Genomic DNA, 57,671 nt, shown 5'->3' with positions numbered 1-57,671 from the left:
TTCAGAAGCTTGCGGATCGCAAGCGCCGGGACGGTTGCCAGATACGCCGCTTCCGCGCCTGCCGAAGCATGCCCGATTACGGTCGCAAGCGGCTTAACGCCAAGACGAACGGCTTCCTCCGAAGACATGACCGTTACCGCGGCAGCCCCGTCATTCACACCGGGAGCATTGCCGGCCGTAATCGTCCCGGTCCGGTCGAAGGCGGGCTTTAATCGGGCCAGCTTTGCCGCATCCGTATCCGGACGGGGACACTCGTCGGCAGCATGCTCCGTCCCGTCATCGAGGATAACGGGAACGATTTCCTCGGCAAAGCGGCCGCTCTGCCGAGCGGCTACCGCGCGCAAGTGGCTGCGAAGCGCCCAATCGTCCTGCTCTTGACGTCCGACATTAAACTCGTCTGCCACCCGGTTGCCCAGCGAGCCCATCGGCACCTGATGGAACGCGCAAAACAAGCCGTCATGATTCATCAGATCAACGAGTGCCGTATTGCCCATTCTAGCGCCCCATCTCGCCGTTGGAACGGCATACGGGGTGCGACTCATACTTTCCATTCCGCCTGCCACAACGATCCGGGCATCACCGGAACGCACCATTTGATCGGCCATCGTTATGGCCCGCATGCCCGATGCGCATACCTTGTTTATCGTTTCCGACGGTACTTCCCAGCTTAGACCCGCCAGCCTCGCCGCTTGCCTGGACGGAATCTGACCGGCTCCCGCCTGAAGCACCATCCCCATAATGACGCCATCTACTTGACCGGGCGAAATACCGGATCTTTGCAAGGCGCCCGTAATCGCGGCAGCCCCAAGCTGAACGGCTGGTACGGATTTGAACTGGCCGCCAAACTTGCCAAATGCCGTTCTTGCTCCTGCTACGATGACTGACTGACGATTAGACATGCCGTCCGATCCTCCTATTCCGACTCCAAGCTTAAAATAGCCGGGTACGACTGCGCCGAGGCAGCTTCCAGACCTTTGGCATCCCGCAGATAACGTTCTACGAGGTATTCGCGCATATAGCCGTATCCCCCAAAAATCTGTACCGCCTCGATGGCCGTCGCAACCGCGTGTCTGATCCCGTAAAGCTTAGCCATGGCTGCCTTCGAGCTGCCTGACAGGCCTCTGTCAACGGACCAGGCCGCATCATAGACAAGCCACCTTGATGCCTCCACATTCGCCGCCATATCCGCCAGTTTAAACGCAATGCCTTGCTGGCGTCCGATCGGTTTACCGAATTGCGTTCGTTCCTTCGCGTAGGCTAAAGCGGCATCCAATGCCCCCTGGGCAATTCCCGTAGCTTGAGCAGCCGCGCTAAGATCACGCATAACGTTAATGCCGTTAAATACATCTTCAGCGCTTGGTTCCTTGTTTCCCTTAACCACATTAAATAAATAACAGTCAACCGATTGAAAACGAAGCTCCGCGCTTGGCATTCCCCGCAAACCAAGCTTGCTTTTCCGAGGCTCGCAGGTTAAGCCGGGACTGTCACCCGAAAGAATGCTGAGCGAAAGTTCTCCGGACCGGTGCCTGATGAGCCCTATATAATCATCCGCAATGCCAGCCAACTCGACGGACGGAATAGATCCGACAAGATTATAGGTGTCTGCAGCCGTCCTTTTCCCCCTTAGAGTCGGATGCGAATAAGCAATAGTTCCGAGTCTTTTTCCGGTAGTTAATGGCATTAAATTTGTCTCCCGCAAATGCTCGCTTCCATGCTTGGCAAGCACCCACGCCGCTGTTGTATGCGCCCCAAGCACAGCCGAGGTGGAAGCACATACCCGTGCAAGCTCTTCCAAGACAATCGAATAAGCGAGTATGTCGCTTCCCGCTCCGCCCCACTCCTCCGCAATCGGAATCCCCGTTAAGCCCATTTCCGCCATATCGTCGAACAAGCGGCGGTCAAACCGTTCAAGCTCATCTCGCTCAACCGCCCCCCGGGCGAGCTCGCTTTCCGCAAAATCCCTTACAGCCGCACGCGTCAGCTCATATTCCTCGTCCAGCTGAAACCGCATCTCCCCCTCCCCCTTTCCGCAAAAGGACAACCTATTCGACGGATTCCGAACCACTATCAATATATGAAGGAGCCTAACGCTAACATGCCGCGCGCAATAAAAAAGGAGCTGTCCCGTGAGTCATGAATATGACACTGGGATAACCCCTCTTACATTCAGTTTACTGGGACTACGCCTTCTTCACGCCCGTGTAGATATGAATGGCGTCCCTCAAGAAAGCAGCCGCTCCGGGCTGATCGGTATCGTAGTAGGCGGTGAACCGTTCATCATCCACATACATTTGGGATAATCCGGCATGAGCTTCCTTCGAGTACTCCTTCCAATAATACATCAGCCAACGCTTGTGAAGCTCCGCCGTTTTCTGCGCCAGCTCTCCCGCGGGATCACCGGTTTTAATGGCTTCCGCCAAGGCGGTTTTGATCTCTTCACCAAGCCGTGTTACTTCATCATACTGCTCCTGCGTCATGTTGCTCAGCTTCGCATTGGACGCGTTTACGGCATCCTCGCCGTATTTCTCCCGGATTTCCTTGCCGTATTTCCTCTCGTTCTCAACAATCAGCTTCTGCTTGAAGCCTTCGAATTTTTGTTGGTCAGACATAGTCATTCTCCCTTCCGCATGCTCAATGGATTGCTCGACATTCCGGATCAGGACATCCAGCTGCCGCCTTCTGTCGAGAAGCTGCTCGCGGTGCTCCTTCAGCGCAGTCGACTTATCGAAAGCCGGATCATGAATGATCTGCCTGATTTGCTCAAGACCTAGACCAAGCTCGCGGAAGAATAATATCTGCTGCAGCAGATCCACCTCCGCCTGCCCGTAAATCCGGTACCCGGACGAACTGACTCTTGCCGGCTTTAACAGTCCAAGTTCATCGTAATACCGCAAGGTTCTTGTGCTTACGCCCGCGAGCTGTCCCAGCTTCTGTACGGTATATTCCATATTGCTCACCTCCCGACAACCCTACTCTACACCTTGACGTAACGTCAAAGTCAACGGCATTTTTGCCTGTTTTCTTAAATTTTTATTTCCTTCATTATACAATGCATGAATTAGCCAAAGCCCGCTCAATCTAGAAGAGGTGGAGGTGAGAAATAATGACAGGACGCAACAATAAGCCCGATAATGACGGACCTGCGGCAAGCCCTTCGCGCCTTGACCAATTCGGCGATAAGCTTGCCGACAATTCCGGATCGGTTCCGAAGAAGAACAGCAGCAACAATACTTGCAAATAAAAGTGAAAAAAAGGACTGCCGGCAACGGCAGTCCTTTCCCGCTTATGGCTTAGTCGCAGCCGACTCGACGGCGGCTTCAGCCAAATACAGCTCCTTCATAATGGATTCAATCGGTATAGCGTCAATCGCCATGTCCACAATGCCATAGACCTCGTTAAATTCCCGGATGAAACGTTTCAGAGGCAGCACGCTCGTATCAATCTCCAGCGCTAGCTCCAGCGGACCTTTCCGCTCCGTAACCGTCATCCCCTGGATGCGAATATCCGGCACGACGGATTCCGTCGTCAGACGGACAGACTTCTTGTCGCCAAGCCTGCTTCTTAAATCGCCAAGCGAATCATCCACCACAATCTCGCCATGGTTGATCACGATCACCCGCTCCGCGAGCAGCTCGACATCCTCCAGGTCATGCGTGGTTAATAGAAAGGTAACACCTTGTCCGTTCATGCTCCGGATAAAATGGCGGATATTCTCCTTCGCAATCATATCCAGCCCAATCGTGGGTTCATCGAGAAACACGATATCCGGCCGGTGCAGCATCGCCATTATAAATTCGCATTTCATACGCTCGCCTAATGACAGCTGGCGGGTTGGCTTTCTTATGATATCGCCAACGCCAAGCAGCTCGGTGAGCTCATTTAACGTGGACTGATACTGCCGCTCCGGAACCCCGTATATCGCTTTGTTCATATAGAAGGCATCGATGGGAGGAATATCCCATAGCAGCTGCGACTTCTGTCCGAAGACGGCGCCAATGCGGCCGACATACTGTCTTCTCTGCTTCCACGGAACAAGCCCCAGCGCTTTTACCTCACCCGATGTCGGGTGCAGGACACCCGTCAGAATCTTGAGCGTCGTTGACTTCCCCGCTCCGTTCGGGCCAAGGAAAGCCAGCATTTCCCCTTGCGGAACGGTAAAAGATAAATCATGAACGGCCTTGATCTCCTTCATCGGCCGTCTGATCAAATTACGCGTCACTTCGCGAAGCGTGTGGCCTCGTTCATGGGTCGTATAGGTTTTCGTCAGATTTCTGACTTCAATCATGCGAACTCGTCTCCCCTTCGTATCCACTGCTTACGGCTAGCCGCCGGCACTTGTGTAACCTCTCAGCATCCGGTTCCAATACAGCATCCCGAGCGCCAGGAAACCTGCAGCCGGCAGCAGCGCCCATAACCCTCCCCAGCCGGTCCGGCCAAGCAGCGCTTCGGCGGGAACAAAGGCAATCAGGCCTACGGGAAGAACATAAGTGAATATATTTTGCAGCGATTTCGAGAAGATGGTTCCCGGATACATGCCGAAGCTTGTAAAGGCGTCAAATATATCAAAGACTCTGCTGCTGCCGACCCAGCGGAACAGCATGCCGGACAAGAACAGCGATACCGCGCATAACATGGTTACCGATGCCAGGAATAGAAGCACGAACTGCAGCCATGCCCCCCCGCCGGGCGTTTCCATCCCGTTTAAGGCGTAAACGAACAACACCGTGCCGCTGAACAATCTTCCGAAATCATCCGGGTCAAAGCCCGTAATCATCGCCATCAGCATAACGGGTCTTGGCCGGAGCAGCAGCAGGTCAAACGTTCCTTCGCGGACATGGCCCAGCGTAGTCCCTACCATCCCGAAGAAGAACGGAAAGGCAATTCCCTTGGACAACGCGAACACCGCTTGAATTAGCAGCGCCTCATGCATGGTCCACCCGGGAAACGAAGCGCCCGACTTGTACACAAGCAACGTAACGAGCGGAACGATCAGATCTCCGATAACGAGCATTAGTACACTGATGAAGAAATGGCTGCGATACGCCATCTGCTCCGCAAATTTGGTTCGAAGGACCGCGCCGAGCAACGTCTCTCTCATACGCCCACCCCCGTAAATCTCCGCATGGCAGCGTTGTACAGAAAGGTCATGGTTAAAGCGGCGACCGCAACGGCTACGGCTTGCAGGCCTACCGCCTGAGGCAGCGACAGATGGAAGCCGGCAAGCTCATAGTCTCCTCCATATACCCTGGTCGGCAAATAAGTGATGAACTGAAAAGGCAGGAAAAACAATATTTTCTGCAGCGCATCCGGGAAGAAGGACAGCGGGATAAATACCCCCGCGCAAATATCCTTCAGCAGCAGGAACACCCGCCGGATTCCTTCTGCCCGGATCAGCCAGAAGGCGGTTAGTCCAACGCAATAATTGATCATAAAGTTCATCAGGAAGCTGAACGCAATCGACAAGATCGCCCAGCCCGGAGCCGCGGGCTGCAGATTTACGCCAAAGACAAAGATAAACAAAAGAAGAACAGGCAGCACTTCAACCCATAGCGCGAGCGAGCGGTGGCCGATCTTCTGGGCAAGCGCGAAGAGCCAATGCGGCAGCGGCCTTAGGGCAAAGGTGACAAACTTCCCGCTGCGCACCAGCATCTGCAGGTTCCAGTCGGCGAAGTCAAACGAGATGTAATGGATAAGGCTGGCGACGCCATAATAGGTAAGCATTTGTTGATAGGTCAGTCCGTTTAACGTTTCATGCCCTTGGTATACGGCCTTCCAGATAAACACCTGAACCAGGAACATGACAGGACCAACGAGCAGCGAAGCCGCCATATGCGACCGGAACGCAGCCCACTCCTTGTAGGTCGCTAAGCCGATCGCGGAAATGACGGCGGTCAACCGCTTCACAGCCAGCCGGAGCCGATAATATTTTGCGTACCGTTAATCGACTCCGGACACCAGTCCAGATTGGAAGGCACAAAGAACACAACGACCGATTGATGCTGAGGATCAACCAGCAGCTTGCAGCGTCCTGCCCCTTCGTGACCGTATGAACCGACAGGCAGCCAGTCGTCATGCCCCGTCAGATTGGCTCCAAGTCCGTAAGTAAAGCTTTTGATTCGCCCTCCCCAGCAAAAGCCTTCAATCCCGCTGTTCAGCACATTCGTGCTCATCTTCTCGACCGACTTGCGGGACAAGATTTTGACGCCGTCAAGCGTTCCGTTGTTAAGCAGCATCTGACCAAAGCGATACAAGTCATCCAAGGTGGAGTTCAAGCCGCCTCCGGCTCTTTGGGGACTGTACTTGCGGTCATGCTTCTTCGTATCGCGGTTCTCCTCCTGCACGTTAATCCAGCATACCTCGCCCAGCAGCTCCTCCGGAATTTCGAAGAACGTACGGTTCATGCCAAGCGGCTTTACGATCTTCTCCATCACGTACTGCTCGAACGGAATTCCGCTTGCGCGGGATACAATCTCGCCCAGGACATTGAATCCGGCTGACGAATAACTCCACTCCGCGCCGGGCGCCGATAACGGCTGGCCGGACAAGAGCGATCGAATCCACTGGCTGCGGCGCAGCTTCTCCAGCTCCTCCGGATCCGTGACGGCATCCGGCCCTTCCGTCTCCGGCTCGAAGGCGAAGAGCATATCCCACCAGCCTCTCGGATAAGGCTCCTGGAAGTAGCCGGGATCCGCCTGCAGGCCTGAAGTATGGGTCAAGAGGTGCCAGATTTGAATTTTCTCGTACGTGGCATTTTTGAATTCTCCGATCCACTCCGATACCGACTGCCGGAGAAACAGCTTGCCCTGCTCGACCAGCTGGAAGATCGCCGTTGCCGTAAACAGCTTGGTTACCGACGCGATCCTGCGGATCGTATCGTCCTTGTAGACCGAATCGGGATCCGTATATTTGAGCTGTCCGAAAGCCCCTTTTGCAAATATCTTGCCATTGGAAGAGAGAAGATAAGCCGCGCTTTGAATCCGGTTCTGTTCGATAAGCGACTTGAAATGCTCCTCCAGCCGAAGCCGCGCATCCGGATCGAATCCGGTCTCCTGCGGTTGTATTGCCGTGTATACATCCGATGTTGACATGGGCATCCCTCCGTTAAAGGCTAATTATTATTCCAATCCCGACCAGACGATAGCCCGCGGGGTAACGACCGATTCATTCGTAAAGCCTTTATGGCTTGGAACCAAAAATGCGAATACCAGTTCCTCGACTGGATCCACGTATAAGCCGCAGTGACCGTAGCCTTCATGCGAGAAGGTTCCTTTGCTGGCCAGATCGAAATGATCCACCGACCAGCCTAACCCGTATTTGAAATCCGTATGAAGATTGCCCCAGCCCCTGTTCGTCAAGCCATGCAGATGATTGGCCGTTTGCAGCTCGACGGACCTTTTGGACAATACGCGATTGCCGTTGCCGGCTCCGCCGTCCAGCATCATCTGCCCGAATTTCCACAAGTCCTCCAGCGTCGAATAAAGACCGTTGCCCGCCACGTTCGGCATGTCCGCCGTCCGCTCGCGCGGCTCGTATATTTCTCTCTTCTCCCAATCATTCGTGCAGCAGACCAAGCCCCGTTGTTCTTCCGGCACCTTGAAGAAGGTTTTCGTTAAGCCCAGGGGAACCAGAATCTCATCGTGTATGTACGCCTCGTAGGACTTGCCGGATACCTTGGCGATAATCTCGCCCAATACGGCATACCCGCTTGAGCAATAGATCCATTCCTTGCCCGGCATGCGCTGCATTGGACCGGATAACACAACCTGCAGCCAATTGACATGCGGATAAGCCTTCTTCGCTTCGTGCGCCATCCACTCGTACCACGGAAGACCGTAAGGCTCCTGATAAAAGCCGGGATCTCCCTGAAGGCCGGAGGTATGGGTAAGCAGCTGGAAAATCGTAATGCCGCGGTGCTTATCGTTATCGAATTCGGGAAGGATCCGGCTGACGGATTCCGTCAGGAAGATTCTCCCGCGGTCAACCAGCTGATGAATGGCAACCGCCGTGAACACTTTCGTGATCGAGTAAATCTTCCGAATGGAATCAGGTCGGAGATCCGCGCTGCTTTCTTCATGGCGGAGCTTGCCAAGCGAGCGATGCGCGAATACCTTTCCTTTTCTTGCGATGATATAGCTTGCGGCCTGAATCGTACCGTTTCCGATAATGGAAGCATAATGATCGTCGAGACGGCGGAGATGCTCTCTATCGAAGCCGACTTCCTCCGGACTGGCGCTGGTCCAGCCTTCATGAATGTGAATCATGTCCTGCATTTGAATTGACCCCTCCCTAAATTGGAGAATCATGGAAATAGAAATATATTCCTATTCTAAGAGCACGAATGTTCGTATGTCTATGCCTTTTTCGTGTATAAACAAAATATATTTTGCGGCTTGTTTAAAGCTTTGAACTTTTCCCGTAATAAAAAAGGCAGGACATAAGCACATACGCGCTTTGTCCTGCCTTTGCGTTTCTCTACAAGCTCTGCTCGCTTACTCCGGTCTCCGGATCGAAGGTCAGCATCTTGGTTCCGATTTTATCGATAAAGAATCGATCATGACTGACGGTGATAACCGCTCCCGGGAAATGAATTAACGCCTGCTCCATCACCTGAATGCTCGTTAAATCAAGGTGATTCGTTGGTTCGTCCAAGAGGATAACGGCGGCACCGGAGAGAAGGCATTTGGCAAGCGCAACGCGTGCCTTCTGCCCGCCCGACAGGTTGCCGATAAATTTGCTCAGATCATTCTCCGAGAATTGCAGCATGGACAGGAACTTATTAACCTTTTTCCGCGGCGCATCCAGGCCCAGCCCATACGTGTTCACCGCGTGGCTGACCGTGTCCTTCGGATCGAGCTCCTCCCACATCCGGTTGAAATAAGCGTAACTTACCCCTCTTTCCCAGACGACTTCGCCGGATTCCGGCTTCTCCTGCCCTGTCAACGCCTTGATGAGAGTGGATTTACCGCTCCCGTTAGGGCCAACGATTACGAGACGGTCTTCCTTCTGAATATCAAAGCTGATATTCTCGAATATCCGCCTGCCGTCATAGGTTTGGCTGATCTTCTTCACTTCGCATAACTTATCCGGAAAACGCAGCTTCTCGTAAATATCGGTGATCAGCACATTAACGGGATGAGGCTCAATCCGTTTCTTATTGTCCGCCAGTTTGCGAGAGAGACGGTCTTTCGACGTCTTCCTGCTGCTGCGGCTGTCGATGGCTTCAGCCTCCATGAGGAGGAGCTCCTCCTCCCACTCGAATTGGCGGTCCAGCTCCTTCTTGCGCATTTTCTTCTTGCGGACATAATCGGTGTAATTGCCGTCGTATTCCTGAAAATGATAGTTCTCGATCTCAATCGTTTTCGTAACGACTTTATCGATGAATTCCCTGTCATGGGAAACCAGAATCATGGCCCCCTTGAACCGGAACAGCCACTGCTCCAGCCAAGCGATGCCTTCCATATCCAAATAGTTCGTAGGCTCGTCGAGCAGGACAACATCCGGTGTTTGTATGAGCATTTTCGCTAGTGCCGCGCGGTTTCTCCAGCCTCCGGACAACTCGTCGACCGGCTGATGACGCGAATTATCGTTGAACCCCAGCTTCGTAAGCACGGTGTTAATCTCGACGGACACATTCCAGCCGTCCAAATGCTCCATTTGCTCGAACAATTCCGCCTGTCTCGAGAGCAGCTTGTCCATCTCTCCGTCATCCGTCGCCATTCCCAGCTTTTCCGCAACCTCCTGCAGCTCCCGCTCGATATGGGCAACTTGCTCAAAGCACATTTCCAGCTCCTGATGAACGGATAAGCTGCCGCTAAGCTCCGAGAACTGCGAGAAGTAGCCGATTTTCACTTGCGGATCGATTTCTACTTTCCCGTTCGTTGGCTCCTCCTTGCCCATAATAAGCCTGAATACCGTCGACTTCCCCGCACCGTTACGGCCAATCAAGCCAACGCGCTCCCCTTGACTCAGGCGAAAATAAATATCGCGAAAGATCATAGCGTCTTCATATTTCTTGGTCACATTCTCTAATCTAATTACGCTCATCGCTATCATCCTTTCATTCTTCTACCGATTATAACACTATCAAGTACGATTCCGGGTATAATGAACAAGAGAATATGAAGCAGAAGAGGTTTGAGATGACGGTATTTAAAGGATTAAGCAAGGAAATTACGACTGCATTGAGCAGCCTAGGCTTTGACACCCCAACGGAGGTGCAGGCGAAAGTCATACCCGTCGCGCTTGAGAAAAAGGATCTGGTCGTCAAATCGCAAACCGGCAGCGGCAAAACGGCGGCTTACGGCATTCCGCTCTGCGAGCTTGTGGAATGGAACGAGAATAAGCCGCAAGCTTTAATCCTGACGCCAACCCGCGAGCTGGCGGTTCAGGTCACGGAAGACATCGCCAATATCGGACGGTTTAAACGAATCAAAGCGACGGCGCTTTACGGGAAATCCCCTTTCCATATTCAACGGGCTGAACTAAAGCAACGGACGCACATGGTAGTAGGGACGCCGGGACGGGTGCTTGACCATATCGAGCGAGGCACGCTCGCGCTGGACAGACTGGCTTACTTGGTCATTGATGAAGCCGACGAGATGCTGAATATGGGCTTTATCGAACAAGTCCAATCGATTATTCAGGCATTGCCAAGTAACAGGGTAACGATGCTGTTTTCCGCCACCTTCCCCGAGGATGTCGCCAAGCTGTCACGGCGGTATATGGACAAACCCGCGAAAATCGAGATTCAGGCGAGCGGACTAACAACGGCAACCATCGAGCATTCCCTTATTGAAATAAAGGAAGCGGATAAGCTGACCTTGCTTCGGGACGTACTTGTCGTGGAGAATCCGGACAGCTGCATTATTTTCTGCCGGACCCAAGAGAATGTCGACAAGCTGTTCCGGTCGATGGCCGAACTCGACTATCCATGCGATCGCATCCACGGCGGTTTGGAGCAGGAAGAACGTTTCGAAGTGATGAATGCGTTCAGAAGAGGCCAATTCCGCTATTTGATTGCTACGGATGTAGCTGCAAGGGGGATCGATATTACGAATATCACCCATGTCATTAACTACGATATCCCGCTGGAGAAGGAAAGTTACGTGCACCGTACGGGACGCACGGACGCGCCGGCAAGAACGGAAAGGCGATTACGTTCCTGGCGCCTAATGACGGCAAGCGGCTGGCGGAGATTGAAGACTATATTGGCTTCGCGATCCCAAGGGTGCAGGCTCCTTCCGAAGTAGACGTTGGCCAAGGACTTGACGATTTCCAACGCAAAATCAATGTCGGGGTTGAATTGAAAAAAGACCGCCGCGAGCAGCTGAACAAGCAAATTATGAAGCTTAACTTCAATGGCGGGAAGAAAAAGAAATTCAGGGCGGTAGACTTCGTCGGAACCATCGCAAAGCTCGAAGGGGTAACGGCTGACGATATCGGAATCATTACCATACTCGATCATGCGACCGATGTTGAGATTCTGAACGGAAAAGGATCGCTGGTGCTTGAGCTGATGAAGAATACGACGGTAAAAGGCAAGCAATTAAAGGTACGCAGAGGAAACAAATAAATCCCGTTCGCATACAAAAGCCGCTTCAGCTCTATCGGACATAGAGCCAAGCGGCTTTTGTATCTGCGATTAGAATACGCGCGGGCGAAGCGTTTCTCTCTTTTCCCCGAATACGCGCTGCTCCAGGTCTTCCAGACGGCGTTTGATCATGAAATAATCGAAGGCTTCCTTGTCCTTCATTAGTTCCTTATGTATGTTCGCCAGGTCAGCTTCAAACTTCACGATCAGCTCCTGCATGCGGCTGTAGTCCTTGATGATCTCGTCGAGGAACTCATCCACCTGCTCTTGGCTGTAGCCTCTCATTTTTTTCTCAAACTGCTTAGCATGTATGATTTGTGCTGTTAATTGAATACCGTATTGACTCAACTCGCTCATGGTATAAATGCTCCTCTCAAAACTCGATAAAAATGACACCTAGTCTATATAATACGACGATTTTCGACTTTCTGCAAAGCCGCTCTCTTCCAGGTAACGAAAAAAGGCCGCTTAACGCTAAATCGCGTCAAGCAGCCCTAGAAAATTCGACTCATGATTACCGGTTATTTCAGGTAAAAGACTTCTCTTAACGGACGAATCGGCTCGGCTTCGCGGAAGTCGAACGATCCCTCCACCATTTGAGAGGTGATGGCGTTCCAACGGTTGCACGCTTCGCTCTCGGCGATTATGCCGAACGCCTTCTCGACATCGTCGCATTCGAAGCAGTAGAAAAACTGATTGCCATTTTGAAAGATCGAATAATTCCGGATGCCCGCTCGCGAATGCTCTTCCATGATCTCAGGCCAAGGGGCCAGATGCATGGCTACGTATTCCTCAAGCATTTCCTCTTTGATTTTCCAGGTCCAAGCGAATTTATTGCTGTTCTCCATTTGCTACCTCTCCTTCTTTCGCCTTCGTTGCAGAACGCCAATCTTTCCCTTCGTTATGAAGACGTTTACAAAAATGCTGACAGGTTCAATAGTAGGCTATCCATGTCATGGTGTAAAGAGAAGATTTTTCACGCGATATTTGAATCGGCCAGCGGGCAATCTAATGTCGCCACAGGTTGTAGGCGCCATTCTATCGCAGGGAGGAATAACAAACATGTCGCATAATAAACGACGCTCTTTCCAAGGTAAAATGCATGCACTGCAGTTCAACTCGCTGGAAGCTGAAAATAATGTGGCGGGGTCAACGGACCGGAACCGCAACCAAAAAGGCCATGTTCCGAACAGCCCTTCGACAGGCTAGATGTTCCGTTACCCATTAAGGCAAATGAAAGGAGGAGCTCCGTCATGGGAGCTCCTTCGTTCGCTTGTTCAAATAACCGATCATGTCGCTCCAATTCGCCCTGCCGTAATAATCTTCGGCAACCGTCAGCTTTGTGAGCCAGGATAAAGACCGTCTTGCGCCCGGTTTGATGAGCTTGACTTCCGCGGAGCCTTGGCCGGATTGCACAAATGCAATCATCCCGTTGGTCATGATGGTTGGGGCATAATCGCCATAGCCGTCGATGCCTCGCGTCAGATTTTTGCTCTGGCCTGAACGAAGATTGACCTTCGCCAGCAATGGCAACGATCTGTCCTCTTCATCGCCCGACCAGGCCGCATCTTTCCTTCGGGACACAATAATCGCTTCGTCGCGATCCCATGTAAAATCGTTATCGGCATAGCCTTGAGGCGTCAGCACCCGCTTCTTCAACGCAGGGACATCCTCCAGGATCGTCAGCTTTTTGTTTGATGTCGCTTCCCTTCCCGTGCCTTCGATGAAGGCTAGCTGGCCGCTTGACGGCGCCCATTGAAACCAATCGGAATAGCCAAGCATCTGTCCGGCTTTCACAAAGCTCTGGCCGTCAGAAGACAATAGGATCAAGGTGTTGGCATCGGAAGACAAGGAAGCGGTTGGCTTCGCGATAAACGCGATCCATCTTCCGTCCGGCGACCATTTGAACGGGCTTGTCTGAATGGCGAAAAAATCATCCGATTGCGCGGGCAGCCGGTAAAACAGCTGCTTCGTCCAGGAACCGGCCGAACCGTTAGGCTTTAATACATACAGCTCAATCGGTGCCCAGCCGCCTTCCGGCAGCAGCTCAGCCGCTGTAGACGCAAGCAGTCCGCTGCCGTCCGGCAGCCACGAGAACTCCCCTGCATTGTCCATGATATGGTCCTGCGAATGGTCGCTTGGCCGGTCAGCCGACATCACGCTGAGCGTTCTTCCCGACAAGATGGCCACTCGATTGCCGTTTGGGGCCCATTTGGCATTGGTGCCTTCTCCCAGCTTGCGCATCCCGCCGGTTGCGGCTTCGTAGGTCCACACTTCCGGCCTGTTCTCATTCCGGAGGAAGGTCATCCATTTTCCGTCCATCGACCATTGGGGGCTCCGGATATATTCTTCCTTCGTCAGAGGCTTCTGAACCTCATCAATGGCCAGCCATAAATTATTGGTCCGGATAAAAGCAGCCTGCAGCGCTTCCCGTTCCCCTTCTGCCGCTGCGCTGGTCGCAGAAAGCAGAGACGAGCTGACAACAGCGGAAAGGATTAATGCGGTTAATTTTTTGATCACGGCAGCAATCCCGTCCCTTCATTACTATCATGATGCTGGGATTTGAACGCAACTTCCTCGGGCAGCTTCTTCGACATGCTCGGGATATCCCTGTGCTTGTATTCAATAAGCTCGGAGGAATAGACGGACACAAAGACACGTCCCCCGCCGGCAAAGGCCCGAATCAGTACCGGCTGATTGTATTGGTTCTTGAATACGAAATCCGGCCCGTCCCAGCTGACGGTAGCATCCCGCCCAGGCATCACGTATGGCACATGCCGGCTATGCGAATACCGCTGGATGATTGTGAGCCCCGCGCTGTCAATGGCATTGAATAATGTGGAAGACACCTGGCAAATGCCTCCTCCCACTCCCTCTGACAGTTCGCCGCGGACGATTATCGGCGCACTCATATACCCCTTCTCGGGGGTTCTTGGCCCTACGGTACGGTTAAACGAGAACGTCTCGCCGGGAAAAACAACCGTGTTCGATATCGCTTTTGCAGCCAAGGAAATGTTATGGGAACGGTTCTTATTGCTGCTGTTGTAATAGGTGACATAGTGGCCAATCGCTTTTTCTTTAATGCTGGCAAGCAGCTCGCTGTCTACCCTCGCGTGCATGTGGGTTATGGGTAGCTCAATGGTCGATGGCTTGTTGTTAAAGAAATAGCCGTAAAATTGCGTGGCAAATTGATCGCGGTCCAGCTGATAACCCGATTGTTCAGGTACGATCGTCCCCCTATCGCCGATATAAGCGTTTACCGGCGGCATGCTGATTCTTTTATCCAGCTTGGACAACAGGCTATCGAACTTCCCGGTATCCAGAAAGGATGTTCCCGGAAGACCGTATTCCTCCCGCTTAAGCTGGGCTAGCGGTTGTCCGCGGAATTCGATGGTTAGATGTTCTGGCACGATATAAGGCAGCTCGGGCTGTACGGGTTGTACAGGTTGCTGCTGCAGCAAGATAGCAAGTCCGGCTATCCAAATTCCGTTAAATCCCATTCTTCACTTCTCCTATCGTCACATAAGCGCTATTTAAGCCGAGAATAATAATGGACAAGGGATAGTATGGTTCGCAGAAGCTTCAATTATTTAGAAACGGGAGGAAAATATGCTTTTTAAGCGATTTAAGCGTGTTAGGACGTGCATAACGATCGTGCTTGTATTCGCCCTTGCTTGGATTCCGGAAGATCGTCTCCATGCAAGGTCTGCTGTGATGAAAGAAGCAGCCGACGGTCAATCCGTTCTGCGATTAACCGTCAAATCAAGTCCTGACGCTGCCTTCGAGGACCATGAGAGGATAAAAGATCCGGATATCGTAAGCGCCGTTTATTCTCCGAATTGGCAAGCATCCAATGAAATCCCGCGTTTCTCGGATCTGTATATTTCCCGGGAAGGCTTCTCCGTACCTTCATTTCGCGTGGATGTCAGCGGTCGCGTATGGGATGAGACGCAGTCAAAAATGCTTGCTCTACCGGAAAAAGCCGTCGCAAAGCTGCAGCAGTCCGCCGAAGCCTTGCGCGCGCGTCATTACGGACAATTGCTGGATTGGCAGGACGCGGAGAAGCTCTTCTCCAGAAAAGCCTATTTTGTCATAAAGGATATGGAGACCGGGTTATCGTTTCGCGTGCAGCGCAGAGCCGGGCATGATCATGCGGATGTTCAACCTGTAACCAAGGCGGATACCGAAATTATGAAGCAAATTTACAACAAGGGCTGGACGTGGGACAGAAAGGCGATAATCGCGGAGAAGGACGGCCGGCAAATCGCGGCTTCCATGAACGGAATGCCGCACGGCGGAGACGGAATACCGGAGAATGGCTTTTCGGGGCATTTTTGCGTGCATTTCCTGAACAGCTCTACCCATAAATCCGAAAACCCGGATTTGCCTCATCAGCTCATGGTTTACAAGGCTGCAGGTAAGCTTCGGAATTATTTTGCAGACTCGTCCCCGTTTCTCCTTGGCCAAGGCTTGCTTGAAGCCTTGCACCATGAAGAGCCCGAGATGATCCGAATTCTTACGGAAGGCCTGCCCAAAGAGCAGTCGGAGGCGCTGCTTTCGCAGCAGCAGGATTGGCGTTCTATCCGCCGGAAGGACGGCCGTGAATTACCTCGGGAGGAAGCCTGGCTGTCCGAGGTACAGCTGGAGGCTGAGACCTTGCACGCATCCCGTGGCAAACGGCTGGTGCAATTCCACTCCCGATTCGTGCGCATGAGTCCGATCAGCCCGTGGGAGATGAAAGAATTAAACATTTCTTGAAAACAATAACGTCCGCTTCCTTCTTCATCTAGAAGGAGCGGACGTTATTGTTGCCTGGCTTAGAACGGGCCATTTACGGATGTCCCGTGCATATGTGGATTTGCCATATTCGGACTTGTCATGCCAGGGCTCACCATGTTAGGATTTGCCATGTTTGGCTGCACGTTAGGCTGGATATTAGATTGTTGTCCAAGCGATTGCGTTGCCGGTAGATCCATGTACGTTTTATGACAGTACATATTGGAGATTCGCGGAATGACAACCGTTTCCCCATGTTTGAGGGATTTTGGATTCGCGATATGCAAGTTGGCTTCCTCTAGCAGCGTGCTTGGGATGTTGTACGCGTGGGCGATCTGCTCCATCGTATCTCCCGCCTGCGCTTGGTGATGAGCATAGTAGTAGTTGCGGTCGTCCTCCCGGATAAAAGGGAAAAAGAACGGCGAGAAAAAGAAGAACGGGAACAGAAAACGACCTGGGAAGAAAGGATGCGGGAAAGGCCGGAACGGTGGACGGAATCCGCCGCCAAAGCCGCCGCCGCCAAAAGGAACAAAACCTCGATTATCCATCTTGATACCTCCGTCATATAGTCATTTGACTATATAACTTATTGACGCCTGGGCTAAAAGGTTCCTGTTTCCCGTTAAGTCGTTATGTTAAAGCTTCTTATAATCGCGTTTCATAATATTCATAACCAGACTCGCCCATTTGGGATTGGTCGGGCAATATTTTCTCGCTACCTTGTCAATCGTCGTGTAGCCTTTACCAACGTAATTTTTTGCCAGCAGCTGGCCGAACTTTCGGACGCTGTCGCCCTTCGTTTCGAAGGCGAATGCTCTGTTGTATTTATCGCTGTCGATTGCGTTTAGGCCAAACAAATTGTTTTTCTTCTTAGCCAGCGTACTCTTGCCATTTCCGCTTTCGAGCTTCATGACGGCAATGGTGAAGTAAGCGTTAATCCCGTATTCCTCTTCCACTTCGAGAACGGCCTTCTCCAAACCGTGATTCGCAAGCGCCGTTTTTTCGAACAGCTTCGCAATATGTTCTTCCGTCAGCCCCGAATCCGATTCCACCGCGGATGTTGGCTTTCCGGGATCGGAAGGCAATGGTATTGCTTTGGCAGGCTTAATCTCCAACGTATCGTTAAGCGGCGGTTCCGCAATTGTATTCGCTTTCGCCAGTACTTGGACCTCAAGTTTCTTTTCGGCAGCCGGGGCAGACTTGACTTCCAGCTTTTCCGCATAACGCCCATGGACAAAGCCTTGATCCTTCAATGCCAGCCATCCGTTATCCGTTGCGTGGTCCACCTCGATGGTGTCCCCTTGCTGAAGCACTTGAATTATATTGGAGTCTGCATCCGGCTTCTCGCGGACGTTGAGGTAAAACGCGGTTACTGCGTATGTAAGAATGGGCGGTTCTTGCACAGAGGGCTGCGCGGCTGCGCTATGTATTTCGGGGAGGGTACTTGGCTCGGGTTCCGTCAGAACAGCTTCTTGCCTTTCTATAGGCTTTATTTCAGCGGCTTCCGGCAGTTGCGGCGTGAACAGCTGCAAAGCGTCACTTACCACGATATTGCCGTCTGCAATGGATAAATGAGCAGTAGATAAATCATGCGTTACTTCAGCAGACACTTTATTTGAAGGTAAAAAACGCGTGCTCAAGGTCATGAACAAAGCTATACAAAGTACATATACGAGCACTTTTGAATTGATTTTTGTACGCATCGTTACACCTCTTCCCTCGTTTTTGTAAATCAGACATACCTGCTGTGGTATAGGTTAGATTGTACATAGGAGGATTTGAAAAACGTGTCAAATATCCTGCGCGGCTTGCTTGTTTCTTTGTCGGAGCTTCATGCCAAACTTTGGCCGAAAAAGCGGATTCGGAGCGGATGCCGTCCATTCGAATCGCTTTGACCACAATACGCACGAAAAAGTCGCACCCATCTGACTCGATCCGCGAAAATTAGTAAAATAAAAACAAAAGAACCGCATCAGTGTGCGGTTCTTTAGCTTTATTTGTACTATTCTTCCGGCATTTGAGGTCCGGGATGAGATTTGAGATACTGCTCGATCTGTTCAAGCGTCCAGCTTGGCCCTTGAAGAAGGGTGCCGTTCCTTGCCTGCTCCAGCAGCTCCAGCAGCCACTCCTTCTCCGCCTCCCCGAATTTCTTGACTCCGTTAATCATCATGCCGGAGCCGGCCGGAAGAAAGGTTCCTTTGATCTCCAGCACCTTTTCCATGCGTTTAATACGCTCTTCGCAAGCTGCCAGCTGCTTCAGCAGCAGGTGCTCGAGCAGCTCCTGATCGCCGTAACGAATGAAAGGCAGCGCGAGGAACAAGGGATGCTGCGGATACGAAAATTGGCTGAGCTGATCGTACAGCAGTTTATGGAATGCTTTTTTGCCTTCCTCCGTAATCCGGTAAATCGTCTTGTCCGGGCGGTTATCGCCCGGAACCGCTACAATCTCAGCCGTTTCTATCAGGCCGTGGTCCCGCAGCTGGTCTACGGCGTAATACAAGGAGCCGTCGCGCAGCTTGAACGATTCATTCCAGTTCCGCTGCTTAATCGTTTGTCTTATATCGTAAGGATGTCGGTCTCGTTCCATTAGAAGCCCCAATATTAACAGCTTCATCGACATGGTCCTTATCTCCCAGAGAACGATGGCTCCGGCTTGCCTGCATCGTCTTTGGCTTGCGCCTGATTCGCCTGATTCGATTTTGCAGGAAGCTCAAGTCGCGCGCGTCCCATCAGAATCGCGAATACAAACGCCAGTACCGGCAAAATAACATTCCACTGGAAAATAAACAGAATGGAATCGGACAGCTTGCCAAGCAGAATGGTTACGAAATCCGCGGGCAGCCCCATTTTGGCCTGAACCGTCGGATCAAGCAGCGCCTGTCCGCCTTTGATCTGCGCAGCCATTTCCGGCTTGATGCCCTGTACGTCTTGCAGCGAGTTTTGGAAATGCGTTTTTTGCATGGCGCCAAACACGGTAATGCCAAGCGCGGAACCGATTGTGCGGAAGAACGTGATCAAAGACGACGCCGAACCCTTGTATTGCGGAGGAACGGAGTTCAAGGTCGAGATATTCAGCAAGGAGAAGGATACGCCGATACCCAGGCCAATGATAACCATAAATACGGTAATCAGAGCACGGCTCGAGGTGGCATCCATCACATACCCAAGCAAATAGGTGCCGATCATCAATACGATCGATGAGGCGATCATGACGTCGCGGAAACGGACTTTGTTCGCAATCCGGCCGCCGATTTGCGCGCTCACAACAACGCCCAGCATCATCGGTGTCAGAACCGTGCTTGTGCTTGTGGCCGACAGATGAAATACGCCCTGCATGAACAGCGGAATATAAGTAGCGACGGCAATCATAATGCCGCCGTACAGCAGGCTGATCATCATGCTGCTCGTAAACAGCTGCTTCTTGAACAAGGTCAACGGGATGATCGGATCCTTCGCCATTTTCTCGACAAACAGGAAAACAACGGCCAGAATGCCCGCACCCGCAAGCAGCGAGATGGTTTTGAACGAATCCCATGCCCAGCCGTCGGTGCCGCCAAGCTCGAGACCAAACATCAGGAGCAGGACAGCCGCCATCAGAATAACCGCACCGGCCCAGTCAATCACTTGCTTCCGGTGGTTTTTCGATTCCTGATAGCCTCTCATGATAAAGATCAGAGACAAGATCCCGATTGGAACGTTGATGTAGAAAATCCAGCGCCAGCTGATATTGTCGGTAATGGCACCGCCCATAATGGGACCGAATACGCTCGAGATGCCAAACACCGCACCAAACAGACCCATCATCTTGCCGCGCTTCTCCGGCGGGAACAAATCGAAGATGATGGTGAAGACAATCGGCATAATCGCGCCGCCTCCGATACCTTGGATCGCACGGTAAATAATCAGCTGCGTCATGTCGGTTGCCGTACCGCAGAGAATGGAACCGATCAAGAAAAAGATCAGGCCTGAAATAAAGAACCGTTTCCGCCCGTACATGTCGGACAGCTTGCCGAAGATCGGCGTTGCGACCACCATTGCGATCATATAAGCGGAATAAACCCATACGAATTTATCCATGCCGCCAAGCTTCTCGATGATCTTAGCCATCGCCGTCGATACGATCGTCTGATCGAGCGCCGACATAAACAGGCCAAGCAAAAGGCCCGCGATTACTAATTTGACACTACTTTTTTTCGCGTCCATACAAACTTCCCTTCTGTAGTCATTTGACCTTACTCAAATTTGATTACCCTAACTTATTATACTCAAATTTGAGTGATGATCAATCCCTAACAGGAATAAATTTATTGTTAAGGGATCTGGTGTATAATGGCAGAGTGAAAACAATCGATAAGGTGGGATTTGTACATATGTCTTATTTGTCGTTAAGCACCTGGAGCCTGCACCGCAATCTCGGCCCGCTGCGCTGGACCGTATGGAACGAAGAAACCGGCACTCACGACACGTCCGTTCAAGAACAGCCGTTGTTGCATTCTCTGCTCGAGCTTCCCGCGGAAGCAGCGGGTCGCGGATACCAAGCCGTTGAGGTCTGCCACTTCCATTTCCCGTCCGTCGAACCGGAGTATCTGGCACAAGTAAAGCAGGCTTTTGCGGCAGCAGGCTTGTCCTTCGATACCTTGCTGCTTGATTACGGCGATATTACTTCCTCTAATCCAGCCCGGGTGGAAGCCGATATGGCTTATATCCGCAAGTGGATCGAGACAGCTTCCTTAAGCGGAGCGAAGCAGATCCGGGTTGTGGCAGGCGAAGCAGATCCGACGGATGACGAAGCCATATCGAAATCCGCAGCCAGATTGGCCGAGCTTTCGGAATACGGCCGCACGCTTGGCGTCAGGGTCATCACGGAGAACTTCAAGGCGCTCACCTCCACTGGCGCAAGCTCCATGAAGCTGCTGGATCAATGGGGCGAGCAAGCTGCTACGATCACGGATTTCGGCAACTTTAAAGGTGAGCTGAAATACGAAGAAATTGCGCTTACGACTCCGCTCAGCGTATCGGTCCATGTCAAGCCCCAATACGACGGCAACGGAATTCCGGATGAAACCGAGCTTCGCCGCTGCCTGGACACCGTCGCTTCCGCCGGATTTAACGGTGCTTATGTGTTGATCTACGACGGTCCGGGCGATATGTGGGAAGGCATGGAGCGAGTGAAAAGGATCGTCTCCTCCTATCTGGCTGTATAGACAGAGAAAGAAGCGATACGGGGGAATCCCTGCATCGCTTCTTTTTTCTTGCAACAAACTACCCATTTATGTTCGTATTCGACGAATGCGCCGCAATGATGAGGTCCATCTGCTCGTTCCAGGCCTCATCCTCCGTACACTTCTCCGGATGAGCTTCAAACCAATCAATGGTCCGTTTAATCCCTTCCGCAAACGGCACGGTGGCCGCAAATGCCGGTACAAGCTTCTTGATCTTGCTGTTGTCAAATACCGCGCTTACCGCTTTGTCGCCAAGCAGGCCGCCTTCCAAATCCGGGTCATGGGCGATCAGGAAGTCCGACGAAATATGTACAAGGTTCGGCTTAACGCCGGCGGCGGCGCCAATGGCCTCGTAAATCTGATTCCACGTCAGTACTTCATCCGATGTAATATGGTATGCCTCGCCAATCGCAGTCCGCTCGCCAAGCAACCCTACGAAACCTTTTGCAAAGTCCGAATTATGTGTCATCGTCCATAGGGAAGTGCCGTCGCCGTGAACAATAATCGGCTTGCCCTTGCGCATGCGCGCAACAAGCGAATAAGGATGCGGCCAGCTGTTCAGCGATGCCGGGATCATCGTATCCCCGTACGTGAAGGAAGGACGGACAATCGTCACCGGGAAGCCGGATGCGGCATGTTCCTTCATTAAAAGCTGCTCGCAGGCGATTTTGTCTCTCGAATACTGCCAATAGGGATTTTCCAGCGGCGTTGCATGCTCCGTTATGATATAATGCTGCAGCGGCTTCTGATAAGCCGAGGCCGAGCTGATAAAGATATACTGCTTCGTACGCCCCCGGAACAATTCAATGTCGGTCTGAACATGCTCCGGCGTAAAGGCGATCCAATCTACCACGACGTCAAATTGATAATCTTCCAGCGCTGCCGCGGCGGACTCGGGATCCCGGATATCTCCTGTAATGATCTGCGCGCCTTCGGGTACAAATCCGTCCCGGTTACCCCGGTTGAATAAAAAGAGGTTAAATCCTTTCTGAACAGCAAGCTTGGATACGGCCTGGCTGATGACGCCGGTACCGCCGATAAACAATACATTCATGTCTTATCGCTCCTCCAACCAACATTAATGGCTTACCACAGTAATAGTGTAAAGCTTAAAAGCAACCGGAGCAATGTTTAAGGTATAATAGAAAGATAGAACAATAGAATAGGAGATAAATGATGGATATTGTACAACTCCCATTAACCCAAATCGATGAAGATACGGACCAGCCCCGCTACCAGTTCGACGAAGAAGCTTTGGTCGAGCTGATGCGTAATATTGAGGAAATCGGGCTTCTTTCCCCCATTAAAGTAAGAACGATTGATGGCGGAAGATACAAAATTATTTACGGCAACCGCCGTTATAAAGCCTGCAAACGCCTTGGACTTGCTACGATCCCTTGCATCGTGACGAACATGACCGATGAACAAGAGATCTATTTGGAGCAAATCGCGGAGAACCTGACGCGTCAAGGCTTCTCTCCGATTGAGGAAGCAGAAGCTTTCAATAAGCTGATGACCGATCCGAAGTTCAGCCGATCCGTTAAATTCCTGGCCAGCAAATTCGGCAAACCGGAGTCGTACATAAAGAACAAGTGCGAGCTGCTTAAATTCGGCAACTCGGTTCGGAAGCTTATCATTGGCGGCACGGAAATCCGCAAGGACCGTCTCACGGAGGACCAGCTGCTGCCGCTCAAGGATTTGCCCATGGAGCATCGCGATCCGCTGGCTCTGATTATGGCAAGAGACGAAATGCCGCCTTCGGACGTGAAGAAAATCGCCAAGCTGTTCAAAGACAAGGACATTTCTGCCGCAACAAAAGACAAGCTGCTTTACAAATCCGGTCCCGGATTGCTGGAAACCTGGTCTGTGCAGCAGCATAATAAGGCGGAGAAATCGAAGCCGGCCGAACCAAAGGCGCCTAAGGCGGAAAAGCCGAAGTCTACCGAGACCGAGACAGCAACAACAACTGCAGTCGAGACTATTCCTGCTCCGGTCAGTCCCTACGAGGCCATGGACAAGAAGCTGAATCAGCTCTTGGCTGTCCTGCCCTCTTTCACCCCGCTGCCCAATGAAGCGGCTTTATCCTTGCAGGAACTGAATCCCGAGGAGAGAATGGAGCTGATCAGGCGAATGGAAGCACTGCTGGAGCAATTGCGCAGCCACGCCGAGGAATGGGACAAGCTCAAAAAAATCGCTGCAGCCAATTAATCCGGTAAGCACTTCTTGATATGCCCTTTTCCAGACCAGGAATCGGATAGATAATCCCGAAAATCATCGCAAAAAATGGCCAAATGCGGAAGATCGCGTACAAGACAGCCGCGTTTGGCCTTACGATTCCTGCATTTGATCTGATCATACCTCCCGCCTTCGGTCCGCGTTACGCGCGGTCAGGATCCAACCCCTTTGTTTCCCGGCCAAACAGCATTACCGTTAGCGCGCCAATGACGATCGCAACAAAGAAAACAATAAACACGGCATTAATCGTTGTGCCGTTGTCAATTAACAACCCCACCAGATACGGTCCGATAATCCCTCCGATTCTCCCGAAAGCCGCAGCAAAGCCTACTCCAGTCGAACGAACGCTTGTAGGATAAAGCTCCGGCGTATAAGCATACATAGCCCCCCAAGCCCCCAGATTGAAAAAGGACAGGAAAATGCCCGCTGCAAGAAGCATCCCGGCTGTACTGGCATTACCGAACCATAGGGCGCATACGGCCGTCATAAGCAAATAAATGCCGAGTACCGCTTTTCTGCCTACCCGTTCAATCAAATAAGCAGCCGTAAAATATCCCGGTAATTGGGCTAATGTAATGATAAGCACGTATTGAAAGCTCTTCACGAGCGTAAAGCCTTTCAATACCATTACGGTTGGAAGCCATAGGAACATCCCGTAATAAGAAAAGACGACGGTGAACCATAATATCCACAACGTTACGGTTGCCCGCCGGTAAGGACCGGACCATAGGGAGGACATGCGCTCGCCAAAACGAAGCCTTCTCCTGTCGGCCTGCTCCTTAAAGCGCGGGGAATCTTCGATTGCCCGTCTGAGGAACAACGCATAGACCGCGGGTATAGCTCCGATAACAAGTGCCATTCTCCATCCGAAATGCGGAATAAAGAAGTAGGAAATGAGAGCGGCAAGTATCCAGCCGCCTGCCCAGAAGCTCTCGAGCAGAACAATCGCTCTGCCCCTCACTTCAACAGGCACCGATTCGGATACTAACGTTGATGCAACCGGAAGCTCCCCGCCTAAACCGAATCCCGCCACAAAACGAAGAATAGCCAGAACAGCTAAATTAGGTGCTAGGGCTGACAATCCGCTGGCTGCGGAAAATAAAAGCAAAGTCCAAAGCAGAACGGTTTTCCGGCCGTAGCGGTCGGCAAGCGACCCGGATACCGCAGCGCCAAACGCCATTCCGGTTGAGTTTATCGCGGCAAGCAGACCAATCTGCTCGGCATTTAGGTGCCAATCGACGCTTAAAGCCGCTGCGATAAACGAGACAAGGCCAACGTCCATGGCGTCGAACAGCCAGCTGAATCCGGCGCTTAACAATAATTTACGGTTTTTGGAAGTCCGCCATAATGCTGCAGCCTCACTCATCTTGACCCTGCCCCCCATTCTTAAACTATTCGGTATTTACAATGTGCCCTGGAACGAATGCCAATATGTAACAGGTAAACCGAATGGGACAAATATAATGCGCAATAGGATGGGAAATAGAGATTATCGGAGCTGGAGGAAGCGGAAATGGGAAATAAACAACCGATTGTTATCGTGGTTATTCCAATAGCGGAGGTTAGAAAGTTCATTCTGATCGATATCGTTATCAGTACAGCTGCATACTACGCCCTAATCATTCCCTTTCATTCGTTTATCGCAGCGACAGCCGGAAGCATGACCTTACCCATGCTGATCCGGCGTACGTTAAAGCTGCGCAGCGGACGGTAGCCTGGTCAGTTATTGAGCCACTGGGAAAGAGTATGGCGAAGCAGATAAACATAACTGCTGTTCTGCCGCAGCACTTCGCGGAACCGATCCGGGTAATCCGTGTATATGCCGTCAACTCCCCAGCTCAATGCCCGGTCCATGTTTAATTGATAATTTACCGTATACGGGTAAATGCGAAGACCCGATTTTTGAACTTTATGAACATAAGCAGCATTGATTTTCGGAAAATTAGGGCTGATCCCCGTAGCATATTTTTTGATTTTATTTAAGGAAACGCTGCTGATCCGAGCCGGCGTGTTATACCACATCAGCTGCAGTAATTCGATCCTGTCGTTCATCCGGTGAATTTTCTTTAAGCTCTTGACGTCAAACGACTGGATGATGACTTGATCCTCAAGCCCGTATTGGCGGATGGTCTCTAGCAGCTTTTCTTCAATTCCCGGATTGTAAGGCGAGTCTTTAATCTCCAGAATATAATGGGTTTCTCGGCCGAATGCGGCGAATATCTCGGATAGAGAAGGCACTTGCTGCCTCGCGAACTCTTCTCTTGCATACATCGGATGATGCCGGTTAAACCAGGAGCCGGCATCCAGCTGCTTAATGGCATCAAGGGTCATGGCCCTCACCTTGCCTTTTGCGTCAGTGGTACGGTTAACCGTATTATCATGCATCGCAATGATCTGACCGTCCTTCGTAAGCTGAAGATCAATCTCGATATAGTCCGCTCCCGCTTCAATAGCGCTGCGAAAAGCGGCAAGGGTATGCTCGGGTGCATAACCGGATGCACCGCGGTGGGCAATAATAGCCGCGTGCTTCGCAATCCGCTGGCCGGCCGACACAGCCGGCTGCTCCGCTAAAGACAAGATAAGGATAAGAACTACGGCAACAAGCAAGCCATGCAGCACATAGAAATAAAAGGACGGTATTTCTTTCCTTCGCATTGCTGAACGCCTCCCTTCCCTTGCCCTTAACGTCTCACGGCATTTCCCTTTTTATGCGATTTATCGGCCGGACGAAAAAAAGCTGCCTCCGTATTTAAACGGAAAGCAGCTGTATGGTTTCGATTAATAAGTAGCGCCCTGCAAAAACTTCACGCGTTCGCCCATCGGCGGGATTTCGTTCCCTTCGACGTTAATCTCGATAACGATAGGTCCTTTGGTTTGATCGAACCAGTCTTTCGCAAGCTCCGGCCGAAGTTCTTCCAAGGATTCAGCTTGCGTGTACCGGACGCCAAGCGCTTTGGCAACATCCGCGATGCTTGTGCGCTGCTGGGAGAAATCTTCCAGGCAGCGTCTGTACTGCATCATATGTCCGTGATACACCATGCCAAGGCGGGCATTGTTAATGACGACAAATACAATCGGGAGATTGTATTCCTTGGCCGTCAGCACTTCCATGCCATGCATGAAGAAGCAGCCGTCCCCGGTAATACTGATAACCGGTCGGGCCGGTTCCGCAAGCTGAGCGCCCAGGGCACCGCTAATTCCCGATCCCATTCCGCCAAAGTTAATGTTGATATCGAACTCTTGCGACTCGCGGATCACGAGATTTTGAATCGAGTAGGTCATAAATTCGCCGATATCTACATAATACCTGGCATTGTCTGGCGCAAGCAGATTAAGCTGGCGGATTGCGGCTCTCGTATTCCAGTCCTCCGTCCCCGGACCCGCTGCTTCCAATGCGGCAGCGGCTTCCCTGTAGGCGGCCGAGATCTCCTCAAGCTGCTCCTCCTGTACGCCTGCGGTCAGACGGTCGATCAGTTGCCATACCGCAAGCTCAATGTCTCCGTGCACCGGGTAATCGGTATCGAAATTTTTGCCTAATTCCCGTTTATCATGGTCGATATGAATGATCTGTTTGCCGCTGACAAGCCGCTCGTCCCAACTGCTTGTTGCCGACTCGCCTAATGCGGAGCCAACAATCATTAACAGATCATGATTATCGCCGCGCAAGTAATCGACCGCCGAATCATTGCTCGCCAACCCGTATACGCCAAGAGCAAGCGGATGATTTTCCGGGAAAGCGCCTTTGCCGCGAGGGGTTGTCGCAACGTGCCAGCCGGTCAGCTCGGCGAAACGCCGAACCGTGTCTTTAAATTCCTTGGAGCCGTGTCCAAGCATTAACGCGCCCCGGCGCCCCGCTTTCTTGATGGCTGCTGCCGCGGCTTCAATCTCGTCCGCGCTCGGCTGGACGGGCTGCGTCTGAACCGCCGTCAACGCTTCCGGCTCGCCAATCTCCGTCATTTGCATGTTGATCGGAATCGTAATATGCACCGGTCCGGGAATTCCGCTGATTGCGGTGTTATAGGCTTCGGCCAGAACGCGGGGCAGATCTTCGGGATTAGTGACGGTCTTGCTCAGCTTGGTGACGGAGGCGAAGATCGGGTCCGCATTCAGCTCCTGTCCTCCGCCCTTGCCGAATTTCGTAGTTGGAATTGCGCCCGTCAGGAAAATAACCGGAAGCTTCTCGCGCCATGCATTTGCGGCAGGCGTGACCAGATTCGTTGCGCCGGGACCGCTCGAGCCCACGCAAACGCTTGGAATACCCGTAATTCTTGTATAGGCTGCAGCCATATACCCTGAACTTGACTCATGCTTGGCTACAATGGATGTTAATTCTGGAAGTTCATGCAAGCAATCATACAAAGCATTGATAGAGCCCGCCGGGACTCCGAAAATGTACTTGACCCCTTGACTGACCAAAAATCTTAATCCAGCTTCGATTGCTCTCATCTTATTCTCCTTCTTAACTCTTTCTCTTATTTCTTAACGGTAAATTTGAATACGGAGCCTTCCCCTTCCGTCGATTCAAACGAAATGATCCCCCCGTGCATTTCAATCAGCTGCCTCGATATCGCAAGGCCAAGGCCTGTGCCGTTAATTTGATTGTTCACCTGGTAAAACTTCGTGAAAATATTTTTCTGCTTCTCCACCGGAATTCCTATGCCGGTATCAATCACTTCGATCGTCATCCCGTTGTCTTCCATGTAAGCCTTGATCGTAATCTTGCCTCTTTGCGGGGTAAACTTGATGGAATTGGACAAGAGATTGAGCAGAATTTGCAGAATCCGCTCGCGGTCGGCCCGCATCGTTCTATCCTCGCCCGCGTGGATCTCAACGGCAAGCTCCAGCTTCTTCTTATTGATCAAAGAATCTACGATATGCGTGGCTTCCCGGATCAACTCTTCGAAATCGAACTCCGAATACGTCAGTTCGAATTTCCCGTTCTCCATCTTGGCGAAATCAAGCAGCTCATTCACCTGATTCAGCAGACGCTCGATCGATTTGCCTGCCGTCTCCAGCAGATCGAGCTGGGAGTCGTTCAGCTTGCCCAGCACTTCCTTGCGCAAAATATCAACGGTACCTTTGACGGCCGTGATAGGCGTACGAAGCTCATGGGATAGCGTTGCGATAAAATCGCTCTTCAGCTCATTCAAATACTCGAGCTCCTTCACCAAGCCCTCAAGCTTGAAGTTCGCCTGCTGCAGCTCCATTGAACGAACATTGACCGAATAATCCAGATGCTCGGTATGAATGGCGTTCGCCAGTGCAGTCGCCGTTACATCCGCAATCGACTGGCAGAATTCGATCTCGCCCGGCTCGTATTCACGGCACTTGTTCATGGTTGGGATGACGACATCGCCAAACACGCGGTCTTTTGCAACAAGCGGGATAAGAAGCAGGCTTTTGATGCCGAACATCTCGCAAGCCCGGTGATCCGGACGCGGATCCTTGTAAACATCCGAAATCGCTATCGCCTTTTTCTCCGTAACAACCTCGTAGAACAGCTTGTCCTTATCAATGCTCAGCTTGATATCTTCGCGGTGCCTATTCTTCCATTCCTCCTCCGTTACGCTTACCGAGGAAATATGATACGGCTCGATCGTACGCTCCTTCTCGTTATACAAGTGGATCCCCACTTCATCCGAGCCCGTTGCCCGTTTCATATAATGGAAGCAGGTCTTTAATACTTCGCGCACTGAGAGCGACTTGGACAATGCTTTCGTCGCATCCAGCAGCAGCTGCTGCTTGTCCACGAGATTTTTCGTGTTTTCGAACATCTGGATATTGTGAATGGCGACGCTGACCATGTTGACGAACGCTTCCGTCACTTCGATTTGTTCGCGGGTCAGATTCATCGGCTTCCCGAAATCATGGACGAAGACAACGCCGAATACCGAATCATTCACAATGACGGGAATCCCCAATATGGACTTGATTTTCATCAGCAGCTTCTTATCATCGTCAATCCGAGGATCAAGGTTGGTATCGTCGATGTAGTCGCTTGCTCTTCTCTCCAGAATATCGCAGACAAAGCGATCCTTCTGAGGATCAATCAGAAGCTCCGTAATATCGATCGACATCTTGTTTCCCTTGTACCCGATGAAAGTGCCGTCAGGCTGCTTGAGGAAAAATCCGACCAGATCCGCCTGCGTAATTTCGCTTGCGATGGCGTCAACGAAGACCTGCAAAATATCGGACAGCTCAAATTGCGAATTAATCACTTTCGTCATCAGAAATAATTTCTTAAAGCTCTTTAATTCCATCATAAATTTTCACCTATCCATCCGTTTAATAGATCGTGATCTGATTTTTGCCGCTTTGTTTGGACCGCAGCAAGGCCCGGTCGGCAAAGCCGATGATTTGTTCAAAGGAATAATGGTCAGAGCTCTTCGTAATTCCGATGCTGACTGAAGCTTTCGCGCTCTGTTCCACGAGCGAGCCGATTGCAAGTTCGTTTACCGTCCGGATAATCTCCTGCGCGGTCTCCATTGCTTCCTGTTCCTGCTGCAGCAATACGAGAAACTCGTCCCCGCCAAAGCGGAAGGCAAGATCCTTCTCCGGCGAGATAGCCTTCTGAATAATGGAGGCAATCGCTTTCAGGACTTGATCCCCCACGAGATGGCCAAACGTATCGTTGATGTATTTGAAATTGTCCATATCGATCATCAGCATCGCGCCGTAATCGGCCAGGCTAACCGACGACTCCAACAGTACCTCATTTAAATACATCCGGTTGTACAGTCCGGTTAAAGCGTCCGTATTCGCTCTCTCGGACAGCTTTTCTTTGTCGCTCATCAAGCGCTCCAGCTTCTGCTTTTGTCCCAGGGCATAGCTCACTTTCATTTCGAGCAGATCAAGGTCGTAAGGCTTGGTCAAATAGTCAAACGCGCCAAGCTGCAGGCCTTGCAGGATATCCTTCTTCTGCACGTTGGCAGACAAGAAGATAACGGGCGTATCAAATTCTTCCCGGCTCATCCACTGCTTGCAGACGTCAAAGCCCGACATGTCAGGCATCATTACGTCCAGCAGGACGAGATCCGGACGAATCTCATCGTACATCCGTAATGCCTCAGAGCCGCACTCCGCCGTATGTATGCTGTAATTTAAGGCGTTCAAAAATATACGAAGAATCTGTACATTATGCGGTTCATCGTCTACGATGAGTATCTTTTCACGCAATGACATACTCCAACTCTCTTTCCGATTTCATTCACCTGTAGATATGGTTCTCATCGTCATTTGCTCGTCGATGATCTCAAGGAACAGCATAACGAGCTGTTCGTCAAACTGCGTATTCACGTTCGTAATTAACTGCTTTCGGACTTCCTCGACATGAAGGGTGCTTCGGTAAACCCGGGTTGAAGTCATTGCGTCGAAAGCATCCGCTAGGCTGACGATCCGGACAAGCAGCGGGATTTCATCCCCTTTTAAGCCATCCGGGTAACCTCCTCCGTCAATACGCTCATGATGCCACCTGACAATAGGCAGAATGTCCTTCACTTCCGGCAGGTCCTTCAGAAGCTGGTAGCCGATAGCCGGATGCTGGCGGATAACGTCAAACTCGTCATCGGTTAGCCTGCCGGGCTTCATCAGAATATGATCCGGAATAGCCAGCTTTCCAATATCGTGCAGCAGAGCGGCCAGCTTCAGCAGCTCCAGCTCGGACGGACATAGGCCAAGCTTTTCTCCAAGCAATGAGGAATAAAAGGCGACGTTATAGCAATGGTCCACCGTGAAGCTGTCCTTCATCCGCAGCGTATTAAACAGGCTCTCGTAAGACTGTTCCTTCAGAAATTGCTTGCGGAAATAGATCTTGTCGATGAGCTGGTCCATATGCAGTTTGTTCATTCGGCAAATTTGAAGCTCTTCGGGTGTTAATGATCGCTGAGATTGAAAACAGAGCAGGAGTGTGCCATACGTTGCGTTGCGTTTAATATGGAAGGGATATATCGTGTGGAAAGACGTCTCCGCAAGGGAGATTCCGTCTATCGTATCATCTAGCCGCAGCGGTCTTCCATCCGGAATACGCTCGAAAAATTCAGCCTTTACAGCAAGCTGCTGCAGCTGGCCGGTATCCACCTGCAGCATGTTGTACGAATACGCTGCCGGCTCCTGACGCTGAGAATCTTCCATTAGAAATAAACAAATTTGCTCGCAGCCGATCGTCTCATTTAAAAAATGACCAAGAAGCCCCATTGAATCAAATATGGAGTTTGAGTTAATGACGCTCTTGAAAAATACCGAATTATGCATGCTTCAACCTCTATTTCTCATGAATACATGAAGCTTTAATCCTTATTTCATTCGACATATAGTCATTTTTTCCTTCCTTTGTTTAGAAAATTTTGTCGTTTCGCGCGAAGCTAATATTTGACATTACTCTCTCGCTTCTTCCCTTAGCGGCTTCGCATCGGCCGGAATATGCCGCAAAGGGATCAATTCCGCCTCGAAGCTCCCTTCATAATGAAAAACCGTTCCCAATACCGGGCTGCTGACGATCACGCTAATCCGGAACTTTTCCCGGTCATCGTCATACCATTCGGTTACATCGGCCGTACCGGTGAGCAGCGCTGGACAGGTAAATTGAATGGGTCCTTCGTAGAACCTCTGATCCCCCGAACGGATTCTGATCCCCCCGTTGCTTGCAGCCGTGATGTCCAGATCTACTGCCAAATGCTGCTTGTTCCCCAGATAGTCCACGACTCTGTTTCTATCGGCACTGTAAATCATCGTTGCGTCAAAATGCCGGATGGCCCGCTTGAACTGAAATTTGCGGATCCAGGTTACCGTCTCACGGCCAAACCCGTCCCGATACGCGTAATTTTCTATCGTGAACGGGATGCCGCTTCCTCCCTGGGGAAACATAATGTGACGAGAAGCTCCCAATGCAAGCGGTATAGCTGCCCACTTGTTGAACCAGATCCGGTCCATGACCCCTTGGCCGATCGAAGCGACCCGATCCTTGCTGCTGAAACCAAACCGCTCCTGAATGCGCGGATGGAGATTATTGAATCGCGCACCCAATGCTTGTTCATAGATGGATCCGGTCATTGCCGCATCTCCCCTTTCTTCCGGATGCAATTGGCGGCATCAGGCAAGTCCCGGGATGTCCATATCCCAGTCAAGCAGAAGCCTATCATGGTCGCGCTTAATACAAAAGGATTAAACGGCTGAGCCAGGAGCGATGGCGTACAAATCAAAGCGCCTCCTGCAAGAGCTGATAAACCGACAACCTGCAGCCGGTAAATCCACTTTGAACGGTGATAAAGCAGCATCAGAAAACCTAACAAAATCTCCGCGGCCCCAAGCCATTTCAGAGCTTGCAGCTCCATTCCCGGGAACATTTGCATGCTTTTCATTATGCCTAGCTCTCCTGCTTCCGGAAACATCCACTTCGGAACAAGGCCTTCATAAAACCATAGCAGGCTTAGCAGCCCCGTGCTCAAATAGTGAATCAGCGTCCGCTGCAGGCTGACGGCCGGCGGGATTTGCTTCTCCAGCCACAACCGCAATACATCAAAGCTAAGAGCGGTAGCCCAGCCGAATAAAGGCCGGAACAAAAGGCGGTCGAACCAATGACCCAGCCGGCCGAACCGGGTGGCATAATCGTATTTCGTAAGGAAGGTAATCGAGTCCGCATTCGGGCGGTACTGCCAATACCCCGCTCCATGTCGGATTAAAGAGAACGGCTGCTCCGAGCCAAAGGCCAGCGTAGACAGCCTGACCCCCGTTCCTTCGCGTACCGATGATTTCGCGCGGCCAGTCCCGCTGATCCTAAGCCCGAATCCAATTCGCGTCTCATAAAGAAAGTCTTGCGTGTTCCTCTCCGACTTGCGGGGCAGGTAGTTGATGCTCGAAAACCGCAGATCCCACTGCTCGTGCAGCTCGGCGGTTTGGGTATAAGTCCACAGGCTTTCCATGTCGGCATGAATGATCAGTTCCACGTATATCGGTTTTCGTTTCATGAATTCCAGCTCCCTTCCCCTACATTCTAGGACGGGAGGCTGAAAGCCGGCAGTTCTAACTTTTGTAGAACCCTCCGGCATAAATAGGCCGACTGAACGTATGCTGACGCTTCTCCATCAAAAAAGCGGTGCAGGAGATCCTCCTGCACCGCGATAATATTATTTGGGCGGGAGCAAGCCTTTGCGCCGCACCTTTTCAACGGCTTCCTTGCGGCTTGTTACTCCCAGCTTTTTAAGCATTTTGTTCACCTGATTCTTCAAGGTGCTCTCCGTCTTGTACAGCTTCTTCTCCATCTGCGGCTGCGTATAGCCCTGCTCGATCAGTTCAAACACTTCCCGCTCGGCGGCCGTCAGCTGCCTCAGCTGCTCCTCCCGCTTCAGCCTTGCGTAATCCTTGAGCAAAGCGTCCATCGCGCGGGGATGCTGATACGCATTCCGTATGACATGGGGAAGCTCCTTGTAATTCGTCTTCTCCACATAGTTGACCGCACCGGCTGTAAAAGCCTGCATGATGATGGATTCGTCCTTCATCGACGTCAGCATAATGATCCTTGCCGGATGAATATCGTTCAGCTCGATAGCGGTATGAATGCCTTCTTCCTGGTAGTCCGTCAGCTGAATATCGAGCAGGACAACATCGAAGTCCAGCTGCTGCGCTTTCTCGAGCGCTTCTCGCGATGAGGTTGCGAAGCCTGCGACTTCCAGATCCGGCTCGCTGTTCAAATAAGCGGACATGGCCCGGATCCAGTCCGGATCATCCTCGACAAGAAAGATTTTAATCGTTGACACGGCATGCTCCTCCCGTCAGCCGAAGCGGATGCTTTTGGCGGCAAAATGAAAAATAACGGTTGTCCCTTCATTCTCCCTGCTCATAACGTCAACAGAGCCTCCGCTCTTCTTCATCACATTGTAAACATAGGAAAGGCCAAGGCCAAAGTTGCTGGAGCGGTTCTTCGTGCTGAAGAACGGTTCGAATATCCGTTCGAGCTGATCGGCCGCTATCCCTCTCCCGTTGTCTTTAATCCGTAACTGGACGGATTTCTTTTCCCGCTCCAGAGAAATATGTATGACCCCTCCGGTCTCCACCGCCTCCGCCGCATTCACCAATACGTTGCCGAGGGCTTCAGCGAAATGAACGGGATCGCCAATCACTGTCGGGCTGCAGGCATAATCGCCCCGTACCCGGATTTCCTTCTGCTCGAACAGCCCTTTATGTTTAGCCAAACTGCTTTGAACCAGCTGGTCCAGCTTAAACGGCTTCTCTGACAGAACGATATCCCGCATCTGGCTGTGAATCCGGTTCACCATGCCAAGCATATGATCCGAGGCCGACGTGATGATAGCCAGATGGGATAACGAGTCTGGCGAGCGTTCCGCCAGCTCCCTCTTCAGATTATCCGAGCTGATGGCAATTTTGCCGATTTCGTTTTTGATCGAATGATTAAGCTGGACCGCACCGGAGCTGACCGCTTTCATCGTCCCTTCGAGCGGGTCCTTCTCAAAGCGCAGCCTTACTCCCAGCACGCCGTAAATAAACGTGCAGATAAGAGCCACGGACAACGAATAAATAATGAACAAGGACACGTACCGGAAGGCATCCAATTCCGGAGCAACGACAGCCGCTACGTTAATAAGCAGCAGCACAGCCAGTATAGTCGGCACGATTATAAGGGTTGCGATAAAGCGGTTCCGCCGCTTGCGGCGGTTCGTCTCCTTCCATAAGGAGACGATGAGCAAGAGGCACGCGGCGAGGTAGTACGGAGCAGCCCAGCCCAGAAGGAACCGGTAATCCAGACGGATTTCCGGTTTTATCGGCGTCGATAGCATCATCCACGCGGGGATAACGAGCAGAGCCAGCTTCAAATAAAGCCGGGCTCTTTTTCCGGGTACCAGCTCGGAATAAACCACGCTGAATATAAGAATGCCGTATGGCGATAACGTATGGTTAAGCAGCTGCTCGATGTTCGCCCAATCGTCATAGCCATACCGGATCAATACATCCGTTAAGCCGCCTATCGCGGCAGCGCTCAGGAAAAAAGCCGCCCAGCGGTTCATCTCGCTGCGGGGATTGTTCATCAGCAAGATGAAGGCGGCAGTAACCAGCGCGAAGAAATAATAAATCATCCGTTAGGAGACGGACAATCCCAGGTACGCAAGCAGCAATGCTGCTGTATTTACGATCGCGTCGGCGTGCGTCCGTTCCATCGCGTGGGAGGCATGAACGCCGGGTCCGATCAAAGCGGCGCGTATGTTGTTTCCTCCCCGCAGCGCAGCAGAAGCGTCGGATCCATAATGCGGATAAATATCGACGGCGTAAGGCAGCTGATGCTGCTTCGCAAGCTCAATCAATCTCGAAGTCATCTCGTAATCGTACGGTCCGGAAGAATCCTTGGCGCAGATCGATACATCCCGCTCCGTCGTGGACAAATCGTCTCCAATCGCCCCCATGTCAACCGCAATAAGCTCCGTAACGTCGGCTGGCATGTAGGAATTGCCGTGACCTACCTCTTCGTAAGTGGAGAAAATAAGCTTTAAAGTCCGCCCCGGTTTTTGATCGACCCGCTTCATCCATTCCAGAAGACCGAATAACGCCGCGACGCTTGCTTTGTCGTCCAGATGCCGGGATTTCACCCAGCCTTGCGGCGTAATCCGCACTCTAGGATCCCAAGAGACGATATCGCCTACCGCAATGCCCAGCGACTCCGTCTCTGCCTTGCTGGACGTATTCTCGTCGATTCGGACTTCCATGTTGGCCTCGTCCCGCTTCCATTCCCTTGCGTCCGGATAGACATGGACGGAGGTTTTGGTAGACAAAACCGTGCCCTCGTATTGCCTTCCGTCCCTGGTATGGATCAGGCAATATTCCCCTTCAATCGTTTGCATGTCGTATCCGCCAATGGGGGTAATGCGCAGCATGCCGTTCGATTTAACGGAACGCACCATGGCGCCAAGCGTGTCGACATGCGCGGTGTAAGCAATCGCATCCGCCGAATCGCCGCTGCCCGCAACCGTGATCATTCCGTTCCCTTTAGGCGTACGCTCCATCGCATAACCCAGCTTCGCCGCTTCTTCCTCGAGACGGTTCATAATGTTCGTGCAATAACCGCTGGGACTTGGTATTTGAAGAAGCTCCTCCAGAAATTTCAAGATGTATCTCCGGTTTAACGTTTTATTTAATGGATTTTCCATGAATAATCTCCTCCTGCTTATTTCTTGGAATATGCCTTTTCATGAAAGGCGGTTATGTAACGGAACAGCTGCCTTCCGCTCCCGTCCCCAAGCCATGCGTTTTCCTGACTGAGTGGTTTGTACATGGCCCGGTATGGCTCCGGCACCCAGATATAAGAATGTTCGTAATCGGTAATGGTGAACCCGTTCCGCTCCCAGAACCGGATGCGCTGCTCGTTTATCCGGTTCTGCTCCGACTCCACTTCAATGAGAAGTCCGTCAAGCTGCATGCACTTTTGCGCCCATTCTTCAATCGCTGCGATTAGTTGAGAGCCGATCCCCTCTCCCCTCCGCTGCTCGGATACCGCGATGTAATCAATAAGCAATATTTTCTCTCCGCCCGTAAGCCCTGACAGGGCCATTGCTTGTACCCGGCCTTCATCGGCAAGCGTATGGAGAAAACACCGCATTTTCCGGAACATGCCGTTAATAATGGCATCGGGCTTTCGCCCTTGCTTCGGGAATGATTGTTCGTAAAGCTTCTTCGCAAGCGGCCACAGGGAATTATCGAGTTCATTCAAGGTCGTTAACAACATTTGTTGCGATGACTCCTTTTTCGCGTCTATTCATCTAATTTCTAGTGTACCACTTCTGGCCGTTATTGACGTTATTTTCAAAATGTACGATAGTAAATAAATAATTGTTCGCGTGAATTTCTCTTCAGTTAGGAGCTTATTGGATTTATGGCTAATGTTATGAAAACATCCTTCATCCGGCTGGCCGTTGCGGCTATTGTCGGCATTTGCACGGGATCGGCCTCCGCTTTATTCCTGACAACCCTGGAATGGGCAACGGAAACGTCTATGACGCATACCTGGCTGCTGTGGCTGCTCCCCCTTGGCGGAGCGCTGGTCAGCTGGCTTTATATGCAATACGGCAAAGATGCGGCAAAAGGCAATAACCTGCTGCTTGACCGAATCTACGGCGGTGAGACGGCTGTTCCACTGCGCATGGCGCCGCTTGTGCTGTTTGGCACGATTGTTACCCATTTGTTCAGCGGCTCAGCCGGACGGGAGGGCACGGCCGTTCAAATGGGCGGCAGCTTGGCGGAAATGATCGGCAAGCGCTTCAAGCTTAGCGGCGCTGAACGCAAAATCATCCTGCTGTGCGGGATCAGCAGCGGTTTTGGTTCGGTCTTTGGCACTCCGGCCGCCGGCGCGATATTTGCCCTGGAGGTTGCCGCGCTTGGAGCGATCTCGCTGCAATCGATTCTGCCGATATTTCTCGCGAGCTACGTTGGCCACTATACGACATTAGCCTGGGGCGTGCATCATCTTCATTATTCGATGGGCACGGTGCCACCGATTAGCGGTCTGTTACTGGTCAAAATTGCAGGGGCTGCCGTATTGTTCGGGTTTGCAGCCCTGTTGTTCGTCAAGTTAACCCATAAGCTGAAAGCCTGGTTTACGAAGCTTTTGCCCAATCCGATGCTAAAAAGTTTGGTTGGCGGCCTGATCGTCATCGCGATGGTCTATCTCATCGGCTCGAGGGAATACGCAGGCCTTGGTCTTCCGTTGTTGCAGCATTCGTTCGAAGAAGCTTCTGCTCCGCTTGCTTTCTTGTGGAAAACCATCTTGACTTCGATTACTCTAGGAGCCGGCTTCCAAGGCGGCGAAGTTACGCCATTATTCGTGATTGGCTCAACGCTTGGCAGCGCGCTTGCCAAGCTGCTGGCGGTATCCGTTCCCCTGCTTGCGGGAATCGGGTTAGTCTCGGTCTTCAGCGGGGCTACCAATACGCCGCTGGCCAGCTTTATTCTCGGCCTTGAGCTGTTCGGCTTGCAAGGCTGCGGCTGGCTCTACATGCTCATCGGATGCGCAGTCGCTTACTTGTGCTCGGGGGCTCCCGGCATTTATTCCGCGCAGCGTTCGCGGCGTTATTTCAAAGAATTGTGGCATTAAGCACCCTTAGGCCTTATGCCTTCATAAGATGGAGAAGCAGATGACAGAGAGGGTGCTGACTCTCCAAGACGCGAAAACCTTCACCGGCTTAAGGATCCGAACCTGCCAACAAGTACAAAAACAGCCGTAAACGCATAACGTTCAACGGCTGTCCGTATGTCTGATCCCCTTATTTGCCGAAGCGCTGGCGGTAGCCGCATTTGCGGCACAGCTCCTCAACCGCTTCCCTTCTCGAGAAACCGTCAACGAGGTTTGTCGCCCGCTCGCCCTCGATAATGTCCGAGAACCGCTGCTCATTCATATTGCCAAGATTGATTACCCCTTCACCGTCGAGACAGCACGGCACCACGGTACCGTCAATCAGAATGCCTGCCTGATTCCGAAGTCCGTAGCAGAAGCCTTTGCCGTCGTCTTCCTTTGCCCTTAGGTCCGGCCATTCGAATTCATAATCCTGATTCAAATAGACGCGCTCGGCGATTTTGACTCCGCTTCCGGGCATAACCTTTTCTTCAATCAGATAATCCAACTCGAATTCACGCTCAATCATCGACAGAATCTCGCGGTTCCGCTGTCTCTCCGCATTCGTCATATTATCCTGCGCCAAATTCCACAAGCGGAACGATGTGATCATATTCGTCTGTTCCATGGCCTCCCGGACGAAGGATAAAACTCCGCCGATATAGCCCTCTTTATCCTTGGAGCCGGCATGCCCGTCAAAGCTGTGAAGCGAGAAATTCATCTGCCGGAGAGCCGGCTTGGACAGCAGCTTATGTTTATTTTTTTGAAGCAGCGTTCCGTTCGTCGTGATATTGACCTTAAAACCCTTCTCGTGGCTAATATCGAGCAGCTCGTCAATCTTGGGATGAAGAAGCGGCTCGCCCTTTAAATGAAAATAAATATAGTCCGTAAACGGTTTGATCTGATCAAGCCGCTCCTTGAAATCTTCTATGCTGATAAATCCTTTTGCGCGTTCGGTTGGTGGACAGAAGGAGCACGCCAGGTTGCAAATACTCGTAATCTCGATATAAAATTTCTTGAATCTCTTCATGCTTCAAAGCTCCATTCTCTCGCGTTGCTAATCGTCTACCCACCATTATACCATTAAAGTCAATCAGGAGGTTGGTTGGATTATGTTTATGCAGGGTCAAATGTCCATACAGCAAAAAGCAATGATGCTTAGGGGTCGTCCGGTCGGCATTTCGCTCCGCAACGGCCAAGGCGTATCCGGAGTCGTCTGCAACGTGCAAGGCGGCGAGGTTTACGTCATGCAATATATGTACGCCACGCAGTTCGCTACCTTCCATTACAGCCTTAACGACATTAACGATATATTGCCGTTTCCGGCCTGCTAGCAAAAAAACCGCGAATTACGCGGTTTTTTGTGCTAGCCTCAGCGGACAATGACGGCAATGATTTTGTTCAGGGCCACATAAATCTTCGCGTGAAACGCTTTGAGTACGACGACTCCTTTTTTCACGGCCACGACGCGACCTACAATCTCTTCGCCGGAAACCGTTTTAAGCACGACAAGCTTAGCTTTCTTTTTCGCGGCCTCCAGAACCTCAGGAATTTCAATCGGAAACAGCACTCCCAAGGCGATCCCCCCCTTTCCTCTCAGCTACTCTAGTAATATGAGAATGATAGGATAGGGTTCGGGCTCTCCGAAAAAATCAGCGGCAGAACCGGATAGACATCCATTCTGCCGCTGATTGGCCGTAAGACTATTCTTTTATAACGGATTTATTAATGGCCGGAATCATATCGGGCGAATATTTGCTGTACAAGCCGAGGCGCCATAATGCCGCGCCTTTCAACTGATAACGCTTGGCAAGGCCAAGCTTGTCGTCAATCGACTGCGGAGTTTCCGCACTCAAATCGATGCCAAGCAATAGCTTCGATTTGGGCACGCCGGCTTTTAAAGCCAGCTGAATGGCTTCATTTACCTTATTATTCGGATTCGGCACTTGAGCCGCCGTCCCGGAAGGATTGTATTTATAGGCCATCAGAACAAGGTCGTCCGCCAGGCTGGCCAGCGTCTTGTAATCATAGCCTTGATAAGCGCTGTTTGGCGCATGCACGACAAGAGACAAGGCTATACCCTGCGGGAGTGCATCCTTCAGCTGCTTCACGTACCCGTTAAGCAGCTTCTGCTGCTCAATCTTGTCCATTTGGAAGCCAAGCCCTTCAAAATCCAGGACAACGCCGCCAAAGCCGTAATCCGAAATTGCTTTTGTTATGCCGCTGATTGAATTGGCCCGAAGCGTCTCGCTGCCCATCATCGTCGTCAGTTCGTTTTGCCCGTCAAGGGAATAGACCATCAAGTAAGGCTTGATCGATTTGTTCGCAGCATCGCTTACTAGCGATTGCGGCGTGATATCGCCGCTAGGCTCCGGAACCCGGTATTCGGTGCCCTCGAGCGTAAAGTTGCCGTCGCGGTCGATCCGGCTCCAGCCGTATGCAACGGAGTTCGCGGAATTGACCAGATCCCGCTCCGCGAACGAGGATAACGCGTAGAATGTGCGCAGATGCATCGCTTTTTTCGGCGATTTGATCGTTACGGTATTGGTTGACTGGCTCCAGCCAACCTGAGCGCCGAATTGGGTGCTGAAAAAGCTTAACGGAATAAGCACGCGATTATTTCGCATCATTGGCGCAGCCGGCAGGTTTACGTTTGTCCCGTTTACGACGGCAGTCCCGCTGCCAAGCTTCATGGAAAGCTTTACCGCTTTGCCTTGCTTGGAGCCTTCCGCGGTAACGGTCTGCGTCTTCTCGTCCCAGACGACCTTCTGAAGGCCAAGCGCTTCGCCGATGGTACGGAACGGAACAAAAGTAACGCCTTTTACGATAATTGGCGGACTATCGAAAGGCAGCTCTACATCGTCTAATAGAATCGTGGTCTTCGCAGGTACGGCCGACGTCGCCGTAGCCGTCACGGCAGCCGCGGACTCGGCTTTCCCTTCTGCGACACCGCTCGTTAACAAGGCAAGAGCCAGTACGGCCGCGGCTGATTTGATTCCCCATTGATTAATCATCTAAAACCTCCCATGCTCTACCCTGATTCTACCAACAAGTGGAAGCAGTAAAGCAACGGCCCTAGTATATCAAATTTTTGCTAGAGAGCACAAATGATAGAATCCTCATGAAAGAATGACGAAAAATGGCGGGACCCTTCTTAGCGAATAGGTCCCGCCATCCAGTTATACCGTTAAATTCCGGTGCATGCCGTAATAAAGGCCTTCCTTCTCCATTAGTTCGCTGTGGGAGCCTTTCTCGGCTATCGTTCCCTTGTCGATAACGAGAATCGTATCGGCATTCTGAATCGTGGACAGGCGGTGGGCGATGATAAAGCTGGTGCGCCCCTCCATCATCTGAAGCATCGCTTCCTGAATACGGAGCTCGGTCCGTGTATCAATGCTGCTGGTCGCCTCATCCAGAATGAGAATCGACGGCTCCGCGAGAATGGCTCTTGCAATGGCGAGCAGCTGCCGCTGTCCTTGGCTCAGGTTGCCCCCGTTCTCCGTAAGCGGTGTGTCGTACTGCTGGGGCAAGCGCCGGATGAAACCGTCCGCCCCCGCCATGCGCGCCGCTCTCCGAACCTCCTCATCCGTTGCTTCCGGCTTGCCGTACTTCAGATTTTCCTTCACCGTACCGGAAAATAAATACGTATCCTGAAGCACAATGCCAAAGGTCCGGCGAAGGCTGTCCCTCGTGTAATCCCGGATGTCCCTCCCGTCAATGAGGATCCGCCCGCCAGTCACGTCATAGAACCGGCTGAGCAGGTTAATAACGGTTGTTTTCCCCGCTCCGGTTGGTCCAACCAAGGCCGTGCTGCTGCCGGCTTCCGCCTTGAAGCTGACGCCTTTCAGAATCTGCACGTCGCTGCGGTAGCCGAACTGCACGTTTTCGAACACAACCTCGCCTTTGGGAGAACCAAGCTCGATGGCATCTGGTGCATCCTCGACCTCTTCCTTCTCGTCAAGCACCTCAAATACGCGCTCCGCTCCTGCAATCCCCGATTGAAGAACGTTGTACGTGTTCGCCAAATCCATCATCGGCCGGACGAACTGCCGGGAATAGCTTAGGAAGCTGGCGATAATCCCCACCGTAATCATCCCGTGCACGGCCATAACCCCGCCGACTATCGCTACGGCCGCAAAGCCGATATTGTTAATCACGCTGAGCAGCGGCATCATAAAGCCGGACCAGATTTGCGCCTTCGTGCTTACTTTGCACAACTCGTCATTGTCTTTGCGGAAATCGGCTATCGAGGTCGCTTCATAGTTAAAGGCCTTCACTACCTGGAAGCCGGTAATCGTCTCCTCGACTTGACCGTTTAGCCGTCCCAGCTGCGCTTGCTGGTTTTTGAACAAGGCGCTGGTTCGTTTCGTAATCGTTCGGGCAAGCAGGAAAACCAGCGGCACCGTAATCAGGCTTGCAAGCGTCAATAGCGGGCTCAGCACCAGCATCATGATCAGCGACCCGAGCAAGGCGATGGATCCCGTCATCAGCTGCGCCGAGGTTTGCGAGACGGAAGTGCTGACGTTGTCGATATCGTTTGAAAGACGGCTCATCAATTCGCCGTGCCGGCGCGTATCGAAATAAACAAGCGGCAATCGCTGCAGCTTCTCAAACAAGGTGCGCCGAAGCCGGCTGACGATCCTCTGGGAGATCCCCGCCATCATCCATCCCTGAAGGAAGCTGAGCGATGCATCCGCCAAATAAGACGCAACCAGGGCAAACAGCACAAGGTGCAGCAGACCAAAATCGACGGCGCCTTGGCCTCCTGCCATCGCGTTTACGGATACGCCAATTAAATACGGTCCAAGCAGCATAATGGCGGAATCGATCAGGATGAAGCCGAATACCAAGGCAAGCTGCTTACGCTCGCCGCTCAAATACCCCCATAAGCGCATTAACGTCGCTCGGAAGTTTTTCGGTTTTTGCTTAGGTCCGCCGCGTCCGCCAAATCCGGGACCGCCTGGACGGCCTCCCATCGGCACATTAACCTCGGCGCGCGCTGTGCTGTTATTGCCGGGGCCGGTTCCGTTAGGCTGAGGCATGGTTGTCCACCTCCTTGCCGATCTGCGAACGGTAAATCTCCTGATAAACCTGGCAATCCTGCATCAAACGGTCATGATTGCCCATGCCTACTATTTCTCCGTCGTCCATTACGATGATGGTGCTCGCATCCTTCACGGAGGAAATGCGCTGGGCAATGAGCAGACAGGTAACTCCTTTAGCGTAATCGCTTATCGCACGTTTGATCGATGCTTCGGTCGCGCTGTCGAGCGCGCTTGTGCAATCGTCGAGAATAAGAATATCCGGCTTCCGGATCAGCGCTCTCGCAATCGAAATCCTCTGCTTCTGCCCGCCGGAGAAGTTCACGCCGCCTTGGCCAATCATGGTATGGTACTGCTCAGGCAGCTCGGAAACAAACGAATGCGCCGAAGCCATTTTGGCCGCATCCACGACCTCCTCCATAGACGCGTCCTGCTTGCCGATCCGGATATTGTCCACAACCGGACCGGTGAACAGCACCGACTTCTGAGGCACAATGGCAATCCTCTCTCTCAGCTCGTGGGCATCGACTTCCCGAATGTTGATGCCGTTAATCCGCACCGCCCCTTCCGTAACGTCATAGAATCGGGGGATCAGGTTTACCAGCGTGCTTTTTCCCGAGCCGGTTGATCCGATGATGGCAACGGTCTCCCCGGGCTGGCAGCTGAAGCTGATCGATTTAAGCACGGGCTCGCCGTCAGGTCCTTCATAAGAAAAGCTGACGTTGTCGAATTCGATAGCGCCTTTGCCCTGCAGCTCCTTCACGGCAGATTGCCGAGCAGGGTCCATCATGGGATTGGTCTCCGCAAGCACCTGCACAATCCGGCCCGTTGACGCCTTCGCCCGAACGAACATGTTGAAAATCATCGTCATTGCAGTCAGCGAGAACAGAATCTGCGTCATGTAGTTAACGAACGCGATAATATGACCGACCTGGGTATGTCCGTCGTTGACCCGGATGCCGCCGAGCCAGATAACGGCAACAATTCCGATATTCATCGTCAGCGTAACGCCTGGACCGAATACAGCCATGACCCGCTGAGCGGAAGTGGACCGGGCTTCATATTGCTTGTTGATCCCGTTGAATTTATCGACCTCGAGGTCGAACCGGTTAAAGGCTTTCACAACTCTTACGCCGGACAAATATTCGCGCATAACGCCGTTTAACCGGTCTAACGCATTTTGCACCTTCAAGAATAATGGCAAGCCTACCTTCATGTTAAGCACAATCATCAAACCAACGATCGGAATGACGATCATAAGAACGATGGATAAGTACGGGTTTAACCGGAAGGCCATAATAAACCCTCCGATGCAAAGCATGGGAGCTTTGACAAAAATCCGCATCATGCCGTTGACGAAGTTTTGAACCTGCGTCACGTCGTTGGTAAGCCTTGTAACGAGCGAGGCACGGTCGAAGCGGTCTACGCTTTCAAAGCTTAACCCTTGAATTTTCTCGAACAAATCCTGGCGAAGCTCTGCGCCAAACCGCTGGGATACGATACTGGAGACAATATTGCGGCCGGATGCCGCAATAGCGCCTCCGAGCGTAATCAGCAGCATATAACCTCCGAAATGAAGCACTTTATCCATCTCTTTGGTCGCAACCCCTTCGTCCACGATATGCGACATCATGGTCGGCTGAAGCAAATCCGCCAATGCCTCAACGCTGACGAGCAGGACGCAAAAGGTGAACAGCAGGCCGTATTTTCTCACATACTTCATCATGTGCTGCACGCGTAGAACCCCTTTCCTATATACGATAGCATGCCTATTTCAATTGGCTTTGCCATAATACAAGCGACTTCTGATCGCTCTCCGCTCCAATTTCCTTCAGCAGCCTTCCTTCCTCCGTCAACGCTACCGTCTCTCCGTTCCAGCGTTCCACCACAATCTTCGAGAGATGCTGGCGGCGAAGCAGCGTCATAAAAATCCATTTCATCTCCTCTGACGAAGGAGGCTTGGAGGATTCCTGAGGATCCATCGTATGGATCCTTTTGCCGTTGTTCTCCATCCAGTACAGCCATTGATCTCCCCGTATAACGAGAAAATGCCCGGGCTTTCTGGCAAAGGAACAATCCTTGCTCTCCGGCCATTCCATGATCAAGCCAAACGGATTGGCCGGATCTACCGCCGACAACAGCGTAAGCGTCTCTTGCGCAGGGCTTCCCGAAGAGAATGGTTTACGAATAAGCTCGGCAATCTCCGGTGTCGTAAACTGCATCGTTATCGATCCGTCGATAAACAATCCGCGCGTCAACGTACCCCATTCCTCGAGCTTTCGGAGAACCGGCTGAAGACGGTCCCAGCTGTAAGGCGTAACCGAAGCGGTCAACTCCTTGGTAACGATTCCGTACGTCCCCACCAAATGGCGGATCCAATACATCTCCGGCGAGTCCGTATCCGTAGACGTATTCCCGGATTGCCCTTCTTCCGGCGAAGCCTCTTCCAGACTGCCGGTCCAGTACCATCTGCCGAGTCCCGATCCGGTCTTTGCCCAATCCTTGCTTTTCTTTAGCGTTAATAGCCGCAGGGGAGCAAATTGGTCATTGGAGGCATGGCCTTCCCAAGCAAGCTCCAGCAACGCCGACAACACCTCCGTCGGAAGCTTCCCGGTCTCTCTCGCCAGTCGGGTAAGGAAGCTTGCCCCGCTCTTCTTCAACAGCTCGAGCAGCTCCGGATGCGACGCGGCTTTTTCCCTGCTCTCCGCCAGATAAGGCTCATAGATCGAACGGCTGCCTGCGAGGAAGAAAGCAACTTTCCCTTCCTTTTCGTCCGGCTGCTTCTTGCCGATCCAGATGACTTCCCCCGTTGCGCACAGCAGATCAAGCTCATCCTTCCGGTAATCCGCAACGCGGGAAGGGAAAATAACCGTTTCCCAATGCGATAACGGCAGAAAAATACCCTGCAGACGCTCGATCACAAGCTTGATGCCTTCGCTCCCGCGAAGCTGCGTACCTTGCAGCGCGTGCTGACGAAGCGCAATCTGAGCACACCAGCGGATTGCGGATACCGGCTGTATCTGCTTGCGGGCTTCCCCAATCGAGAGACGGATCATACGCTCCGCCGCTCGCCGGGTCGACCAGATCCTTTCCTCCGGCGACGCCGCAAAAGGCGCCTGATCGAGGCTGCCCTCCTCACGCAGCTTGTCGATTAGTCTCTTCGCTTCCGCTAACGGCAGCTTGGGATAACGCTCGCATAGCTCAAGCTCGGTAAAGGCGATTCGGTTATCGGCAAACCGGCGGATGATAAAGGCAGCTGCTTCATCCGACGCCGGAAAGGCTTCGTAAATGTCCCGTTCATCGCGGCAAATCCATCGGTATTCCTCTTCCGGCGTGTCTTCCGATGGTTGATAGACCGCAAGCTCTCCGGTTTGCAGAAGCTGCTCCGCCCATTCCAGCGTCCTTGTCCCAGACAGCTGAATCAGCTCGTCCGAAGCCAGATCGCCTCGGCGCTTCAGCAGACGGATAACGTCGCTTGGTTCACGAAGCTCCGGTTCCGGTTCCGAGAGCCTTTGCCTCTCCGCTTCCAGCACCTGCTCGGGAATAGCGCTGCGGATAGCCTGCTCGCCGAACAAACGGCCCGCCATCTCCTTGCTGACATTCATAAGCTGCATTTGAATGGCCGGATCCAGCCCATCGCCTTCGTAAATCCGCATATTCACGTAATCCGCCAGAAATTGGGTAGCCATCGGGGACGGATATTCCGTCTCCTTCACCACCACCTCAATCTCACCCTCCTGAATGGCGGTTAACAAAGCGCGAAGATCATCCAAAGATAAAAACTCATGCAGGCAAGCCTTCATCGCTTCCGTCAAATAAGGAAAATGCTCGGCATACGGCAAAGCATTACGAAGCAATTCCTCGCTTCTCAGCCTCTTCTGCCACAGCGGTGTTCTGCCGAAACTGCGGGATAATAATAACGAGGTTTCGGCAATATGACGGAAGGCAATCGCCAGAAGCGGCGAGCCCGTAATCGCTTCGGTCAGCAGCGGCTCCACATGACCTGGCGTAACCCCCCAAATAGTCTGCAGCCAGGAGGAATCCCATTCCGGCAGAACGAATTCGATGCCGTTGTCTTTTGCATTGCCGTACAGCCGATATGGCAGCAGCAGCTCGAACTGCCGCTCGATTGCCAGAAGCCAGGTCCGGTTGAGCCGTCTGCCGAACGGGTTATGCATAATGACATGCGTTTGGTTCATCAGATCGCGGTAGGTCTCAACGACGATGCGTTTATCCGTCGGCAGCTCGCAGAAGGATTGCTGGGAACCGATTAAAGACAGGAGCTGCTGCGCCGTATAATCATCCATCTGATAATGCTCGGACAGCCAGCCGATCAGCTTATCCTCGTCTTCCCGTTGGAGACGCTCTTCGATTTCCGCGATAAACGCCCCGACTTTTTTGCCTAACGCATACGTTCGCCCAAGTCCTTCAGCACGCCAAAACGGTATTTCGCTAAAGCGGTTGCCCGCCTCGGACACATAGACTCGATCCTTATCGATCCGCCGAATCATCCAGCCGTTCATGCCCAGCTGGAATACATCCCCTACGCGGCTCTCCTGAACGAATTCCTCGTCGAGCTCGCCGAGATGGACGCGGCTGTCCACATGATGCACCGGATAAGCCGAGCTTGAAGGAATCGTACCCGCGCCGGTCAATGCGCCGATCATCGTATTCCGCCGCTTCACGAGTTGATCCGTATCACGGTTCCAATCGAGCAGCGGCCTCATAAACGGATAAAAGCCCGCCAGCACCTGCAGCATGTCCCGAAGCCTGCCGATTGGAAAGCTTCGGTAGCTGTCGCTTCGGGCGATCAGCCTGTGCAGCTCGCCCACCGCCATGTCCTGCGCGGCAACGATGGAGATCGTCTGCTGCGACAGGACATCGAGCCGATCCCGCGGGATCTGGATCGGCTCGATATCTCGCTCGGCAATTAATTTGCCGAGCACCGCCATCTCCGGCAGCACGCCCCGCTGCCGGGCGACCATCGCGCCGCGGCTCGCGCTGCCGACGGCGTGGCCCGCACGGCCGATCCGCTGAATGCCGGATGCGGCCTCAATAGGAGAATCGAGCTGAATAACCAGCTCGATATGCCCCACGTCTATGCCAAGCTCGAGCGAGGAGGTTGCCACAATGCAGCGCAGCTCGCCTGCCTTTAGCATTCTCTCTACTTCCAGCCGCCGCTCCTTGGCAATACTCCCATGATGGGCTCTTGCCATCTCGTAGCCGGCATGATCATTCAGCCGCAGACATAAGCGTTCGCATAACCTTCGGCTGTTTACGAAAATAATGACCGAACGGCAATCGGACATCAGCGCAAACAGCCTGTCCAGAATCGGCAGCCACACCGCTTCTCGGGTCTGCATCGGCTGCGATTGATCAGGCATCGTCAACGTTACTTCAAGCTTTTTGCTCATATGGCTTTCCACGATCGTTACCGGACGCGGCACTAGACCTAGCGGATGAATGAATCCTTCACTATCGGCCACTTGTTGCTCATCTTTCCTACTGCCTGCCGGTTCCTGCCAGCCGCCAAGAAATCTTGCCACGCGGGCAAGCGGCTTCTGCGTTGCCGATACGCCGATTCGTTGAATCCGTCTTCCGCATAACTCCTCCAACCGTTCGAGCGACACGGACAAATGCGTTCCTCTTTTATCTGCTGCGAGATCGTGAATCTCGTCAATAATCGCGTAAGAGACCGTCTTTAGCATTTCCCTCCCTTTCTCGGAAGTGAGAAGAATATACAAGGATTCCGGCGTAGTGACCAGAATATCCGGCGGTTTCCGATACATAGCGGATCTAACCGAGCTGGTCGTATCCCCTGTCCGAACGCCGCTGCGGAGTCCCGGCCAGTTCGCATCCGTTGATGCGGCAAGCTTATCGATCTGTTCGATAAATGCTACCAGATGATCATGGATATCGTTATTAAGGGCCTTAAGCGGCGTAATATAAAGCAGCCTTACGCCGGCCTGACGCTGCAGCTGCTTCATTTTGGCAATCCCATCGAGACACGGAAGAACGGCGGCTAATGTTTTGCCCGAGCCTGTCGGAGCCGCAATCAACGTATTGTCGCTAGCTGTAATCGCTTTCCAAGCTTGTTTTTGCACGTCGGTCGGCTCGCCGAACGAAGCCTCAAACCATTCCGCAAGGGATGGATGAAATGAAGATAATGACGAGCTTTGCATGACTTTCAGCTCCATCTGATTATAGTCGGTCACAATTCCTTTACTACTATATTATATCAGCACAATCGGGCAAGCGCCAAAACGAAAACAGCGCATAAAATCCCCCTTCTGAAGAAGGAGTCCTTCATGCGCCAGCTTGCTAATTGTAGATACAAATTGTATCATAACACTATAACACTCTTCTATGGGATGGGAAGTGCCGGAATGTCCGTCATCCTTCGACTGCCGATAAGAGGGCTGCTGCTATGGCTGCTTTTTTTCAGTCTGACTGATGCCTTATTTACCGATATCGGAATAAGATTAAAGCTAATAACCGAGCTGAATCCGTTTGTATCTTGGCTATATAACTGGCACTCTATCGCTTACTATGGCGTTAAGCTGTTATTTCCCATTCTCTTTTTGTGTATTTATCCTCGGTTAAGTACCCGCTTATGGATCCATTATTCCGCTGTCATCCTATTCCTGCTCTACTTATTCGTTAACATGTACCATTTACTGTGGGTGGCACTTGCTCTCGTGAACGGCCATCATGGATGAAACGAACGCCAGAAATCGCCGCGCTCATCAATAATGTTCATTATCTTCGAGTAAGGGATTCTGAATTCAGGAAAGCCTGCTGCGTAAGGCGCAATCTCATAAGGCTCGAAATACAGATGCAGCGCATCCTGCGTTACGAAAAACGGTTGATCCGGTTTGATGCCTTTATACGTATCCGGAAAAACATAATCATACTGAGGGTCCGTTTTGATTTGCTCCCCTACGAGATCGCTCAGCACCTTCACGTAGTCACTGCCAGGTTTGAATAAATCCTTCAGCGTATACATGTCTCCATTGGACACATCGATATGGGCATAGACCTTCGTTGGCATGCCATGTGCTGCCCCAGCCGGATAATTATAGCCCGTCATTTCAATCTCAAGCAGGTTTTTCTTGAACAACGTCACTTCGTAATCCCCGCTATACGTATAACCAAGCTGCTCATCGCCAGGGATCGGCTTGACCTGCGACATTACCTTAAGCGTTTCGTTCAACCGCTCCTGCGCTGCATGATCGGCGATCCCTTCAACTGCGGGATAATAGACGACATAGTCCTTATTCGGCTTATATTTATGCTCTCTTACGAGATAAGGCAAGCGAAGCGGAATGACCGTGTTAGGCTCCCATACGATACGTCCGTTACGGTTGGCGTATTTAATCCTTTGGTCAATATTTACCTGTATCAAGTCATCCTCGAGCTTCAAAGTACCGCTTCCTTGGAACTGCGGATAGCCGGGAGCCGGATTGCCGCTGGTGTTAATGAAGAAGGTCGTCTTGCCGTTGCTGGCGGAAGCGAGGCCTTTTCGATACGGCTGCACGTCCGTGTAGACAAATTCCGACAATCGTTTGCCATCGGAATCGAAGATCGCATACAACGAGCCAAGGAACGGTTGATCCGGATCAATCGCTTTCCCTACCGCATACCGCTGCTGGCCAATTGCCATGATATCGTTATAAATCGTTTGTATAACCAGATTTCCTTTTGTGTCAATCACGCCGTATTCCGAGCCAAAATCCTCCGCGTTATTCACGATTGCCCGGCCATTCTGAAACGGAAATGCCATAGAATAGGTCGGCTGAATCTTTACCGTGCCTTTCTCGTTGATGTAGCCATATTTCCCATTCGCCGTCTGTTGGAAAGGCAATAATCCATCCCCCAGAACCCCTACAAACGGATAATGATATTCTGCTTCCTTGGAACCGTCATGACGGATTAAAGCATAATCATTGTCCTTCATTTTTACGACGGCATGCCTATTGGAGAAATCGGTGGCATCTTCATAACGAAGGGGTATAACCTCCTTGCCCGACCGGTCAATGTAGCCATAGACGATTTTTCCGCCTTCCAGCTGGTTGTTTACCATCGCTCTTCCGTCATGCATATCTGCCATATAGGAATAGCCATTGCTTGTAACGATAGCTCCCGAATCATTAAGCAGCCTGTATTTGCCCTTGTCGTCTATAACAACCGCTCTTCCTTCCGAGAAAGGTGCAATATAGCTATAAACGGGTCTGACAAAATAAGCACCTGTTGTGTTAATCAGGCCATTCCCATTATCCGCACTTACTATAGCAAGCCCATTCGTCTGAAAATCCTCTGCACGGTCAAAGCGCGGCGGTATCACCATCGTGCCGATTCCATTAATATAGCCCCATCTCGTTCCGCTAGTCGTTTTTTCTGATCCCGGATAATGAGAAATCGCTCTAGTCTCCAGAGTCCGTTCATCAGGTACAATATTCCGAAAACCTATAGGACTCCATTCATAGACCGCGCGCCTCGTCTGTTCTTCCCCAGTCCGCCAATTAATAATAAGATTATTAACCATCCGGCTAGTTACGGGAGCAGCAGTTAGCTCAGCAACACTATAACCTTCGCCCTTCGCAGCTGTAGCAATCGTCCATCCGATATGACGGTATTGCAAAATATGAACATAAAGCTCATCCTGCCAGCGATACACAACCGTTAGCTCCGGAACGCCATCCCCGCTTAAATCCTGGGGATAAATCGCGTATTCGTTAGGAGGATCCTCCATCATGACTAGCTCCGCCCCCGGAGGCAGTGAAGATTGTGCCAATCGGATAATCTGGTCATTGATCCAGTCCATTCGCCTTTGGTCCCCTTTCCCAGCACATTACATCAACTCACTATTCGTATGCGGAAAATTAGGAGAAATATGACAGGTTTTGAATAGAGCTTGGACCTTCGTTTGGCGTCTTACCGCTTCTTCCGGAATAAGAAGCAGGCAGCGATCGCAATGGCAACATAAATTAGGAGGACTATTCCAAGCGTAACCATTCTTTCCGACTTGCTCCCGTCCGCAAACAATACGGGGCCAAGTCCAAAGAAAGTGACTAGAAGGAATACGATTAGCAGTACAACACCTAGAAGTAACCTTATTCTCAGCGCCTCCTACTTGTCTAACGTCGACTCACAGAACACAATCCGGTTCCCGAACGGGTCGCCGATTCTGCATTCCAGCGTGTTCCACGGCGTTTCTTCCAGTCCGGGTCTTGCATATTTATAATTCTTGTCCAATAATTCGTGATGTAATTCCCTTATTCCGGTCATTTCAATGCGAACAGCCGAACCCGGACTACAGTCTCCGTAATGTTCGCTCAAATGCAGTCTTATTCTCCCCCTTGAAATCTGCATATACAGTGGCATTTCCGGTTCAAAACGATGCTCCCAATCCACGGTGAAGTCTAAAAAGTCCAAATAAAACTCCCTTGCTTTTGCCTCGTCAAATATACGAAGAATAGGTACCAGCTGTTCAAACTTCATCATGCCTCTCTCCTTTATTTCATAAGGGCGAATGTCATACTGAGTAATCGAATGCTTGTTAATTTCCCCTGTATGGTTTTTAGATGCCGGTGCTTTATAAAAATTCTCGGTCATATAGCATATTGCAATACCAGTCGCGGACATGTTCAATACTGCTTACCGGTATAAAGATACTATTGATTCTATTAGAAATAGGATTCATAAACGTCCTGCTTTCTTCTCATGTATAAACTTTTTTTCGCATTGCGCCAAGGACAATATTGTATTGATCAGGATCATGGAGATGGGCATTCTTGAATTCCCAGCCCCCATGCTCGCCAATAAAGGCTTCAACTCCGATCATCCCGCCTCTAGTACGGACCTCTTCCACGTATTCGTCGAATTCTTCCCAGCCCATATGGATATAGGTATCCCAGCCATAATCCGGCCCTTCCCATTCCGTTGGATAACTGTGACGCTTGGCTGAGACGGCATTCGGTTTAACATCTTCTCCGGAGACAGCTTGTTGAAGGATAAAACAGACCTCGTCACGCTCCGCATGTCCCCAATCATCAATCGAAAATCCTAAGCAATCGCGATAATACGCTTGCGACTTAACCAGATCCGATACTAATCGAACCTGAATAGTCTTCCCGAGCTTAACTCTGGACTTGCCCTTCTCTTCTTCAAGCACTTGTTCGCTCATGAGATTGACCTCCCGACGATTGATCTACTGATCCTTAAGCAGATCCGATATCAGAATTCCATTGATTCGCAAACCATCAATATTGCAGTTATCAATCGTTACATTGGATAAATCGCAGGCATTGAACTGGGATTTCGAGAGATTGCAGCTTTTAAAAGTGGTTGGTTCATATTGTCCATCCGGTTTGTATTGCGGCTCGCCTTCATTCGGTAGAACGACATTCGTAAACTTAGTGCCAATCAGATAGACATGATCAATGCTGGCCTGACTGATATTTGCAAGCTTAATACTTACCCCAGTCATGTTCGCATCCGTAATTTGAAAATCACTCATATTCACATCATTCAATTTCATGGCGCTCATATTTACGTTATTAATCGAAGTTCTTGCCAGGCTGACATTATCGATTACCAGCTCTTCCGCGCGAACCTCCTGCCACTTCGCACCTGAAATATCCGATTGCCGCAGATCATACGGCCCAACCTTTAAGCTCATCCTCAGATCTCCTCCAACAAATAGTTATTCAAACAGGTAAGTCGGTACAAATTCTGCCTTTATTACCCAAATAATAGCATGAAAACAAAAAGGGAACAAGTGTTTGCATTTCTTCGGAATTGTGTTATGATCTTCTAAATTACTCTATATGAATTCCGCCGCTTCGTTTGTCTATTGGCCATACACCAATTAAAGGCATAAGCATGAATAATAATTCTCCATACAATTACATTTGTAAACAGTTCTGCTTTTAGTATTTAACGGCCTTTAACGCGAGCCATTGAGGAAGCGCAGCCGAAGGATTGTCATGCCAATTGGAGTAGCTATCTATTTGTTCAGCGGTTAAATTATCGCCTTCGTTCTCTGAATCATCGACCCAGAACCAACCGTTCTCCGCATACATCTCTTCGATATGCTTGATATGAAGGCTGGCGCAAACAACAGCATTCAATATATCCTGAATTCTCCAGCCGTAGGTTGGCACTTCTCCAAAGGGCCCCGTTAGGTGATAAGGCTTTTTTACAGTGAGAGCTTCTTTTGCCTTAATTCCAAACGGCCGCATAAATGGATGGATATCGTGCATGATATAGATTCCGTTTCTCTTCAGAACCCTGCTAACATTATTGTACATGGACTTTAGATCATGGATCCAAACGTGAACGCCATTTGAAGTATAGACGAAATCGTATTCTTCGCTTGGAAGTTGCGACAACGACATCGTATCTTCGCATATGAACTCTATGTCCCAGCCCTGTTGCTTGGCAATAATGGAAGCGTTCTCTATTTGTTTATCGGAAATATCACTGGAAGTGACTCGAGCTCCCAATAAATGAAAAGCAAAAACCGCATGATTATCTCCGCTCGAAGGAACCAATACCCGTTTTCCTGTTAAGTCCGGGAAGGCCTCTCTAATCATGCCATATGTCGTTGGATGGAAAGCGGATGCAGGAACCGATATGATTTTTGCTATCGCCTCTTCGGTTCTATATTTCAAATACCAAGTATCTGACCACTCGTTCCAGCTGTTCTTCACCTTATTCTCGCTGTTCATCTGATCATTCCTCCAATTCGCATGCCGGATATAAACCACCATTAACAGAAACAGATGTACGGAGTAATTTAATGATTTGGTTGGCTACGTTAGCTGGATCCATTAAATTCCCTTCTGCCTTCTGATCCGCAAAATATTTCGCTAATGCCGTATCGGACTCTCGTGCTGTCTGCTGCATTGGTGTGTCCATCATCCCTGGGTCAACTGCATAAATTTGAACTTTATTTGCCGCCTGACCCTGATCTTGCTCCATTCCTATACATTGGGAAAACATATTCATCGCGGCTTTGGCCGAGCAATAGAGACTCATGCTTGGTGCAGGATACTCTCCGGATCCGGATAATATATTTACGATTTTTCTTCCAACACGCCAATCCGAGGTCAACCGAATAAAAGTCGAGGTAAGAAGCATCGGAGCCACAAGGTTGAGTTGTATATTTTTCATGATTTCCTCATCCGAGCAAAGATGAATCTCTTTTAATGGCGTTACTGAAGCCGCATTATTAATCAGGGTTATAGAATCGAGGTCATATTGATTAATAGCCGAAATAAGATTTTGTACTACAGTTTTAATATTCTCCAAATGAGTGAGATCAACAGGATAAAAGTAGTATTTTCCTGCTGCAGCGTCTTTGCCAATTACCTCATTATTCGTGCGGGATAAACCGATAACCGTGTTCCCATCCTCTAGAAGGTTATTAGCGAGCTCAGCTCCAAGTCCGCTGGATACTCCTGTAATGATGCAAACATGATTAGGCATGATAATCTCATCTCCTCTTCATTTCCCTAATCTTAATCATATAGTAGGTAACAGAATTGCTCACCGCCAGAAAAAAGAAAACAACTGCCAGGAACATCACTCCGCTAAAATAAGCATTATTCTTATCTTCCACTATAAGAAATAGCAAAGGGATTAATGAAACCACAAATCCTGAAATAAACAGAATACTCAACAGCCTTCTCCATTTCATCCTCTCACTCCCGAATTTAAGAGTTGACCCTCTATTGACTTCAACATTTTTCCAGTAAAAACAAGATTAACACATCTGAATGCACCATGCACGCAAAACTTCAAACTCGTATTCTAGCAGACCAAAGCTTGTGTATACCGATTAAAGAGCTTGGTTATTGAAAAGAACTAGAAATGCATTCCCATTTCATGCTATATTGCATAAGGCTAGAGATTTTGATGAAGAGAGAGGTTACAACATGATTGATCGTACTATTTTGGTGAAATTCGGAGAGCAAACAACCAACGAACAGCTCCAAGAGATCGTAGATCGCTTTAAGGCGCTGAAACAACATTTGACAGGTGTCGTTGAAATTAATGCCGGCATTAATTTCTCGGATAACAACAAAGGCTACCAGCTGGTCCTTCGCGTCAGATTCGAAGATAAAGCTGCGTTAGAGGCTTATGGCCCTAACCCGCAACACCAAGCTGTAGCAGCGCTTATCCGCGAGTATGGCCGTGAGGACAGCATAGCAGCGAATATCGAAGTGTAACCTAAAAACAGCGGATCGCTTTGCAAAGCGACCCGCTGTTTTTTCGAACAATAAACTGTTTTACTCGGTTACAACTATTAAAATAACAAAAAATCCGATCATAGTTGATCGGAATTATACTTGATAATGGTGCCGGCGATAGGAGTCGAACCCACGACCTACTGATTACAAGTCAGTTGCTCTACCAACTGAGCTACACCGGCATAAAGGTATATTTACACCTTGAAAACTGGATGCGAAAGTTTGAATTCCTTAAGTCATTTATGGGGCCCCTGCAAAGTACTCGGAAGTAACTCCGAAGCATTTGCTTCACTTTGTGGGGTATCCAAGTTTATGCTTCCGAAGTACGTTTCCTTCGGAAACGTTGTAGGATAAGCCCTCGACCGATTAGTATTCGTCAGCTCCACACATTGCTGTGCTTCCACCCCGAACCTATCAACCTCGTCGTCTTCAAGGGGTCTT

53 protein-coding genes, 1 tRNA gene, 1 rRNA gene and 1 pseudogene (1 of these 56 running past the window's edge) are annotated in these 57,671 nt (G+C 51.2%); 11 read left to right on the top strand and 45 right to left on the bottom strand.

Going from position 1 to position 57,671, the window contains the following annotated elements:
* The 3 genes from EV294_RS17610 to EV294_RS17600 all read right to left on the bottom strand — a co-directional run.
* Nucleotides 1-899, bottom strand: the 5' portion of a protein-coding gene (locus EV294_RS17610; protein WP_132309067.1) for an acetyl-CoA C-acetyltransferase. 280 nt of this gene lie to the left of the window's left edge; the window shows 899 of its 1,179 coding nt (coding positions 1-899); its start codon is at nucleotides 897-899; its stop codon lies beyond the left edge, outside the window.
* A 14-nt stretch (nucleotides 900-913) separates the two neighbouring features.
* Nucleotides 914-2,011, bottom strand: a complete 1,098-nt coding sequence (locus EV294_RS17605) for an acyl-CoA dehydrogenase family protein (RefSeq protein ID WP_132309065.1) — start codon at nucleotides 2,009-2,011, stop codon at nucleotides 914-916.
* A 169-nt stretch (nucleotides 2,012-2,180) separates the two neighbouring features.
* Nucleotides 2,181-2,948: a MerR family transcriptional regulator gene (locus EV294_RS17600; RefSeq protein ID WP_132309063.1), complete on the bottom strand. Its 768-nt coding sequence runs from the start codon at nucleotides 2,946-2,948 to the stop codon at nucleotides 2,181-2,183.
* 155 nt (nucleotides 2,949-3,103) lie between these two features.
* On the opposite strand from EV294_RS17600, the gene EV294_RS30335 reads away from it, so the two are divergent.
* Nucleotides 3,104-3,241 carry a hypothetical protein gene (locus tag EV294_RS30335; protein ID WP_015844360.1) on the top strand — a complete coding sequence of 46 codons (138 nt, stop codon included), beginning with the start codon at nucleotides 3,104-3,106 and terminating at the stop codon, nucleotides 3,239-3,241.
* Between the two features lie 42 nt (nucleotides 3,242-3,283).
* Here the strand turns inward: EV294_RS30335 and EV294_RS17595 are convergent, their stop codons facing one another.
* The 6 genes from EV294_RS17595 to EV294_RS17570 all read right to left on the bottom strand — a co-directional run bounded on the left by EV294_RS17595 (nucleotide 3,284) and on the right by EV294_RS17570 (nucleotide 10,044).
* Complete coding sequence (locus EV294_RS17595) at nucleotides 3,284-4,285, bottom strand: ABC transporter ATP-binding protein (protein WP_132309061.1); 1,002 nt, start codon at nucleotides 4,283-4,285, stop codon at nucleotides 3,284-3,286.
* Nucleotides 4,286-4,321: 36 nt separating this feature from the next.
* Nucleotides 4,322-5,098 carry an ABC transporter permease gene (locus EV294_RS17590; RefSeq protein WP_132309059.1) on the bottom strand — a complete coding sequence of 259 codons (777 nt, stop codon included), beginning with the start codon at nucleotides 5,096-5,098 and terminating at the stop codon, nucleotides 4,322-4,324.
* A complete protein-coding gene (locus EV294_RS17585; RefSeq protein WP_132309057.1) occupies nucleotides 5,095-5,904 on the bottom strand; it encodes an ABC transporter permease in 810 nt (269 codons plus the stop codon). Before EV294_RS17585 ends, EV294_RS17590 begins: the two co-directional genes overlap by 4 nt.
* Entirely contained in the window at nucleotides 5,901-7,088 is a 1,188-nt protein-coding gene (locus tag EV294_RS17580) for a serine hydrolase domain-containing protein (protein WP_165930720.1), read from the bottom strand. The genes EV294_RS17585 and EV294_RS17580 overlap by 4 nt, the downstream gene beginning before the upstream one ends.
* A 27-nt stretch (nucleotides 7,089-7,115) precedes the next feature.
* The gene (locus tag EV294_RS17575) at nucleotides 7,116-8,270 is read right to left on the bottom strand and encodes a serine hydrolase domain-containing protein (protein WP_132309053.1); all 1,155 of its coding nucleotides are present in this window, start codon (nucleotides 8,268-8,270) and stop codon (nucleotides 7,116-7,118) included.
* A 202-nt stretch (nucleotides 8,271-8,472) separates the two neighbouring features.
* On the bottom strand, nucleotides 8,473-10,044 hold the full coding sequence (locus EV294_RS17570; protein ID WP_132309051.1) for an ABC-F family ATP-binding cassette domain-containing protein: 1,572 nt from the start codon (nucleotides 10,042-10,044) through the stop codon (nucleotides 8,473-8,475).
* A gap of 95 nt (nucleotides 10,045-10,139) precedes the next feature.
* Here EV294_RS17570 and EV294_RS17565 point away from each other — a divergent pair.
* Nucleotides 10,140-11,572, top strand: a pseudogene (locus tag EV294_RS17565) (DEAD/DEAH box helicase).
* A gap of 69 nt (nucleotides 11,573-11,641) precedes the next feature.
* Here EV294_RS17565 and EV294_RS17560 read toward each other — a convergent pair.
* Entirely contained in the window at nucleotides 11,642-11,947 is a 306-nt protein-coding gene (locus EV294_RS17560; RefSeq protein ID WP_015844352.1) for a DivIVA domain-containing protein, read from the bottom strand.
* A gap of 164 nt (nucleotides 11,948-12,111) precedes the next feature.
* Nucleotides 12,112-12,438, bottom strand: a complete 327-nt coding sequence (locus EV294_RS17555; RefSeq protein ID WP_132309049.1) for an L-rhamnose mutarotase — start codon at nucleotides 12,436-12,438, stop codon at nucleotides 12,112-12,114.
* A 214-nt stretch (nucleotides 12,439-12,652) separates the two neighbouring features.
* Here EV294_RS17555 and EV294_RS30330 point away from each other — a divergent pair, with 214 nt between their 5' ends.
* On the top strand, nucleotides 12,653-12,799 hold the full coding sequence (locus EV294_RS30330; protein ID WP_165930719.1) for a hypothetical protein: 147 nt from the start codon (nucleotides 12,653-12,655) through the stop codon (nucleotides 12,797-12,799).
* A 42-nt stretch (nucleotides 12,800-12,841) separates the two neighbouring features.
* Here the strand turns inward: EV294_RS30330 and EV294_RS17550 are convergent, their stop codons facing one another.
* Both EV294_RS17550 and EV294_RS17545 read right to left on the bottom strand, forming a co-directional pair.
* Nucleotides 12,842-14,110, bottom strand: a complete 1,269-nt coding sequence (locus EV294_RS17550) for a TolB-like translocation protein (protein WP_132309047.1) — start codon at nucleotides 14,108-14,110, stop codon at nucleotides 12,842-12,844.
* On the bottom strand, nucleotides 14,107-15,090 hold the full coding sequence (locus EV294_RS17545) for a VanW family protein (RefSeq protein ID WP_132309045.1): 984 nt from the start codon (nucleotides 15,088-15,090) through the stop codon (nucleotides 14,107-14,109). The genes EV294_RS17550 and EV294_RS17545 overlap by 4 nt, the downstream gene beginning before the upstream one ends.
* 109 nt (nucleotides 15,091-15,199) lie before the next feature.
* Here EV294_RS17545 and EV294_RS17540 point away from each other — a divergent pair, with 109 nt between their 5' ends.
* Nucleotides 15,200-16,348 (top strand): hypothetical protein, encoded by a 1,149-nt coding sequence (locus tag EV294_RS17540; protein ID WP_132309043.1) that lies wholly within the window; start codon nucleotides 15,200-15,202, stop codon nucleotides 16,346-16,348.
* Nucleotides 16,349-16,407: 59 nt separating this feature from the next.
* On the opposite strand, the gene EV294_RS17535 is transcribed toward EV294_RS17540, so the two are convergent.
* The 4 genes from EV294_RS17535 to EV294_RS17520 form a co-directional block, all read right to left on the bottom strand.
* A complete protein-coding gene (locus EV294_RS17535) occupies nucleotides 16,408-16,914 on the bottom strand; it encodes a LysM peptidoglycan-binding domain-containing protein (RefSeq protein ID WP_132309041.1) in 507 nt (168 codons plus the stop codon).
* An 87-nt stretch (nucleotides 16,915-17,001) separates the two neighbouring features.
* The gene (locus tag EV294_RS17530; RefSeq protein ID WP_132309039.1) at nucleotides 17,002-18,069 is read right to left on the bottom strand and encodes a glucosaminidase domain-containing protein; all 1,068 of its coding nucleotides are present in this window, start codon (nucleotides 18,067-18,069) and stop codon (nucleotides 17,002-17,004) included.
* Nucleotides 18,070-18,368: 299 nt separating this feature from the next.
* A complete protein-coding gene (locus EV294_RS17525) occupies nucleotides 18,369-18,986 on the bottom strand; it encodes a PadR family transcriptional regulator (protein ID WP_132309037.1) in 618 nt (205 codons plus the stop codon).
* Nucleotides 18,987-18,991: 5 nt separating this feature from the next.
* Entirely contained in the window at nucleotides 18,992-20,569 is a 1,578-nt protein-coding gene (locus EV294_RS17520; protein ID WP_132309035.1) for an MDR family MFS transporter, read from the bottom strand.
* A 167-nt stretch (nucleotides 20,570-20,736) separates the two neighbouring features.
* Here EV294_RS17520 and EV294_RS17515 point away from each other — a divergent pair, with 167 nt between their 5' ends.
* On the top strand, nucleotides 20,737-21,570 hold the full coding sequence (locus tag EV294_RS17515; protein WP_132309033.1) for a sugar phosphate isomerase/epimerase family protein: 834 nt from the start codon (nucleotides 20,737-20,739) through the stop codon (nucleotides 21,568-21,570).
* 58 nt (nucleotides 21,571-21,628) lie between these two features.
* Here EV294_RS17515 and EV294_RS17510 read toward each other — a convergent pair whose 3' ends face one another.
* Entirely contained in the window at nucleotides 21,629-22,642 is a 1,014-nt protein-coding gene (locus tag EV294_RS17510; RefSeq protein WP_132309031.1) for an SDR family oxidoreductase, read from the bottom strand.
* Between the two features lie 122 nt (nucleotides 22,643-22,764).
* Between EV294_RS17510 and EV294_RS17505 the strand changes: the two genes are divergently transcribed.
* Entirely contained in the window at nucleotides 22,765-23,796 is a 1,032-nt protein-coding gene (locus tag EV294_RS17505; protein WP_132309029.1) for a ParB/RepB/Spo0J family partition protein, read from the top strand.
* Between the two features lie 169 nt (nucleotides 23,797-23,965).
* On the opposite strand, the gene EV294_RS17500 is transcribed toward EV294_RS17505, so the two are convergent.
* On the bottom strand, nucleotides 23,966-25,189 hold the full coding sequence (locus tag EV294_RS17500; protein ID WP_132309027.1) for an MFS transporter: 1,224 nt from the start codon (nucleotides 25,187-25,189) through the stop codon (nucleotides 23,966-23,968).
* Between the two features lie 147 nt (nucleotides 25,190-25,336).
* Between EV294_RS17500 and EV294_RS17495 the strand changes: the two genes are divergently transcribed.
* Nucleotides 25,337-25,537 (top strand): hypothetical protein, encoded by a 201-nt coding sequence (locus EV294_RS17495; protein ID WP_132309025.1) that lies wholly within the window; start codon nucleotides 25,337-25,339, stop codon nucleotides 25,535-25,537.
* A 5-nt stretch (nucleotides 25,538-25,542) separates the two neighbouring features.
* Here the strand turns inward: EV294_RS17495 and EV294_RS17490 are convergent, their stop codons facing one another.
* The 11 genes from EV294_RS17490 to EV294_RS17440 form a co-directional block, all read right to left on the bottom strand.
* The gene (locus EV294_RS17490) at nucleotides 25,543-26,478 is read right to left on the bottom strand and encodes a glycerophosphodiester phosphodiesterase (RefSeq protein ID WP_132309023.1); all 936 of its coding nucleotides are present in this window, start codon (nucleotides 26,476-26,478) and stop codon (nucleotides 25,543-25,545) included.
* A gap of 123 nt (nucleotides 26,479-26,601) precedes the next feature.
* A complete protein-coding gene (locus EV294_RS17485) occupies nucleotides 26,602-28,269 on the bottom strand; it encodes a thiamine pyrophosphate-binding protein (protein WP_132309021.1) in 1,668 nt (555 codons plus the stop codon).
* Between the two features lie 26 nt (nucleotides 28,270-28,295).
* On the bottom strand, nucleotides 28,296-30,086 hold the full coding sequence (locus tag EV294_RS17480; RefSeq protein WP_132309019.1) for a GAF domain-containing sensor histidine kinase: 1,791 nt from the start codon (nucleotides 30,084-30,086) through the stop codon (nucleotides 28,296-28,298).
* A gap of 22 nt (nucleotides 30,087-30,108) precedes the next feature.
* Nucleotides 30,109-31,005, bottom strand: a complete 897-nt coding sequence (locus EV294_RS17475) for a GGDEF domain-containing response regulator (RefSeq protein ID WP_132309017.1) — start codon at nucleotides 31,003-31,005, stop codon at nucleotides 30,109-30,111.
* A 21-nt stretch (nucleotides 31,006-31,026) separates the two neighbouring features.
* The gene (locus EV294_RS17470; RefSeq protein WP_132309015.1) at nucleotides 31,027-32,073 is read right to left on the bottom strand and encodes an HD-GYP domain-containing protein; all 1,047 of its coding nucleotides are present in this window, start codon (nucleotides 32,071-32,073) and stop codon (nucleotides 31,027-31,029) included.
* A 123-nt stretch (nucleotides 32,074-32,196) separates the two neighbouring features.
* Nucleotides 32,197-32,871: a DUF4166 domain-containing protein gene (locus EV294_RS17465; protein ID WP_132309014.1), complete on the bottom strand. Its 675-nt coding sequence runs from the start codon at nucleotides 32,869-32,871 to the stop codon at nucleotides 32,197-32,199.
* Nucleotides 32,868-33,785 carry a DoxX-like family protein gene (locus EV294_RS17460; protein WP_132309012.1) on the bottom strand — a complete coding sequence of 306 codons (918 nt, stop codon included), beginning with the start codon at nucleotides 33,783-33,785 and terminating at the stop codon, nucleotides 32,868-32,870. The genes EV294_RS17465 and EV294_RS17460 overlap by 4 nt, the downstream gene beginning before the upstream one ends.
* A gap of 159 nt (nucleotides 33,786-33,944) precedes the next feature.
* Nucleotides 33,945-34,574 carry a response regulator transcription factor gene (locus EV294_RS17455; protein ID WP_132309010.1) on the bottom strand — a complete coding sequence of 210 codons (630 nt, stop codon included), beginning with the start codon at nucleotides 34,572-34,574 and terminating at the stop codon, nucleotides 33,945-33,947.
* A gap of 15 nt (nucleotides 34,575-34,589) precedes the next feature.
* Nucleotides 34,590-35,909, bottom strand: a complete 1,320-nt coding sequence (locus tag EV294_RS17450) for a sensor histidine kinase (protein WP_132309009.1) — start codon at nucleotides 35,907-35,909, stop codon at nucleotides 34,590-34,592.
* A 3-nt stretch (nucleotides 35,910-35,912) separates the two neighbouring features.
* Complete coding sequence (locus EV294_RS17445; RefSeq protein ID WP_132309007.1) at nucleotides 35,913-36,974, bottom strand: M42 family metallopeptidase; 1,062 nt, start codon at nucleotides 36,972-36,974, stop codon at nucleotides 35,913-35,915.
* Between the two features lie 17 nt (nucleotides 36,975-36,991).
* Complete coding sequence (locus tag EV294_RS17440; RefSeq protein ID WP_132309006.1) at nucleotides 36,992-37,549, bottom strand: GNAT family N-acetyltransferase; 558 nt, start codon at nucleotides 37,547-37,549, stop codon at nucleotides 36,992-36,994.
* A 147-nt stretch (nucleotides 37,550-37,696) separates the two neighbouring features.
* On the opposite strand from EV294_RS17440, the gene EV294_RS17435 reads away from it, so the two are divergent.
* Complete coding sequence (locus tag EV294_RS17435) at nucleotides 37,697-38,914, top strand: chloride channel protein (RefSeq protein ID WP_132309004.1); 1,218 nt, start codon at nucleotides 37,697-37,699, stop codon at nucleotides 38,912-38,914.
* A 169-nt stretch (nucleotides 38,915-39,083) separates the two neighbouring features.
* Here the strand turns inward: EV294_RS17435 and EV294_RS17430 are convergent, their stop codons facing one another.
* Entirely contained in the window at nucleotides 39,084-39,962 is an 879-nt protein-coding gene (locus EV294_RS17430) for a radical SAM/SPASM domain-containing protein (RefSeq protein ID WP_132309003.1), read from the bottom strand.
* Between the two features lie 100 nt (nucleotides 39,963-40,062).
* Here EV294_RS17430 and EV294_RS17425 point away from each other — a divergent pair, with 100 nt between their 5' ends.
* The gene (locus EV294_RS17425; protein WP_132309811.1) at nucleotides 40,063-40,266 is read left to right on the top strand and encodes a hypothetical protein; all 204 of its coding nucleotides are present in this window, start codon (nucleotides 40,063-40,065) and stop codon (nucleotides 40,264-40,266) included.
* A gap of 38 nt (nucleotides 40,267-40,304) precedes the next feature.
* Here the strand turns inward: EV294_RS17425 and EV294_RS17420 are convergent, their stop codons facing one another.
* From EV294_RS17420 to EV294_RS17400, 5 genes are all read right to left on the bottom strand, one after another.
* Nucleotides 40,305-40,508: a hypothetical protein gene (locus EV294_RS17420; protein WP_132309001.1), complete on the bottom strand. Its 204-nt coding sequence runs from the start codon at nucleotides 40,506-40,508 to the stop codon at nucleotides 40,305-40,307.
* Between the two features lie 127 nt (nucleotides 40,509-40,635).
* Nucleotides 40,636-41,946: a stalk domain-containing protein gene (locus tag EV294_RS17415; protein WP_132309000.1), complete on the bottom strand. Its 1,311-nt coding sequence runs from the start codon at nucleotides 41,944-41,946 to the stop codon at nucleotides 40,636-40,638.
* Between the two features lie 165 nt (nucleotides 41,947-42,111).
* Nucleotides 42,112-43,974 (bottom strand): ABC transporter ATP-binding protein, encoded by a 1,863-nt coding sequence (locus tag EV294_RS17410; RefSeq protein WP_481856079.1) that lies wholly within the window; start codon nucleotides 43,972-43,974, stop codon nucleotides 42,112-42,114.
* Complete coding sequence (locus tag EV294_RS17405; RefSeq protein ID WP_132308998.1) at nucleotides 43,961-45,709, bottom strand: ABC transporter ATP-binding protein; 1,749 nt, start codon at nucleotides 45,707-45,709, stop codon at nucleotides 43,961-43,963. Before EV294_RS17405 ends, EV294_RS17410 begins: the two co-directional genes overlap by 14 nt.
* A 34-nt stretch (nucleotides 45,710-45,743) precedes the next feature.
* Nucleotides 45,744-50,156, bottom strand: coding sequence for a DEAD/DEAH box helicase (locus EV294_RS17400; RefSeq protein WP_132309807.1), 4,413 nt, complete (start codon nucleotides 50,154-50,156; stop codon nucleotides 45,744-45,746).
* Between the two features lie 204 nt (nucleotides 50,157-50,360).
* On the opposite strand from EV294_RS17400, the gene EV294_RS17395 reads away from it, so the two are divergent.
* The gene (locus tag EV294_RS17395) at nucleotides 50,361-50,693 is read left to right on the top strand and encodes a DUF5658 family protein (protein WP_132308997.1); all 333 of its coding nucleotides are present in this window, start codon (nucleotides 50,361-50,363) and stop codon (nucleotides 50,691-50,693) included.
* On the opposite strand, the gene EV294_RS17390 is transcribed toward EV294_RS17395, so the two are convergent.
* The 7 genes from EV294_RS17390 to EV294_RS17365 all read right to left on the bottom strand — a co-directional run bounded on the left by EV294_RS17390 (nucleotide 50,684) and on the right by EV294_RS17365 (nucleotide 56,466).
* Nucleotides 50,684-52,798 (bottom strand): WG repeat-containing protein, encoded by a 2,115-nt coding sequence (locus tag EV294_RS17390; protein ID WP_132308995.1) that lies wholly within the window; start codon nucleotides 52,796-52,798, stop codon nucleotides 50,684-50,686. The two genes, EV294_RS17395 and EV294_RS17390, sit on opposite strands and share 10 nt — an antisense overlap.
* A 110-nt stretch (nucleotides 52,799-52,908) precedes the next feature.
* The gene (locus EV294_RS31105) at nucleotides 52,909-53,091 is read right to left on the bottom strand and encodes a DUF6954 family protein (RefSeq protein ID WP_481856083.1); all 183 of its coding nucleotides are present in this window, start codon (nucleotides 53,089-53,091) and stop codon (nucleotides 52,909-52,911) included.
* A 12-nt stretch (nucleotides 53,092-53,103) separates the two neighbouring features.
* On the bottom strand, nucleotides 53,104-53,478 hold the full coding sequence (locus EV294_RS17385) for a glyoxalase superfamily protein (RefSeq protein WP_279513594.1): 375 nt from the start codon (nucleotides 53,476-53,478) through the stop codon (nucleotides 53,104-53,106).
* Nucleotides 53,479-53,695: 217 nt separating this feature from the next.
* Nucleotides 53,696-54,160 carry a VOC family protein gene (locus tag EV294_RS17380; protein ID WP_132308994.1) on the bottom strand — a complete coding sequence of 155 codons (465 nt, stop codon included), beginning with the start codon at nucleotides 54,158-54,160 and terminating at the stop codon, nucleotides 53,696-53,698.
* Between the two features lie 24 nt (nucleotides 54,161-54,184).
* Nucleotides 54,185-54,655 (bottom strand): pentapeptide repeat-containing protein, encoded by a 471-nt coding sequence (locus EV294_RS17375; protein WP_132308992.1) that lies wholly within the window; start codon nucleotides 54,653-54,655, stop codon nucleotides 54,185-54,187.
* Between the two features lie 250 nt (nucleotides 54,656-54,905).
* The gene (locus EV294_RS17370) at nucleotides 54,906-55,706 is read right to left on the bottom strand and encodes a class I SAM-dependent methyltransferase (protein ID WP_132308991.1); all 801 of its coding nucleotides are present in this window, start codon (nucleotides 55,704-55,706) and stop codon (nucleotides 54,906-54,908) included.
* A 4-nt stretch (nucleotides 55,707-55,710) separates the two neighbouring features.
* Nucleotides 55,711-56,466, bottom strand: a complete 756-nt coding sequence (locus EV294_RS17365) for an SDR family NAD(P)-dependent oxidoreductase (protein ID WP_132308989.1) — start codon at nucleotides 56,464-56,466, stop codon at nucleotides 55,711-55,713.
* A 449-nt stretch (nucleotides 56,467-56,915) separates the two neighbouring features.
* On the opposite strand from EV294_RS17365, the gene EV294_RS17360 reads away from it, so the two are divergent.
* Nucleotides 56,916-57,209: a Dabb family protein gene (locus EV294_RS17360; protein WP_132308988.1), complete on the top strand. Its 294-nt coding sequence runs from the start codon at nucleotides 56,916-56,918 to the stop codon at nucleotides 57,207-57,209.
* A gap of 127 nt (nucleotides 57,210-57,336) precedes the next feature.
* Here the strand turns inward: EV294_RS17360 and EV294_RS17355 are convergent.
* Nucleotides 57,337-57,412, bottom strand: a tRNA-Thr gene (locus EV294_RS17355).
* A 164-nt stretch (nucleotides 57,413-57,576) separates the two neighbouring features.
* A 23S ribosomal RNA gene (locus EV294_RS17350) occupies nucleotides 57,577-57,671 on the bottom strand; the annotation flags it as partial.

This window comes from Paenibacillus sp. BK033 (assembly GCF_004345425.1).
Taxonomy (GTDB): domain Bacteria; phylum Bacillota; class Bacilli; order Paenibacillales; family Paenibacillaceae; genus Pristimantibacillus.
This window is presented reverse-complemented; position numbering and strand designations above follow the sequence as displayed.

Coding starts and splice junctions, on each gene's coding strand:
- EV294_RS17605 (WP_132309065.1), bottom strand. CDS start 2,011: ATGCGGTTTCAGCTGGACGAGGAATATGAGCTGACGCGTGCGGCTGTA.
- EV294_RS17600 (WP_132309063.1), bottom strand. CDS start 2,948: ATGGAATATACCGTACAGAAGCTGGGACAGCTCGCGGGCGTAAGCACA.
- EV294_RS30335 (WP_015844360.1), top strand. CDS start 3,104: ATGACAGGACGCAACAATAAGCCCGATAATGACGGACCTGCGGCAAGC.
- EV294_RS17595 (WP_132309061.1), bottom strand. CDS start 4,285: ATGATTGAAGTCAGAAATCTGACGAAAACCTATACGACCCATGAACGA.
- EV294_RS17590 (WP_132309059.1), bottom strand. CDS start 5,098: ATGAGAGAGACGTTGCTCGGCGCGGTCCTTCGAACCAAATTTGCGGAG.
- EV294_RS17580 (WP_165930720.1), bottom strand. CDS start 7,088: ATGTCAACATCGGATGTATACACGGCAATACAACCGCAGGAGACCGGA.
- EV294_RS17575 (WP_132309053.1), bottom strand. CDS start 8,270: ATGCAGGACATGATTCACATTCATGAAGGCTGGACCAGCGCCAGTCCG.
- EV294_RS17570 (WP_132309051.1), bottom strand. CDS start 10,044: ATGAGCGTAATTAGATTAGAGAATGTGACCAAGAAATATGAAGACGCT.
- EV294_RS17560 (WP_015844352.1), bottom strand. CDS start 11,947: ATGAGCGAGTTGAGTCAATACGGTATTCAATTAACAGCACAAATCATA.
- EV294_RS17555 (WP_132309049.1), bottom strand. CDS start 12,438: ATGGAGAACAGCAATAAATTCGCTTGGACCTGGAAAATCAAAGAGGAA.
- EV294_RS30330 (WP_165930719.1), top strand. CDS start 12,653: ATGTCGCATAATAAACGACGCTCTTTCCAAGGTAAAATGCATGCACTG.
- EV294_RS17545 (WP_132309045.1), bottom strand. CDS start 15,090: ATGGGATTTAACGGAATTTGGATAGCCGGACTTGCTATCTTGCTGCAG.
- EV294_RS17540 (WP_132309043.1), top strand. CDS start 15,200: ATGCTTTTTAAGCGATTTAAGCGTGTTAGGACGTGCATAACGATCGTG.
- EV294_RS17535 (WP_132309041.1), bottom strand. CDS start 16,914: ATGGATAATCGAGGTTTTGTTCCTTTTGGCGGCGGCGGCTTTGGCGGC.
- EV294_RS17530 (WP_132309039.1), bottom strand. CDS start 18,069: ATGCGTACAAAAATCAATTCAAAAGTGCTCGTATATGTACTTTGTATA.
- EV294_RS17525 (WP_132309037.1), bottom strand. CDS start 18,986: ATGTCGATGAAGCTGTTAATATTGGGGCTTCTAATGGAACGAGACCGA.
- EV294_RS17520 (WP_132309035.1), bottom strand. CDS start 20,569: ATGGACGCGAAAAAAAGTAGTGTCAAATTAGTAATCGCGGGCCTTTTG.
- EV294_RS17515 (WP_132309033.1), top strand. CDS start 20,737: ATGTCTTATTTGTCGTTAAGCACCTGGAGCCTGCACCGCAATCTCGGC.
- EV294_RS17510 (WP_132309031.1), bottom strand. CDS start 22,642: ATGAATGTATTGTTTATCGGCGGTACCGGCGTCATCAGCCAGGCCGTA.
- EV294_RS17505 (WP_132309029.1), top strand. CDS start 22,765: ATGGATATTGTACAACTCCCATTAACCCAAATCGATGAAGATACGGAC.
- EV294_RS17500 (WP_132309027.1), bottom strand. CDS start 25,189: ATGAGTGAGGCTGCAGCATTATGGCGGACTTCCAAAAACCGTAAATTA.
- EV294_RS17495 (WP_132309025.1), top strand. CDS start 25,337: ATGGGAAATAAACAACCGATTGTTATCGTGGTTATTCCAATAGCGGAG.
- EV294_RS17490 (WP_132309023.1), bottom strand. CDS start 26,478: ATGCGAAGGAAAGAAATACCGTCCTTTTATTTCTATGTGCTGCATGGC.
- EV294_RS17485 (WP_132309021.1), bottom strand. CDS start 28,269: ATGAGAGCAATCGAAGCTGGATTAAGATTTTTGGTCAGTCAAGGGGTC.
- EV294_RS17480 (WP_132309019.1), bottom strand. CDS start 30,086: ATGATGGAATTAAAGAGCTTTAAGAAATTATTTCTGATGACGAAAGTG.
- EV294_RS17475 (WP_132309017.1), bottom strand. CDS start 31,005: ATGTCATTGCGTGAAAAGATACTCATCGTAGACGATGAACCGCATAAT.
- EV294_RS17470 (WP_132309015.1), bottom strand. CDS start 32,073: ATGCATAATTCGGTATTTTTCAAGAGCGTCATTAACTCAAACTCCATA.
- EV294_RS17465 (WP_132309014.1), bottom strand. CDS start 32,871: ATGACCGGATCCATCTATGAACAAGCATTGGGTGCGCGATTCAATAAT.
- EV294_RS17460 (WP_132309012.1), bottom strand. CDS start 33,785: ATGAAACGAAAACCGATATACGTGGAACTGATCATTCATGCCGACATG.
- EV294_RS17450 (WP_132309009.1), bottom strand. CDS start 35,909: ATGATTTATTATTTCTTCGCGCTGGTTACTGCCGCCTTCATCTTGCTG.
- EV294_RS17445 (WP_132309007.1), bottom strand. CDS start 36,974: ATGGAAAATCCATTAAATAAAACGTTAAACCGGAGATACATCTTGAAA.
- EV294_RS17440 (WP_132309006.1), bottom strand. CDS start 37,549: ATGTTGTTAACGACCTTGAATGAACTCGATAATTCCCTGTGGCCGCTT.
- EV294_RS17435 (WP_132309004.1), top strand. CDS start 37,697: ATGGCTAATGTTATGAAAACATCCTTCATCCGGCTGGCCGTTGCGGCT.
- EV294_RS17430 (WP_132309003.1), bottom strand. CDS start 39,962: ATGAAGAGATTCAAGAAATTTTATATCGAGATTACGAGTATTTGCAAC.
- EV294_RS17425 (WP_132309811.1), top strand. CDS start 40,063: ATGTCCATACAGCAAAAAGCAATGATGCTTAGGGGTCGTCCGGTCGGC.
- EV294_RS17415 (WP_132309000.1), bottom strand. CDS start 41,946: ATGATTAATCAATGGGGAATCAAATCAGCCGCGGCCGTACTGGCTCTT.
- EV294_RS17410 (WP_481856079.1), bottom strand. CDS start 43,974: ATGCCTCAGCCTAACGGAACCGGCCCCGGCAATAACAGCACAGCGCGC.
- EV294_RS17400 (WP_132309807.1), bottom strand. CDS start 50,156: ATGCAAAGCTCGTCATTATCTTCATTTCATCCATCCCTTGCGGAATGG.
- EV294_RS17395 (WP_132308997.1), top strand. CDS start 50,361: ATGTCCGTCATCCTTCGACTGCCGATAAGAGGGCTGCTGCTATGGCTG.
- EV294_RS17390 (WP_132308995.1), bottom strand. CDS start 52,798: ATGGACTGGATCAATGACCAGATTATCCGATTGGCACAATCTTCACTG.
- EV294_RS17385 (WP_279513594.1), bottom strand. CDS start 53,478: ATGATGAAGTTTGAACAGCTGGTACCTATTCTTCGTATATTTGACGAG.
- EV294_RS17380 (WP_132308994.1), bottom strand. CDS start 54,160: ATGAGCGAACAAGTGCTTGAAGAAGAGAAGGGCAAGTCCAGAGTTAAG.
- EV294_RS17375 (WP_132308992.1), bottom strand. CDS start 54,655: ATGAGCTTAAAGGTTGGGCCGTATGATCTGCGGCAATCGGATATTTCA.
- EV294_RS17370 (WP_132308991.1), bottom strand. CDS start 55,706: ATGAACAGCGAGAATAAGGTGAAGAACAGCTGGAACGAGTGGTCAGAT.
- EV294_RS17365 (WP_132308989.1), bottom strand. CDS start 56,466: ATGCCTAATCATGTTTGCATCATTACAGGAGTATCCAGCGGACTTGGA.
- EV294_RS17360 (WP_132308988.1), top strand. CDS start 56,916: ATGATTGATCGTACTATTTTGGTGAAATTCGGAGAGCAAACAACCAAC.